At 60.7% G+C, this 57,671-nt stretch carries 52 protein-coding genes, 4 tRNA genes and 1 other RNA gene (2 of these 57 running past the window's edge); 22 read left to right on the plus strand and 35 right to left on the minus strand.

The features are described from left to right. A protein-coding gene (locus HMPREF1531_RS12040) for an NAD-glutamate dehydrogenase (RefSeq protein ID WP_016670238.1) crosses the window boundary here: on the minus strand, positions 1-1,713 show its start. It extends 2,790 nt beyond the left edge of the window; 1,713 of the gene's 4,503 nt are visible here — the first part of the coding sequence; its start codon is at positions 1,711-1,713; its stop codon lies off the left edge, out of view. An 84-nt stretch (positions 1,714-1,797) separates the two neighbouring features. Here HMPREF1531_RS12040 and HMPREF1531_RS12045 point away from each other — a divergent pair, with 84 nt between their 5' ends. Then, a complete protein-coding gene (locus HMPREF1531_RS12045) occupies positions 1,798-2,289 on the plus strand; it encodes a DUF2505 domain-containing protein (protein ID WP_036899472.1) in 492 nt (163 codons plus the stop codon). Here the strand turns inward: HMPREF1531_RS12045 and HMPREF1531_RS12050 are convergent. After that, positions 2,265-2,771, minus strand: a complete 507-nt coding sequence (locus HMPREF1531_RS12050; protein ID WP_016670240.1) for a DUF6912 family protein — start codon at positions 2,769-2,771, stop codon at positions 2,265-2,267. The two genes, HMPREF1531_RS12045 and HMPREF1531_RS12050, sit on opposite strands and share 25 nt — an antisense overlap. 89 nt (positions 2,772-2,860) lie before the next feature. Here HMPREF1531_RS12050 and HMPREF1531_RS12055 point away from each other — a divergent pair, with 89 nt between their 5' ends. After that, on the plus strand, positions 2,861-3,292 hold the full coding sequence (locus tag HMPREF1531_RS12055; protein WP_156860331.1) for an Rv3235 family protein: 432 nt from the start codon (positions 2,861-2,863) through the stop codon (positions 3,290-3,292). A gap of 56 nt (positions 3,293-3,348) precedes the next feature. Here HMPREF1531_RS12055 and secA read toward each other — a convergent pair whose 3' ends face one another. The 15 genes from secA to prfB form a co-directional block, all read right to left on the minus strand. Beyond that, on the minus strand, positions 3,349-6,135 hold the full coding sequence (gene secA / locus HMPREF1531_RS12060; protein WP_016670242.1) for a preprotein translocase subunit SecA: 2,787 nt from the start codon (positions 6,133-6,135) through the stop codon (positions 3,349-3,351). 362 nt (positions 6,136-6,497) lie between these two features. Further along, positions 6,498-7,115 (minus strand): ribosome hibernation-promoting factor, HPF/YfiA family, encoded by a 618-nt coding sequence (gene hpf / locus HMPREF1531_RS12065; RefSeq protein WP_016670243.1) that lies wholly within the window; start codon positions 7,113-7,115, stop codon positions 6,498-6,500. A 229-nt stretch (positions 7,116-7,344) separates the two neighbouring features. Next, entirely contained in the window at positions 7,345-7,989 is a 645-nt protein-coding gene (locus HMPREF1531_RS12070; RefSeq protein WP_051123434.1) for a ComF family protein, read from the minus strand. A 123-nt stretch (positions 7,990-8,112) separates the two neighbouring features. Next, positions 8,113-9,861, minus strand: a complete 1,749-nt coding sequence (locus HMPREF1531_RS12075; protein WP_016670245.1) for an LpqB family beta-propeller domain-containing protein — start codon at positions 9,859-9,861, stop codon at positions 8,113-8,115. Next, positions 9,858-11,423 (minus strand): MtrAB system histidine kinase MtrB, encoded by a 1,566-nt coding sequence (mtrB, locus tag HMPREF1531_RS12080; RefSeq protein WP_198011103.1) that lies wholly within the window; start codon positions 11,421-11,423, stop codon positions 9,858-9,860. Before mtrB ends, HMPREF1531_RS12075 begins: the two co-directional genes overlap by 4 nt. Beyond that, the gene (gene mtrA, locus HMPREF1531_RS12085) at positions 11,416-12,123 is read right to left on the minus strand and encodes an MtrAB system response regulator MtrA (protein ID WP_016670247.1); all 708 of its coding nucleotides are present in this window, start codon (positions 12,121-12,123) and stop codon (positions 11,416-11,418) included. The genes mtrB and mtrA overlap by 8 nt, the downstream gene beginning before the upstream one ends. Positions 12,124-12,212: 89 nt before the next feature. Continuing rightward, positions 12,213-13,124 (minus strand): hypothetical protein, encoded by a 912-nt coding sequence (locus HMPREF1531_RS12090; RefSeq protein ID WP_016670248.1) that lies wholly within the window; start codon positions 13,122-13,124, stop codon positions 12,213-12,215. Continuing rightward, the gene (locus HMPREF1531_RS12095; protein WP_016670249.1) at positions 13,121-13,909 is read right to left on the minus strand and encodes a hypothetical protein; all 789 of its coding nucleotides are present in this window, start codon (positions 13,907-13,909) and stop codon (positions 13,121-13,123) included. Before HMPREF1531_RS12095 ends, HMPREF1531_RS12090 begins: the two co-directional genes overlap by 4 nt. A gap of 54 nt (positions 13,910-13,963) precedes the next feature. Then, the gene (locus HMPREF1531_RS12100) at positions 13,964-14,524 is read right to left on the minus strand and encodes a YqgE/AlgH family protein (protein ID WP_016670250.1); all 561 of its coding nucleotides are present in this window, start codon (positions 14,522-14,524) and stop codon (positions 13,964-13,966) included. 224 nt (positions 14,525-14,748) lie between these two features. Then, positions 14,749-15,117: a transfer-messenger RNA gene (gene ssrA / locus HMPREF1531_RS13440) on the minus strand. A gap of 53 nt (positions 15,118-15,170) precedes the next feature. Beyond that, positions 15,171-15,647, minus strand: a complete 477-nt coding sequence (smpB, locus tag HMPREF1531_RS12105; RefSeq protein WP_016670251.1) for an SsrA-binding protein SmpB — start codon at positions 15,645-15,647, stop codon at positions 15,171-15,173. A gap of 102 nt (positions 15,648-15,749) precedes the next feature. Then, a complete protein-coding gene (locus HMPREF1531_RS13120) occupies positions 15,750-17,114 on the minus strand; it encodes a peptidoglycan DD-metalloendopeptidase family protein (RefSeq protein WP_016670252.1) in 1,365 nt (454 codons plus the stop codon). Positions 17,115-17,129: 15 nt separating this feature from the next. Further along, complete coding sequence (gene ftsX, locus HMPREF1531_RS12115) at positions 17,130-18,044, minus strand: permease-like cell division protein FtsX (RefSeq protein ID WP_016670253.1); 915 nt, start codon at positions 18,042-18,044, stop codon at positions 17,130-17,132. Positions 18,045-18,063: 19 nt separating this feature from the next. Next, positions 18,064-18,750, minus strand: coding sequence for a cell division ATP-binding protein FtsE (ftsE, locus tag HMPREF1531_RS12120; protein ID WP_036899610.1), 687 nt, complete (start codon positions 18,748-18,750; stop codon positions 18,064-18,066). Positions 18,751-19,007: 257 nt separating this feature from the next. After that, positions 19,008-20,123 carry a peptide chain release factor 2 gene (gene prfB, locus HMPREF1531_RS12125; protein ID WP_016670255.1) on the minus strand — a complete coding sequence of 372 codons (1,116 nt, stop codon included), beginning with the start codon at positions 20,121-20,123 and terminating at the stop codon, positions 19,008-19,010. Positions 20,124-20,237: 114 nt separating this feature from the next. On the opposite strand from prfB, the gene HMPREF1531_RS12130 reads away from it, so the two are divergent. Beyond that, positions 20,238-20,705 (plus strand): GatB/YqeY domain-containing protein, encoded by a 468-nt coding sequence (locus HMPREF1531_RS12130; protein WP_016670256.1) that lies wholly within the window; start codon positions 20,238-20,240, stop codon positions 20,703-20,705. 330 nt (positions 20,706-21,035) lie between these two features. Here the strand turns inward: HMPREF1531_RS12130 and HMPREF1531_RS12135 are convergent, their stop codons facing one another. The 4 genes from HMPREF1531_RS12135 to aceE form a co-directional block, all read right to left on the minus strand. Next, complete coding sequence (locus HMPREF1531_RS12135; protein ID WP_016670258.1) at positions 21,036-21,797, minus strand: YggS family pyridoxal phosphate-dependent enzyme; 762 nt, start codon at positions 21,795-21,797, stop codon at positions 21,036-21,038. Positions 21,798-21,909: 112 nt separating this feature from the next. Then, positions 21,910-21,983 (minus strand) — tRNA-Val (locus tag HMPREF1531_RS12140). 79 nt (positions 21,984-22,062) lie between these two features. Then, positions 22,063-22,473: a DUF3052 domain-containing protein gene (locus HMPREF1531_RS12145; RefSeq protein WP_016670259.1), complete on the minus strand. Its 411-nt coding sequence runs from the start codon at positions 22,471-22,473 to the stop codon at positions 22,063-22,065. Positions 22,474-22,583: 110 nt separating this feature from the next. Next, the gene (gene aceE, locus HMPREF1531_RS12150) at positions 22,584-25,340 is read right to left on the minus strand and encodes a pyruvate dehydrogenase (acetyl-transferring), homodimeric type (RefSeq protein WP_016670260.1); all 2,757 of its coding nucleotides are present in this window, start codon (positions 25,338-25,340) and stop codon (positions 22,584-22,586) included. A 221-nt stretch (positions 25,341-25,561) separates the two neighbouring features. Between aceE and HMPREF1531_RS12155 the strand changes: the two genes are divergently transcribed. The 6 genes from HMPREF1531_RS12155 (at position 25,562) to HMPREF1531_RS12180 (ending at position 31,612) form a co-directional block, all read left to right on the plus strand. Next, positions 25,562-26,635: a sugar kinase gene (locus HMPREF1531_RS12155; protein ID WP_016670261.1), complete on the plus strand. Its 1,074-nt coding sequence runs from the start codon at positions 25,562-25,564 to the stop codon at positions 26,633-26,635. A gap of 121 nt (positions 26,636-26,756) precedes the next feature. Next, on the plus strand, positions 26,757-27,968 hold the full coding sequence (locus HMPREF1531_RS12160) for a PucR family transcriptional regulator (protein ID WP_016670262.1): 1,212 nt from the start codon (positions 26,757-26,759) through the stop codon (positions 27,966-27,968). A gap of 107 nt (positions 27,969-28,075) precedes the next feature. Beyond that, on the plus strand, positions 28,076-29,002 hold the full coding sequence (locus HMPREF1531_RS12165; RefSeq protein WP_036899612.1) for an ACP S-malonyltransferase: 927 nt from the start codon (positions 28,076-28,078) through the stop codon (positions 29,000-29,002). After that, positions 28,999-29,994, plus strand: a complete 996-nt coding sequence (locus HMPREF1531_RS12170) for a beta-ketoacyl-ACP synthase III (RefSeq protein WP_016670264.1) — start codon at positions 28,999-29,001, stop codon at positions 29,992-29,994. Before HMPREF1531_RS12165 ends, HMPREF1531_RS12170 begins: the two co-directional genes overlap by 4 nt. 52 nt (positions 29,995-30,046) lie before the next feature. Then, positions 30,047-30,292: an acyl carrier protein gene (locus HMPREF1531_RS12175; RefSeq protein ID WP_016670265.1), complete on the plus strand. Its 246-nt coding sequence runs from the start codon at positions 30,047-30,049 to the stop codon at positions 30,290-30,292. Positions 30,293-30,355: 63 nt separating this feature from the next. Beyond that, positions 30,356-31,612, plus strand: coding sequence for a beta-ketoacyl-[acyl-carrier-protein] synthase family protein (locus tag HMPREF1531_RS12180; protein ID WP_016670266.1), 1,257 nt, complete (start codon positions 30,356-30,358; stop codon positions 31,610-31,612). Positions 31,613-31,750: 138 nt separating this feature from the next. Here the strand turns inward: HMPREF1531_RS12180 and HMPREF1531_RS12185 are convergent, their stop codons facing one another. After that, the gene (locus tag HMPREF1531_RS12185) at positions 31,751-32,248 is read right to left on the minus strand and encodes a DUF3145 domain-containing protein (protein ID WP_016670267.1); all 498 of its coding nucleotides are present in this window, start codon (positions 32,246-32,248) and stop codon (positions 31,751-31,753) included. Positions 32,249-32,365: 117 nt separating this feature from the next. Between HMPREF1531_RS12185 and HMPREF1531_RS12190 the strand changes: the two genes are divergently transcribed. Further along, positions 32,366-34,291, plus strand: a complete 1,926-nt coding sequence (locus tag HMPREF1531_RS12190; protein ID WP_016670268.1) for a S9 family peptidase — start codon at positions 32,366-32,368, stop codon at positions 34,289-34,291. Between the two features lie 21 nt (positions 34,292-34,312). Here HMPREF1531_RS12190 and HMPREF1531_RS12195 read toward each other — a convergent pair whose 3' ends face one another. Further along, positions 34,313-35,305 (minus strand): LacI family DNA-binding transcriptional regulator, encoded by a 993-nt coding sequence (locus HMPREF1531_RS12195; protein WP_016670269.1) that lies wholly within the window; start codon positions 35,303-35,305, stop codon positions 34,313-34,315. A gap of 174 nt (positions 35,306-35,479) precedes the next feature. Here HMPREF1531_RS12195 and HMPREF1531_RS12200 point away from each other — a divergent pair, with 174 nt between their 5' ends. From HMPREF1531_RS12200 to HMPREF1531_RS12220, 5 genes are read left to right on the plus strand one after another with little or no spacing between them, the layout of a single operon-like run. After that, positions 35,480-36,349: an SMP-30/gluconolactonase/LRE family protein gene (locus tag HMPREF1531_RS12200; RefSeq protein WP_016670270.1), complete on the plus strand. Its 870-nt coding sequence runs from the start codon at positions 35,480-35,482 to the stop codon at positions 36,347-36,349. Between the two features lie 42 nt (positions 36,350-36,391). Beyond that, positions 36,392-37,465, plus strand: a complete 1,074-nt coding sequence (locus HMPREF1531_RS12205; protein ID WP_016670271.1) for an ABC transporter substrate-binding protein — start codon at positions 36,392-36,394, stop codon at positions 37,463-37,465. A gap of 13 nt (positions 37,466-37,478) precedes the next feature. Continuing rightward, positions 37,479-38,996: a sugar ABC transporter ATP-binding protein gene (locus tag HMPREF1531_RS12210; RefSeq protein WP_016670272.1), complete on the plus strand. Its 1,518-nt coding sequence runs from the start codon at positions 37,479-37,481 to the stop codon at positions 38,994-38,996. Beyond that, complete coding sequence (locus tag HMPREF1531_RS12215) at positions 38,993-39,955, plus strand: ABC transporter permease (RefSeq protein ID WP_016670273.1); 963 nt, start codon at positions 38,993-38,995, stop codon at positions 39,953-39,955. Before HMPREF1531_RS12210 ends, HMPREF1531_RS12215 begins: the two co-directional genes overlap by 4 nt. Then, positions 39,952-40,932: an ABC transporter permease gene (locus HMPREF1531_RS12220; RefSeq protein ID WP_016670274.1), complete on the plus strand. Its 981-nt coding sequence runs from the start codon at positions 39,952-39,954 to the stop codon at positions 40,930-40,932. Before HMPREF1531_RS12215 ends, HMPREF1531_RS12220 begins: the two co-directional genes overlap by 4 nt. Positions 40,933-40,979: 47 nt before the next feature. On the opposite strand, the gene HMPREF1531_RS12225 is transcribed toward HMPREF1531_RS12220, so the two are convergent. Genes HMPREF1531_RS12225 through HMPREF1531_RS12245 form a run of 5 tightly spaced genes read right to left on the minus strand, consistent with a single transcriptional unit; the run spans position 40,980 to position 45,857 of the window. Further along, complete coding sequence (locus tag HMPREF1531_RS12225) at positions 40,980-41,687, minus strand: YggS family pyridoxal phosphate-dependent enzyme (protein ID WP_016670275.1); 708 nt, start codon at positions 41,685-41,687, stop codon at positions 40,980-40,982. Then, positions 41,687-42,655 (minus strand): VWA domain-containing protein, encoded by a 969-nt coding sequence (locus HMPREF1531_RS12230; RefSeq protein ID WP_156860333.1) that lies wholly within the window; start codon positions 42,653-42,655, stop codon positions 41,687-41,689. The genes HMPREF1531_RS12225 and HMPREF1531_RS12230 overlap by 1 nt, the downstream gene beginning before the upstream one ends. Then, entirely contained in the window at positions 42,646-43,626 is a 981-nt protein-coding gene (locus tag HMPREF1531_RS12235; protein ID WP_016670277.1) for a VWA domain-containing protein, read from the minus strand. Before HMPREF1531_RS12235 ends, HMPREF1531_RS12230 begins: the two co-directional genes overlap by 10 nt. After that, complete coding sequence (locus HMPREF1531_RS12240; protein ID WP_016670278.1) at positions 43,623-44,696, minus strand: DUF58 domain-containing protein; 1,074 nt, start codon at positions 44,694-44,696, stop codon at positions 43,623-43,625. Before HMPREF1531_RS12240 ends, HMPREF1531_RS12235 begins: the two co-directional genes overlap by 4 nt. Positions 44,697-44,699: 3 nt before the next feature. Beyond that, positions 44,700-45,857, minus strand: a complete 1,158-nt coding sequence (locus tag HMPREF1531_RS12245; protein ID WP_016670279.1) for an AAA family ATPase — start codon at positions 45,855-45,857, stop codon at positions 44,700-44,702. A gap of 185 nt (positions 45,858-46,042) precedes the next feature. Here HMPREF1531_RS12245 and HMPREF1531_RS12250 point away from each other — a divergent pair, with 185 nt between their 5' ends. The 4 genes from HMPREF1531_RS12250 to HMPREF1531_RS12265 all read left to right on the plus strand — a co-directional run bounded on the left by HMPREF1531_RS12250 (position 46,043) and on the right by HMPREF1531_RS12265 (position 49,392). Further along, positions 46,043-46,972, plus strand: coding sequence for a hypothetical protein (locus HMPREF1531_RS12250; RefSeq protein ID WP_016670280.1), 930 nt, complete (start codon positions 46,043-46,045; stop codon positions 46,970-46,972). 2 nt (positions 46,973-46,974) lie between these two features. Beyond that, positions 46,975-47,778 carry an HAD hydrolase family protein gene (locus tag HMPREF1531_RS12255; RefSeq protein ID WP_016670281.1) on the plus strand — a complete coding sequence of 268 codons (804 nt, stop codon included), beginning with the start codon at positions 46,975-46,977 and terminating at the stop codon, positions 47,776-47,778. A 35-nt stretch (positions 47,779-47,813) separates the two neighbouring features. Next, positions 47,814-47,887 (plus strand) — tRNA-Ile (locus HMPREF1531_RS12260). A 116-nt stretch (positions 47,888-48,003) separates the two neighbouring features. Beyond that, positions 48,004-49,392, plus strand: coding sequence for a hypothetical protein (locus tag HMPREF1531_RS12265; RefSeq protein WP_016670282.1), 1,389 nt, complete (start codon positions 48,004-48,006; stop codon positions 49,390-49,392). 198 nt (positions 49,393-49,590) lie between these two features. Here the strand turns inward: HMPREF1531_RS12265 and HMPREF1531_RS12270 are convergent. Both HMPREF1531_RS12270 and HMPREF1531_RS12275 read right to left on the minus strand, forming a co-directional pair. Beyond that, positions 49,591-49,666 (minus strand) — tRNA-Asn (locus tag HMPREF1531_RS12270). A gap of 793 nt (positions 49,667-50,459) precedes the next feature. Beyond that, on the minus strand, positions 50,460-51,206 hold the full coding sequence (locus tag HMPREF1531_RS12275; protein ID WP_036899630.1) for a formylglycine-generating enzyme family protein: 747 nt from the start codon (positions 51,204-51,206) through the stop codon (positions 50,460-50,462). A 160-nt stretch (positions 51,207-51,366) separates the two neighbouring features. Here HMPREF1531_RS12275 and HMPREF1531_RS12280 point away from each other — a divergent pair, with 160 nt between their 5' ends. After that, positions 51,367-51,612: a hypothetical protein gene (locus tag HMPREF1531_RS12280; protein WP_156860334.1), complete on the plus strand. Its 246-nt coding sequence runs from the start codon at positions 51,367-51,369 to the stop codon at positions 51,610-51,612. Between the two features lie 283 nt (positions 51,613-51,895). Here HMPREF1531_RS12280 and HMPREF1531_RS14225 read toward each other — a convergent pair whose 3' ends face one another. The 4 genes from HMPREF1531_RS14225 to dnaG all read right to left on the minus strand — a co-directional run bounded on the left by HMPREF1531_RS14225 (position 51,896) and on the right by dnaG (position 55,596). Next, positions 51,896-52,120, minus strand: coding sequence for a hypothetical protein (locus HMPREF1531_RS14225; protein WP_232210279.1), 225 nt, complete (start codon positions 52,118-52,120; stop codon positions 51,896-51,898). Positions 52,121-52,244: 124 nt separating this feature from the next. Next, on the minus strand, positions 52,245-52,748 hold the full coding sequence (locus tag HMPREF1531_RS12285; RefSeq protein ID WP_016670285.1) for a hypothetical protein: 504 nt from the start codon (positions 52,746-52,748) through the stop codon (positions 52,245-52,247). Further along, positions 52,721-53,578, minus strand: coding sequence for a sigma-70 family RNA polymerase sigma factor (locus tag HMPREF1531_RS12290; protein ID WP_036899487.1), 858 nt, complete (start codon positions 53,576-53,578; stop codon positions 52,721-52,723). The genes HMPREF1531_RS12285 and HMPREF1531_RS12290 overlap by 28 nt, the downstream gene beginning before the upstream one ends. 155 nt (positions 53,579-53,733) lie before the next feature. After that, the gene (gene dnaG / locus HMPREF1531_RS12295; protein ID WP_016670287.1) at positions 53,734-55,596 is read right to left on the minus strand and encodes a DNA primase; all 1,863 of its coding nucleotides are present in this window, start codon (positions 55,594-55,596) and stop codon (positions 53,734-53,736) included. A gap of 80 nt (positions 55,597-55,676) precedes the next feature. On the opposite strand from dnaG, the gene HMPREF1531_RS12300 reads away from it, so the two are divergent. Then, positions 55,677-56,435 (plus strand): ABC transporter permease, encoded by a 759-nt coding sequence (locus HMPREF1531_RS12300; protein ID WP_016670288.1) that lies wholly within the window; start codon positions 55,677-55,679, stop codon positions 56,433-56,435. On the opposite strand, the gene HMPREF1531_RS12305 is transcribed toward HMPREF1531_RS12300, so the two are convergent. Then, positions 56,416-57,504, minus strand: a complete 1,089-nt coding sequence (locus HMPREF1531_RS12305) for an HD domain-containing protein (protein ID WP_051123443.1) — start codon at positions 57,502-57,504, stop codon at positions 56,416-56,418. The two genes, HMPREF1531_RS12300 and HMPREF1531_RS12305, sit on opposite strands and share 20 nt — an antisense overlap. A gap of 160 nt (positions 57,505-57,664) precedes the next feature. Between HMPREF1531_RS12305 and HMPREF1531_RS12310 the strand changes: the two genes are divergently transcribed. Further along, positions 57,665-57,671 (plus strand) — tRNA-Leu (locus tag HMPREF1531_RS12310); it runs 66 nt beyond the window's last position.

The raw sequence follows: 57,671 nt of genomic DNA on the forward strand, positions 1-57,671 counted from the left end.
CATAACCTGAGACAACACCATCTCGGAGCCGACCCGCATCATCTTCAGCCGGAAGTCCACGCCATTTTCTGGTGGGGTAGGGATGTACATGATCTGCGCCATGTCGCCGACGCCCCGGATCTGGTTGAGTGCCACCAGGTCATCAACGGCCTGCAACGGAGTGTAGGCCTCCTTGTAGGGTTCGGAGAACTCAACCCCGCGTTGGGAGGAATCGAGCCGGTCAGCGAGTTCGAGGAAGCGGTCATTCCATCCCCGTGACACCTCGCTGATCGCCTGGCGCAATTTACCGACGTCGACGTGCGGTAGCAGGTGGCCATCAGGCATCTTGGCGACCACGTGCAGCCTGGCCATCGGTGACTCTGCGATCTGTACATTCCATTGAGTGGATTCGGCGCCGGTGACCTCTGAGACCAGCGCCTCCACGCGTTGACGCACGGTGGTGTTATAGCGCTCGCGGGGCATGTAGACCAGCGCCGACAGGAACCGCCCCCACGTACCCTCCCTGATGAAGGAGACTGTCTGGCGGGTCTCCCCCAGATTGGCCACCCGGGAGATAATCGGTGTCAGGTCCTCGACGCGTGAGGAGAACAATTCATCACGTGGGTAGCCCTCGAGCGCCGCATCGACCGCGCGGCCACCGTAGGAGTCGGGAGCATACCCGATCGCGGCAGCAACTTGGACAGCCTTGTCGTGCAGCAAAGGAATGCGGTGCACCGATTCGGTGAAGACTTGAGCGGTGAACAATCCCAAGAAACGTCTTTCGACGTGGCGCCCGCCGATCTGCAGATGGACACCGATGTAATCCAGCCAGCGACTGCGCCGCACCAAGGAACGCTGGGAATCCTTGGTAACCACAAGCAGCACATCATCACGCGGATTCGCGTTGAAGCCACGCTGCGCTCGCTCGTCGGAGCGCAGGATGCCCAGACCACCGGCCAGCGGGGTGAATACTCCCTCGTCGGCCCCACCACTGATCTCGAAGTCCCGGCAGCCGAGCATGACAAAGCGGTCATCGGCCAGCCACCGCAGCATCGCGGCAGCAGTCGAAGCATCGGGCCGGTCAAGCACCGCGATCTCGTTCACGGTAGCCAGCAGCCGCTGCTCAATGGCCTCGTTGTCGCCCACCGCGGCATCGAGTTCTGCCATGGACCTCTTGAGGGAGGTCAACAGATCTGGTGATGCCTCCGCGGCTGAGGCACCCAGGGGTGGGTAGAGCTCGACCCATACCCAGGATTCCGGATTTGTCTGCTTGTCCTCCCAGTGATGGGCCATGTCCAGCAGATTGCCCTGCGCATCGCGAATGACCCGGAACTGGGGATGAATCAGGTCACGCACCGACCAACCGAGTTGGTCAAGCACCAGAGAAATCGTGTCGACCAGCCATGGTTTATCGTCGGTCACGATGGCCAACACGCTGTGCCCATCGGCCTCCCAGCCATCGGTGGCCAGTTCCGGGGTGACCAACTCCATGTGTGAGACACCAAGCCGCCGGTTCATCGCCAGGGATGCATGGCGCTGCAGAGAAGCCGCCACCTGCGCAGGTGGGCGCGATAGCAGCAGAGCCCGGGGGTCGTGCAGGAAATAGTGCTGCAGGAACTCGACCAGCCTGTCCGGCGGTGCCAACTCTGCCAGATCAGCCGCCGCGATGGCAGCGACCTCGGCGAACAAAGACTCCTGATCGATGCGTCCGCAGCGACGCGCGACCTGCTCCATCTCGTCATTCTCTTCTCGTGTCCATTGAAGGGGCTGGCCCCAGCCTAGTGGTGCCAGCCCCTTCAATGCAGGACAATTAGGGCTATGCAAATCACGACACGACATGAATATCAGGCGACACCTCAGCAGGTCATCGCCATGATGGCCGACGAACGATGGTTGGAGGAGGTCGCCCGCCGGGCGAATGCCCAGACGTGGGAGGTCGCGGTCAACGGTGCCACCTCTCACGTGACCGCCGAGCTGGCTGCCCCGGAGAAGGTGCGTCGTTTCGTGGGCTCGGCACTGCGCATCGAACTGGACATCACCTGGGGGGCGGCCGATGCCGCTGGCAAGCATGATGGCGACATCAAGGTTGAGATTCCTGGTATGCCTGCGAAAATGTCAGGGGCCGGGACGATGATGCCGACCGCCCTTGACGGTGCCGAAGGCACCGTCGTGGAGTACACCGCCGAGTTCACGATCTCGATCCCGCTGGTCGGCAAATCGCTGGAGCAGGCTGCGGCCCCCTATGTGACGCGGGTCATCGACATGCAGCAGGAAGTCGGCAACGACTACTTGGCAGGCAAGCTGTCCTGAGACCAGCCCAGGGTGGGAAGCTCGTCGAGGGTGTACCACAGTAGCTCATGATTGATGAGCAAGTGTTGCACCTCGGCGAGCTCCCAGATTTCGTCGAGGGCGCTGTGCCCTAGTCCGCGTGAAGCGATGAGCCGCACCTGGTCGTTAGCCTGGGGTTCATCGGTAAATAGCGCCTCCACGTTAGGGCGCTTCAATGTCTCCAAGTAGGCCCCACCGTTGTGGGTTTCCTCCCCATCGCCGAGCAGTTCCGGATCGACCATGGCGGTGAGCACGATCCGACGGCCATAGCGGGTGAGCGCCCACAAGCTGGCCAGCAGCATCGCTGCCCGATCGGCTTCCTCATCCTCGCAATGAGCCAACCCGAATGCATCCCGGAGCTGATCCTCGACGCGGAATACCTGAAGATCATGCTCATCGTGACCCGACGCCAACCGTTGAGCCTGGTTAAAGCTGACCGGCACGCATACGAATTCCTTATCCATGACCCTCCTTGGATCTGTTTTCACCGAAGTTTTCCACAGATTTCGGATCGACCATGGTCAACCACCCCGGTCGGAGCCATGCTCACATCATGAAAAGATCCCCAGTCACCATTCCCTGCCCATCGACTTCGTCCGATCCTTTGGCCAATGGTTGGGCCGATCCAAGTGTCGGCTTGGGGCCAGGAATCCGGCACGAGATCACCGAACCGATGGCCAGGGCCGCACACCGGGTGAGCACTGTGCTCACCGAGATCCTCGTCGGGTCCCGCCCACCGGTCCAGTGCACTCGCTGGTTCCATCCCGACGAATACATCGCCTTCTCTCAGTGGCTCACGGCTCATCCACGGCTGCGGGTGTTCTCTCGGCGTACCCGAATTCACTGCCCGGACCCAGCCTGCCCGATCGTGACCGTGCACTGGCACACCACCGCCGGACAAGTGACGGCAACGGCCCAGATCACGATTGATACCAGGTCTGCGAACTGCCGACGGGTCACCATGCTGGTCGATACGAGCAACTGAACTTCCGGTCATGATGCACGTCAGACGGCCCAGAAGCTCAGTGAGCCAATCAGTTCTTAGCGGGCATTGGGATTGCGTCCGTGACAGACCTTGAACTTCTTGCCCGACCCGCATGGGCAGGGAGCGTTGCGCCCCACACCGGCGTACGGATCCTTCTCCTCGGCCCCGGACTTGGTCGCCTCACCTTGTTCGTCGGGAGAGGAGTAAGATAACTTGCTCGCGTCGACGGAATTTCCGGCTCCCTTGATTCGTACGGCACGCTTCGGTTTGGGCTCCTCCTCGGTCGGTCCCCCTTCGTCATCGTTGCTGGCCATGGCAAGGGATGCCGCCACTGCTGCCGCACTGTTCACGTCGATGCTCGGGGCGGCCGGCTCGACCTGGACGTCGATGTTGAACAGATAGCCGACAACTTCCTCGGCGAAACCGTCCTGCATGGCATCAAACATCTGGGCACCTTCGCGCTGGTACTCAACCAACGGATCGCGTTGTGCCATTGCCCGCAGGCCGATGCCCTCACGTAGATAGTCCATCTCATAGAGGTGTTCTCGCCATTTGCGGTCGAGCACGGTCAGCCACACCTGACGTTCCAGCTCGCGCATGTTCTCCTCACCCAAGGATTCCTCGCGTGCGTCGTATGCCGCAGCCGCGTCCTCGGCGAAGGCATCGGCGAGCGCTGCAGCGTCATCATTGGATTCCCACTCATCTTGGTCGAGGCTGACCGGGTAGAGCTTGCGCATCTCAGTCCATAATCCGTCGAGATCCCAGTCGTCGACCAAGCCGACAGTGTACTGAGCGACCCCTGCCCGCACGACCTTCTCGACGGTATCCCGCAGCTGTTCGTCAACCTGGGTGCCGTTAAGCACCTTCATCCGGTCACTGTAGATGGCGTGACGCTGACGGTTCATCACATCGTCATACTTGAGGACGTTCTTGCGCATTTCGAAGTTCTGAGCCTCGACCTGCTTCTGGGCTGATTCGAGGGACCGGGTGACCACCCTCATCTCGATCGGCTCGTCATCAGGCAAGTTGAGGGAGTTCATTGCCCGCTCAATCGTCTCGCCCTGGAACAGCCTCAGCAGGTCGTCCTGCACCGATAGATAGAAGCGAGATTCCCCTGGGTCTCCCTGCCGTCCGGAACGTCCACGCAACTGATTGTCGATGCGACGGGATTCGTGACGCTCGGAACCGATGACGTACAGGCCGCCGAGATCTACGACCTCGTCGTGTTCATCAGCGGTCTGTGCCTCCAGCTCAGCCAGGGTCTGCTTGTACTGGGTGTCGTAGGTCTCCGGATCCTCGACTGGGTCAATGCCCTGCTCACGAAGCATCTGGTCGGCGAGGAATTCCGGGTTGCCGCCGAGCATGATGTCGGTGCCGCGGCCGGCCATATTAGTTGCCACAGTCACCGCACCCTTGCGCCCCGCCATGGCGACGATCGCCGCTTCCTTGGCATGCTGCTTGGCGTTCAGCACCTCGTGGGGTACCCCAGCCTTGCGCAGCCTGCGGGACAGTTCCTCAGACCTGTTCACCGAAGCAGTACCGATAAGGATCGGCTGTCCCTCCTCGTGGCGAGCCACCACGTCGGCGACGATCGCATCGAATTTTGCATCCTCAGTGCGGTAGATGACATCGGTGTTGTCGGTGCGACACATCGGCTTGTTGGTGGGGATCTCAATGACTCCCAGACCGTAGATCTTCTGGAACTCGGACTCCTCGGTCTTAGCCGTACCAGTCATCCCGGCTAGCTTGTCGTACATGCGGAAGTAGTTTTGCAGGGTAATCGTCGCCAAGGTCTGGTACTCATCCTTGATCGTCACCTGCTCCTTGGCCTCGAGAGCCTGGTGCAAGCCCTCGTTGTAGCGTCGACCTACCAAGGTGCGTCCGGTGTGCTCGTCGACGATCATCACCTCACCGTCGGTGACGACGTAATCCTTGTCCCGCTTAAACAATTCCTTGGCGCGGATCGCATTGTTGAGATAACCGATTAACGGGGTGTTGGCAGATTCGTAGAGATTCTCAACCCCCAAGGTGTCCTCGGTGACCTCAATGCCGTGGGCCAGCACCGAGACCGTGCGCTTCTTCTCGTCCACCTCGTAGTCGACGTCGCGCACCAGGCGAGTGGCGAGCCGGGAGAAGACCGGGTACCACTGCTTGTTTTCCGCGGCCGGGCCGGAGATAATCAGCGGGGTCCTGGCCTCATCAATGAGGATAGAGTCCACCTCGTCAACAATGGCGTAGTGATGCCCGCGTTGAACGAGGTCCTCGGGGCGTAGAGCCATGTTGTCGCGCAGGTAGTCGAAACCGAATTCGTTGTTAGTGCCGTAGGTGATGTCGGCGTTGTAGGCCACCTTGCGCTGGGCCGGATTCATCTGGGACAAGATGACCGCGACCTCGAGCCCCAGGAACTGGTGCACGCGGCCCATCTGCTCCGATTGGAACTTGGCCAAGTAATCATTCACCGTAACGACGTGCACACCCTCGCCGCTCAGCGCGTTCAGATAGGAGGGAGCCAATGCGACGATGGTCTTACCTTCACCGGTCTTCATCTCGGCGATGTTGCACTCGTGGAGGGCCGCCCCACCCACCATTTGCACGTCGAATGGGCGTTTGCCCAACACTCGCCGAGATGCTTCGCGCATGGTGGCGAAAGCCTCGGGCAGCAACTCGTCCAAGGACTCCCCGTTATCTAGCCGCTGCTTGAAGTCGGCAGTCTGACCACGCAATTCGTCGTCACCCATCGCCAAGTAGTCGTCCTCGATCAAGTTGATCTGGCCGGCGATCTTCTGCAGCCGCTTGAGAGTTCGGCCCTCGCCGATGCTCAGCAGACGGTCCATGAAACCCACGAGACATTCCTTCGTCGAATCCGTGCTGCCCGTCGATGCCCGAGCAGCAGGAACCGACGGCACCCGCCAACAGGGTGGGTGAACCCACTCCGGGCAGCGTGACCCATCCTACGGCGCACCTGGGAATGCTCCTACTTCACTGCGGTATGTTCCATCGTTTCAGAGTCACCCTGTAAGCCAATGTATCCCGAGGAACACCAAGGCCATACGGGACATGACGGACCTACATGGCACGAGGAACCGGCCCGGGCTCAATGCCGTAACCGGTTCCTCAAGGTCCTGGATGTGCATATCCCCGGGATCTACTCACCATTGCGTGGGATCATGGTCATGTAGGACGCTGGCGGGGTTGCTGGGTGCCGTCAGTCGGCGATTTCCAAGTGGATCACGCCGTAGTCATAGGCCTTGCGGCGGTAGGCAACCGAAGGCAACCGAGTCTCTGCATCGACGTAAAGGAAAAAATCGTGGCCGACCAGTTCCATCTCATCAAGTGCTTGGGCCAAGGTGAGCGGAGTACCGGTGAAGTGCTTCTCCCGGACGACCAAAGGCCCATCACCGGTGATCTCTAGATCATGGATCTTCCGGGTGACCGGGGCCTTCGTCTCCTTGGAGGCCTTGATGTTCAACGCCGCTAGGTCAAGTTCGGCGAATTCACGATCGGCACGCAACCCGCGACGCTTCTTGCGTCGGTCGGCGGCTCTGCGCAGTTGGGTGATCAGTTTCTCCTCGGCCAGCCCGTAGGCGAGCAACTTGTCGGAAGAATGTGCCGAGGCCCTGACCACCGGCCCCTTTGCCCGCAAGGTGATCTCACAACGGATTTCTCCTTCAGGGTCGCCTTTAAATTCGGCAGCAGTGAACTCCACCTCGACCCGGATAACCCGGTCGGACAGTTTCGCGATGTTCGCATTCAGTCGTTCGCTGACCTGCTCACGCACTGCGTCGGAGACGGTCAGATGTCTTCCGGTGATGCTGATATCCATCATCGTTCCTTCCCTGAAGGGTCGTCACCCGTTGACGACCACGGTGTCGTCGTGTGGTTGATCCACGACACGATGAGGAAGATCCCTGATGGCAGACGGCCGGAGCACAACAACACGTGGCCTGTCGCCGTTGACCAGCCATTGGGAGCTTCCATGACCCAACGTTACCCGCACCCATGATCGAATTCACGGAAGTCGGAAGGTCCGGATCAATGCAATCTGGGTCCTGTCAGGCCACGGTCTCAGGCCCGGGAGTGTCGCACACCACCACGGCACCAGCAACCTGCTCACCAATGACGTCCAGGGCACGAATCGCCTCGGCCAGGGTCGCCCCGGTGGTGACGACATCGTCAACTAGAACGATCCGCTGCCCCACCCTGCGTGCTGCCATGGACATGTGCTGGGCTCCCAGCCTTCCACGCCGGTTACGCCCAACCTGGTCGCCAGTGGGTCTGGTCCTGCGCAGCCCACGGGTCCAGCCCAGATGACGACGGAAGGCAAGGGTTCTGGCGAGGACAGCGGTGTGATCAAATCCCCTGCCGCGCACCGATGCGGGTGACGATGGCACCGGCACCAGCACCGGATGACCCCACCCGCCCGATTCTAGGCAACCGCACAACTGGTTTGCCAGAACCCCATTCAATCCCCATGCAGATCTGTCTTTGAAGGCGATGACCAGATGGGACAGGGGTGGACGGTACCATCCGGCAGCCCACACCGGGATACCCAATCCGAGCCGCATCACCCGGTGGGGCCTGATGAAAAGTTGCACCCGGCATTCCAAGCACAATCGGATGCCCGGAGCACCGCATCCCGGACACCGGGAACCCAACAGCAGATCGGCAGCAGCATCAACGGCGTCGAGAACCTCCACGCCTAGAGGATGGGCGAGATGCGCAGATTGTTCAGCCGACGAGATCTGGTGTGGACAACCTCCCGGTCTCTCCACCGGCAATGTTGATCGCAGACGGTCTCGGGTAACCTGACCGGAACGGACTCAGCTCGGGTAAGCGATCTCAGTGACCTTGTCAAGCACCGTCGGCCAGCGATATTGGGCTTCATACCGCATGACCACGCCTTCGCTGGTCAACACCGCGGTGTAGGGGGCCAAAGGCGAAGCCAGGGTCGCCATGGCGGTGACCTCCACATCCGAGACCGGACCCTGGAAACCAACCTCGGCGGCATCAAGATCGAAGGAATGGACGGCAATCTGCGGATCCTTCGCATTTGCAGCCACCAACAACACCTTGTCACTTCCGGAGAAGGAAACGTCCCGCATGGTGGTGAGCAGCCCATTGCGGGAATTAACCGGAATGGGACGCCAGCCATCGATGGTCAGACGGTCCACCCCTATGCGCATCATCCCGAACTCCTGGGCTCCTTGGGTTTCGACGACCAAAGCCAATCGGGTCAGATCAGGGCTGATCCGATAGGCAATGACCTTCCTGCCCGCGAGTTCGGTGAGCGGTACGGAGAAGCTCTGACCTCCGATGATCCGCGCCATGACAGGCCCGGAGGCCGTATTGTCGAGGGTCCACAGACCACCCGCCACGTCGTACTGAGGGCGCAGCATGGAGGTTCCCTCATGGATAAGGGTGGGTGACCCGCCCCCGGTATTCACCACGTGAAGTTTCGTCCCGTTGTCGGTGGTGATGGCCAAGGTCTCTCCCGCCCAATCGACTCCTAACCGTTCAGGGCGGCTGACCCATCCCTGCCCGATCTCCCCCGGCAGCTGATCCGCGATCTGGGGACCGGATTGTGAGACCCGCAGAACCCTTCCCTCGGCAACCGCAAAAAGGTCCTTCGACAGTGGATCCCTAGCCTTTCGAAGATCCATGATGGCCGAGGAGCGAACAACATTCTGTGAGTCCGCGATGTCGACCGACAGTTCCCTTCCATTGGCGGTGATTGTCAGTCCGCGGACACTGACCAGATAGGACAAGGTGGCCAGCAGTTGCGTCGCTGCCATGTCTCGCTGCTCAGCGCTGAGAGCCTCGACGGATCCACCGAGATTCACGTGGGCGATCCCGTCCTCGTCGATCCGTGTTCCGTTCGAGGTGATTTCCGCGGGCAGAGCATCCATGACTGCTGACCGCAGCCAGGCGCGGGGACCCCGGATCAGGGCTCGCACGAGTACCTCGGCCGCGCCTGCATCAATATCGGCTAGGTGCACGTAGACGGGTTGAGCGACAAGTCTGGTCCCGGTGGCGTCGAAAAAATAAGTGGGCACCGCAGTAAATGCACGATGGAAACGCTGGGATCCCATCAGTACGCCCGCCGGTGGATTGGAGATTCGCCACTGTCCGTCCTCCCGCACCAGCTTGAAGTCGTGGGTAAAGGCCTCGTCGTGCACCGCGGTGTAGACCCCATCGGCATCCACCTGACCGATCAGGGTCGCCTGAAGAACTGCTCCCCCATCTGCACCGATGACCAACGTCTGGGCATTCGAGTCGTAGACCGTTGCCTCAGTTTCCGGCTTCCACTTGGCAGCCGCCTGGGTAGTGAGGAATTGACGTGCGACATGGTAGCCGTCGGCATAGGATTCCTGGGCCGCGAAGAAACCTTCGATGATGCCCTGCGGGGATGCCCCATCGACGGGTGATTGGGCTGCTACCTCAATGCCGTCATGGTTGCGTTCCGGATCGATGCTGGCCTCGATCCGCTCGACCGGGCTGGTGACTGGGAACGAATAGCAGCCACCGCACAACACCACCAGTAGGACAGTAAGTATTCCCCGAATTCTCATCGGTCTCCTGGTTCTAGGTCCAAGACGGCATGATCAACCATCATGCATCCCTTGCGGGGAAGGGTGAGCCGGAACTGGGCTCCTTCGCCTTCCTGTCCCCAGGCTTCCAGCCATCCCTTGTGCAGGCGGGCGTCCTCAAGGGCGATGGCCAGCCCCAGCCCAGTTCCGCCAAGCACCCGCTGGCGGGATTCGTCGGCTCGCCAAAAGCGCCGGAAAACCAATTCTGCAGCCTCAGGGGCGAATCCCACGCCATGGTCACGCACCGTCAGACAGGCAACCTGCGCGTCCCCCGCGATGGTGATCGTCACCCCCGACTCATCACCATGGGACAGCGCATTGGACAACAGGTTGCGGATGATCCTGGTGACCCGTCGAGCGTCCACCTCAACCACCACGGGCTCGGTGGCCCGGACCTCGACGGGGATCCCGACCTTCTCGGCCACCCCCTGCTGAGCCACCACCTCGGCATTCACCAAATCAACCAGATCTACCGCATCCACAGACAGTACCGCGGCACCCGCATCGAAACGGGATATCTCTAACAGGTCGGCGAGCATTTCTTCGAATCTCTCCTCCTGATCGTGCAGCAGCTCAACTGACCTAGCCAGATGGGGATCAAAATCCTCGCGGGCCTCGTGGAGCACCTCCGTGGCCATCCGCATGGTTGTCATGGGTGTGCGCAGTTCATGGGAGACATCGGAGACGAACTGCCGCTGCACGGCAGACAGATTCTCTAGGGCTCGGATCTGGCGTTCCAGTTCCCCAGCCATATTGTTCATCGAAGAACCCAATGAAGCCATCTCATCATGGCGTCGCACCGCCATCCGCTGGTCCAAATCACCGGATGCGATGCGGGCAGCAACCTCGGCTGCCTGCCTCACCGGGACGGTGACCTGGTGCGCAATCCAGAAAGTCGCCATCCCCAGCGCGACCACCAGGAAACTGGCGGTCACCCACAGGGCCCGATGCAACACGGTGAGGGTCTGAATCTCGCTGGTGGCCGGGAAGACGAAGTAGGTAGGGAACTCCTGCTGGTTGGGAGCCACCAAGTGCCCGGCAACGACCACCCCCGGCACGCTCCGGCCATCGACGTAGAGTACCTGAGTCGCAGTGACAAACAGCGCGGTCGAACCGTCATCCGATGCCTTGAGGAGTTCAAGGGGCACCGACTCACGAAGCATTCCCCGGGAGATATAGGAGGAGGTGGGAGTCTCGATAAACAGCGAGTACTGGGTGCCTTGCCCGCCGACCTCGTCGGCAAGCTGACCAAGACGCTCCAGCACCGATTCGGTACGCATGTCAGTGTCGTTAAGTTGGGTCTGCATCCGCTGCAGGGCGACCGATGCCTCGGTGGCCGCGAACTGCTTCTTCGCCTCCACTATGCCGTCACCGGCCCTTGTCAGGAGAAGCTGTCCACCCAGCAAAACCACCAGGATGGTCGCAGTCAAGGTCAATGCCACCAGTCGGAACCGGATGGAAGAATCCCAAGCGCTGCGCACCGGAGCAGTAATCCGCATCACCATCCGGTGCAACCCCCGGCCCGATGCACGACGCTCAGGCATCACCATGAGATGGGGCCCCGGCACGGTAGCCAACACCACGCACGGTCACGATGATCTCGGGATTCTCCGGATCTTTCTCGACCTTGGCGCGCAGCCGTTGCACGTGCACGTTCACTAAACGGGTATCCGCCGCGTGCCGATAACCCCATACGTCGCTGAGCAGTTGCTCACGAGTCATCACTTGTCCGGGAGTCTTAGCCAAGGCGACGAGCAGATCGAACTCGAGGGGAGTGAGGTTGATCGATTCCTCACCGCGAGTAACGGTGTGCGCACGGGTCGAGATGACCAGATCACCAATGGACAACACGTCGGATTCCGTCGGCGGACCAGGAGTTCGCAGTCTGGCCCTCATTCGGGCCACCAATTCCTTGGTCTTGAACGGCTTGGCGACGTAATCGTCTGCCCCCTCCTCAAGTCCTCGCACGACATCGGTGGTGTCGGAGCGGGCAGTGAGCATGATGATCGGCACTCCTGAAACACGCCGGATCGCCCGACAGACCCGGATACCATCCATGCCAGGCAACATGACGTCGAGCAACACCAATGATGGCTCGAAGGCCTCGAAAGCCTCGAAGGCCCGGTCTCCCGTGGCGCACCACGAGGTGTCGAAACCCTCCTGCCGCAGCATGATCTGCAACATCTCGGCCAGCGCCGTGTCATCATCAACGACCAGAATGCGTTCTCGCTGAGCTTCTCCCATGTTCCCCCTTGCCTCTTTGACCCAAATCGTAGTGCCACAGCCTTTACCGTCGGCACTCCGCCCTCATCGGGGCACACCAGCAATCGGTGTCAGGATCGCGCGGGGACGGTCACCATCTTGTCAGGATCCTGCTCGGCATCGCTATGTTCCGACCTTGATGGCCAACCGTTAGACAAAGTGTCTACCGATTTGACCGAGGCCTCCATGGCGAAGGTGATCTGGGTACCAATGATGGGCCATGCTCCGAGTCCGTGGGAGGTGAGGTACATGTACAAGCCATTGAGCTCTTCGATCATGACCGCGACTCCCGCGAAGAAGTTGCCAGCCTTCGCCGAGGCCTCACTGTTACTGGTCTGCATCTTCGCTTTCATCTTGCACTGATTGATCCGATTCCAGATCATTTCGAAGATTTGTCTTTGGGCGTTGACGACATGGCAACAGCTCGATGCGTGGTTCGTGGCAGCCTTCGCCAACTCACCCAGGGCTGACAGCTGGGTGTTCACGGCCTCGGTGTAGTTGCCCGAGGAGGCCTGGGAAACCCAAGCGGGATCAAGCCCACGGCTCCTGATGTCGTCCCGAAGCGCATCGGTTTGCTCGGCCATCTCGGCCCAGCGCTTGGAAAGATCGTCAAAGATGGACGGGGTCGGAGCGGCTGGGGCTGCGTTTTCATCCAGCCAGGCATCATTCTTGTGGATGAGCCGCCTCAGCTCATCAATCTTCTTTTCACCGGCCGCCATGGCAGCACCCCGGCCGCTCAGCGCACCAGCGACCGCATCCATAGCTCCAGAGAACTTCTGGGTTGCGGCATCCAGCGCAGCACCAGCGGCGCCGCCGACGAGGAGCATCCCGGCCCGGGCAACATTGGCTGCATCCGAGAGCATCTTGACTCTACGGTTCAGTTCATTTGTGGCAGCGCGTTGCTCAGCGACGATCAACTCCTCAATCGCTGCTTTGGTCTCGTTCCAGCACAAATCCACTTCCTGATAGGTGGGGTGGCTCATTCGTGGTCCTCCTGTCCGGCTTCCATTTGTCGTGCTCTGTCACGTACTTCATCGGTGATCGGGCCTAGCAGATCCAGCCCGCGTGCGAATGCTCTTTCTCGGCGCACCATCAGCGCCTCGAACTTGGCGAGAACAAGATCATAGGGACCAGGTTCATAAACCGGCGCGACGTAACGGGACCTGGCATCCCCCCAAGCCTGAGTCACGGCCCGGATCACCTGGGAAGCTGAGGCATTGGCCAGCCACTGGTCGTCAAAGCTCACTGCTTGGGGGCAGCCCCGCATGTCCAGACATACCTGAACACGCCCCTGTTCTGCTGTTCCTTCGGCCGGTTCATGAATCCAATGACCCTGCCCACCACCAGCGGATATGACCGCGTCGAGAGCCTTGGAGAGTTCCTCATACTCGGCATCGAGAACCGCATCAAGTTCGGGACCAGAAAGCTCATTGCTGTCGGGCAGATCAATCTCCATGGGAGGAGGAACCAATGGCTCACCGCAGTGTAGGGAGATCTGCAGCATCGGCTCGGCGAAGAGCACAGACAGCGGCACTTTGGCCATCTGGTTACGCCAGTACCTAGATAACCAGATCCGTTCCGGTTCCCCTTGCGGGCCGACCCAGATACGGACCGTGCCGGTACCGTCGACGAAACCGTCGGCAGGTACCCATTCGTCCTGCTCGTCGGCGACCGTCTCGCCGTCGAACGATGCAACCATCTCCACCTGTTCGACGTCGTGATAGTCGGGGGCAGCTGTCGGATCCAAGTTTTCGGCCTCTTCAGTCATGGGATACGCTTCCTAATCCACTTTACTGTGACACGGCCGGGGGTCATACCGTGCTCAGTTCCACCCCGGATCGCTCACCCAACCGGACAGTAGAGAGGCCTCGCCACCCATGCGACGCAGCACATCGCGCCACAGGGTTTCAGGTTCGGTGGTAAACACGTCGTCGGAGGTCGACGACCACCTATACCACATGCCCATCGCCAGTTCGTTGCCGAGTTGGCCAGGGGCCCAGCCCGAGTAACCAGCAAAGACTCGCATCTGACGGCACGCTCCACGGATCAATTCCACCGGGGTATCCAGGTGAAGCAATCCGAGATCCCCCACCAAGCGCCGGAATCCGGGTGGGTCGTCGGGAAGATTCGTGCTTGCCACACAGATCGCTCCGTCAGTGGATACCGGTCCACCCTGGAAGAGTCGTTGGGGTTCGCAGACCATGTCGACCCAGTCCGGCAGCACCGCGGAAAGCGGCGGGGCCGCGACACGGTTGAGTACCACACCCAAGGTTCCGTCGAGGTCATGATCCAAGATGAGCACAACGGTGCGAGTGAAGAAGCCAACGCCATCACAACTCGTCGATACCAGCAGTTCACCAACCTGGATGGGCGGGGTGTCCATGCAGCGATTCTCCCACTCCTGAGCTCACGGCGCATCACCGCCACCCACGATCTGCCCCTTGGGATATGGAATTTCGGCGCTCACGTGGTTACTCCCCCTTGGAGCGTCGATTCACCGTGTTGGGTCACCCACACGCGAGCGACTCCCACGCACAGACCCGAAAATGACACGCACAGACAACAAAACCTGCTGGCGCGTGAAACATATCAACGTCAGCAGGTTCTCAGTGGAGGTGGCGGGAATTGAACCCGCGTCCTGAAAAGGCGAACCAAGCATTCTCCGGGCGCAGCCGCCATGACGTCCTGCTCGGCCCCTGCACTCAAGTCGGCATGTTGCAGACAGGCCCAGTCCGGTTTGAGTCCCGCACACCCACCCGGACAGCAGGTATGCAGCAAGCCTTCTAGATGAGGCCAGGATCTGGACGGAAGGCTACGCCCAGGCTGACCCTTCGATCACCGATCAGGCGGCGAGAGCGAAGTCAGTGCGCGAATTGTTGGCACTTATTGGTTCCCAAGGGACATTTACGAGTTGACCTTGGATTCTCGGCCCGCTTCTCCCGGAACTACCGTTCCCAGTCGAAACCAGTCACCCCCCTGTTAAGTTGTCAATAGGTCAATTTTAGCACGACCTGCACCATTCCCAGCATTCAGCGGCCCCGCCGGCGGCGATCAGCCAACTCCCGTTCGACATCCCGGCGCATGTCCCGTTCGGCAATGGCCTGACGCTTGTCCCAGGCCCGCTTGCCGGTGGCCACCGCGATCTCACATTTCGCGTAGCCGTCTTCAAAATAGATGGCCAACGGCACCAAGGTACGACCGGAATCGGCGATGGCCTTGGCCAACTTGTCGATCTCGCGACGATGCAGCAGCAACTTACGCTTACGCTTCGCCGCATGGTTGTGGAAGGTGCCGTAGAGATATTCCGGAATGTTGGCCTGGTGTAGCCACACCTCTCCCCTATCCACCGTGGCGAAGGCGTCGGTGAGAGTGGCCCGGCCTGCGCGCAGCGACTTCACCTCTGTGCCGGTGAGCACCATGCCGGCCTCGATCCGGTCGCCGATCGTGTAGTCATGGAATGCCTTCTTGTTCTGTGTCACCACTCTACGGCCCTTCTCACGGGGCATGATCATCACCTCCTGGAAACAGATGCGCGGGCATCCCGCCGGGCAAGCCTAGCAAGATGCCCTATGGGATGCCCGCGATGTTGATCACAGGTGCGTGGCTGCTCAGAGATAGGCAGCCGGATCGGTGTGGTTGCCGTTCACCCACACGTGGAAGTGCAGGTGGCAGCCAGTGGACAAGCCGGTGGTGCCGACGTAGCCGATCAGTTGGCCACGCTCCACATGCTGGCCCGGGGAGACGATGAACGACTCGGCGTGATTATAACCAGTATCGATCGACTGACCACCGATGATGCCATGCTCGATGGTTGCCCGGTTTCCCCACCCGGAGATCCAACCGACGAAGGTCACCGTCCCAGACTCCGCAGCGTACAAGCCAGTGCCACAGCCGGCACCAATGTCCAACCCATCGTGCAACTCGGAGTAGCCGAGCACCGGATTGACGCGATAACCGTAGGGTGAGGTAAAAGGGCCATTGGCTGGCATAGCCAGCAGCGAACCGCTGGAGACCGGCGCGGTGCCCTGGGCGATAGCAGCGGCCTCGGAAGCAGCAGCTTGAGCAGAGGCTCGGTCGGCCTCGGCTGCTGCTGCGGCCGCAGCAGCAGCCTCAGCCGCACGACGCTCGTTGCGGGCCCGGATCTGGGAGGCCACATCGTCAGATGCGGCCTGCATCTCAGCGTTAGCCGCCTGTTCGTTGGCAACCGCCTTGGCGGCAGCAGCCTCAGCGGCCTCGTTCGCGGCATTGGCCTGGTTGACCGTGGCTTCGGCAGCTGCTGCGGCTGCCTGAGCGTCCTGGGATGCGCTTAGCGAGGCAGCCGCAGCTTCCCGCGCAGTCCTCGCTCGATCCTCCAGGCTCGCTAGATTGGTCTGCGCGTTCTGTAACTGGAGCTGCACGCTGGTCAGCCTGTTGAGCTCGGCATTGTTCGAGTTGTAGAGGGTCGAAGCCCACTGGATCCGTGACGACACATCCGAGGAATTGGTGTCGTTGGCAAAGAACATCCCAACTGACATGAGGGTGGTGTTCTGCTGGGCAGCGGTACGCATGTCATTTAACGCCTTGCCGCGCTGCTGCTCAACAGCCTGCTGTCCCTCGGCCACCGCCTGCTGGGCGTTCTTGAGGTTCTGCTCCGCGGTCGCTAGCTCGGAGGCCTTCTGGGCGTCAACGGCAGCCGCGGCCTCCACATCCGAGGTGGCTTTGGCGAGCGTTGCCCTAGCATCGGCCAGTTGCTGACGCGAGGCGACGACATTCGCGGTGGCTGCATCGAGTTCTGCGGAATAACCGGTCAGGGCCTGATTGGACGCAGCAATCTGCGCCTCCAGGCTGGCCTGCTGGTCATCAAGCTCGTCAGCATGGGCGGGCAACGCCAACCCGAACGCTGACAGAGCGAGAACAGATGCAATGGAACGCGTCGCGAAACGCAGGTGCTTGCTCGAAGGACCGAAAATGGTCCGGGGAAGATCTCGAGTCACGCGAATACCAATCTGTCAGACGCGCAGATACCTGCGCGTGGTGATCAACGTCGGCACGATAGACAGAACGATGCCGACCAATGCAACCCCGGCTACGGAAGTCCAGGCATCACCCCACGTGATCCAGGCTAAAGACTGGATCGAGAGTTTAGCGTTGCGGACCACGATGAACTCATACATGCTGAGCAGCGCTGAGCCGGAGATAACGATCGCCACGAGAGCGGCGAAGAGGGCTTCCAGCAGGAACGGAAGCATGATGTAGGTGTTGGAGGCACCCACAAGGCGCATGATGCCGATCTCACGACGGCGCGTGAAGGCTGACATCCTGATCGTATTGCCGATCTGCAGCATGGCTGCCAGCAGCAGCAGACCGGCCATCCCCATGGTCCCCCACTTCAGGCCGTTGAGAACCGAGAATATGGGGTCTAGGACCTGGTGCAGGTCGAGGACCTTCTGCACTCCCGGCAACGAGGAGGCTTCCGCGACCACTCCCTGGTAGTTCTGCGGGTCCACCAGCTTCACCCGGAAGGAGTCCTGCATCTGGTCGACGGTCAGCGAATCGAGCAGCGGAGAGTCCGCATAGGTTTCCCGATACGCATCATAGGCATCCTGCTTAGATTCGTAGTAGACGGTCTCCACATCGGGGTTGGATTCCAACCGCTTCTTGATGTTCTCCCGCTGTACCTCGCTGGTCTCCTGACCGGGTTCGCAATTGCCTGAATCTGACGTTCCGGCCGAATCGGCCGTGCAGAGGAAGACTGATATCTCGATCTTGTCGTACCAGCGCCCCTTCACCTGGTCGACCTCGGCGAAGGTCATCAATGACAAACCGAACAAGGTGAGCGAGACCGTCATGGTGACGATGACCGCGATGGTCATTGACACGTTGCGCTTGAGACCAGACAGTGTCTCTCGGAAAGTGTGCCGCATTGATTGTCTCCTTGTGCGTCTAGGCTGTGCCGTAGACGCCCTTCACCTGGTCACGAATGAGATTGCCCTGGTCGAGTTCGATCACCCGTCGCCTCATCTGGTCGACGATCGTCTGGTCATGGGTCGCCATGATGACGGTGGTGTCCCGCTTGTTGATCCGATCAAGCAACTTCATGATTCCGACCGAGGTCTGTGGGTCAAGATTCCCGGTGGGCTCGTCGGCAATGAGAATCTGTGGCCGGTTGACGATCGCACGAGCGATCGCCACCCGCTGCTGCTCGCCACCGGAGAGTTCCTCAGGCTGCCTGTCCTCCTTGCCTGCCAGACCGACCAGTTCGATGGTTTCGGGAACCATCGTCTTGATTTGCGAGATTGGACGCCCGAGCACCTGCAGAGCGAAGGCAACGTTCTCGTAGACCGTCTTGCCAGGCAGCAGCCGGAAATCCTGGAAGACGTTGCCGATCTGGCGGCGCAGGGCCGGGACCTTCCATTGGTGTAGCCGAGAAAGTTCCTTGCCGAGCACGTAGATCTTGCCGGAGGTCGGCCGGTACTCCCGCAGGATCATGCGTAGGAAGGTCGACTTCCCGGATCCCGAGGTGCCGACCAGGAAAACAAACTCACCCTTGTCGATCTGCAGGTTGATGTGCCGGAGGGCAGGCTTCGCCTGGCGTGGGTAGATCTTCGACACGTCCTCGAATGTGATCACTTGACCGTCCTCGTAGGCAGGACCACCCCACACAAGGCACACCATGACGGTGCTGGACGACGCGACGGTCGAACCGGTCGAGGTGACTCGTGGACACCACGCCTGCTGGGGAAGTCAATCTGAGAAAATCTCAGATCGCGTGCCAGTTTAGCCAAGTGAACCTGAACCGTCGCGACGCCACGCGGATGAAAAACAACAGTTTTCGCACAAAATCGTCGCGTCGCAGTCCACAGTGATCCCCGATGGGGCAAACTCTATCAGTTGATGACTTCGGCTTGTGTCTGCCGACGCCAACGGATCCCGGCGTCAATGAAGGCATCAATGTCGCCATCGAAGACTCCATCAGTGTTGCCGGTCTCGTAGTTAGTCCGCAGATCCTTGACCATCTGGTAAGGGTGCAGCACATAGGAGCGCATCTGGGAGCCCCAGGAGTTCCCGTCGGATTTCAGGGCATTCATCTCCGCTTCCCTGTCCTTGCGGGCCTTCTCCAGCAAACGGGCCTGCAGGACGCGCAAAGCTGCGGCCTTGTTCTGGATTTGGGACTTCTCGTTCTGGCAGGACACCACCAACCCCGTGGGAAGGTGGGTGATGCGAACGGCTGAGTCCGTGGTGTTCACCGACTGCCCACCGGGCCCGGAGGAACGGAAGACATCCACCCGGATGTCCTGTTCGGGAATCTCGATGTGGTCGGTCTCCTCCACCACCGGCAGCACCTCGACTCCGGCGAAGGAGGTCTGTCGGCGTCCTTGGTTGTCGAAGGGCGAGATCCGTACCAACCGGTGCACCCCCTGTTCCACCGACAAGGTGCCATAGGCATAGGGGGATTTAACCGTAAAGGTAGCTGACTTGATACCAGCCTCCTCGGCATAGGAGACGTCGTAAACCTCAATGGAAAACTCATGACGCTCGGCCCAGCGCTGATACATGCGAAGCAGCATCGCCGCGAAATCGGCTGCATCCACTCCCCCAGCCTCCGAACGGATCGTCACCAAAGCATCACGTTCATCGTATTCCCCCGACAGCAGGGTGCGCACCTCAAGAGCGGAGATCGCCTCGGTCAACCCCTCGATCTCGCGGGATGCCTCAGCGATCTCCTCCGAGTCGGATTCCTCGGTCGCCAATTCCAGCAGCACCCCGACGTCCTCCAGCCGACGGCGCAGCCCCTCAACCCGCTCGACCTCGGCCTGCAGCCGGGACAACCGGGAGGTTACCCACTGTGCATTGGCCTGGTCATCCCACAGACCGGGGGCGGCAGCCTGCTGCTCGAGTGCCGTGATCTCCTGCTTCTTGGCCACAGGGTCAACGACGGCCTCAATCGAGACCAAGGAACGATTGAGGTCGGAGATCTGCTGTTGTAGGTCTGCTGGCGTCACGTGCCATGATTCTACCGCCTGTGACGGGCACCATCAGCACCACGCGCGATGCAGGAGCACATATAGACCCGCGTGACACAATGGCCGGGTCCCACGAGTGCACAGGAGAAGACAATGGCACGGATCAAGGAGCAGCTGCGCGCAGACCTCACCACTGCGATGAAAACCAGGGACGAGGTGGCAAAGTCGGTCATCCGCATGGCTCTGGCCGCAATCCAGTACAAGGAGGTCTCCTTCGATGAGGCACGGCAACTCACCGATGAGGAAGAGTTGGCGGTCATCACCAAGGAGCAACGCAACCGGTTGGAATCAGCCAAAACCTATGCCGATGCCGGTCGGGATGAACTCGCAGCCAAAGAGTCCGCGGAGGCTGAGGTACTGGCTCGCTATCTGCCCGCTCCTCTAACTACCGGCGAAGTCATCGAAATCGTTGAGGCCCAGATCGCCGCCACCGCTGCGGAACTTGGAGAGGCCCCCAGCATGAAACAGATGGGGGCGATCGTGAAGGCCGTCAATCAGCAGGTTGCCGGGCGGGCCGAAGGAAAACTGATCGCATCACTAGTGAAGGACCGACTGAGCTAAGCATTAGCGACAAGGACCGGGTGCGGTTCCGCCACCCCCTGGCAGAACCGCACCCGGCATCCGTCGGCCCCCAGACCTAACCGGCCACTATGAGATCGACGTGCTCCCGGGCGATTGACACCCAGGTGAGGCTCTCGGGATGGGCATCGTCGTAAACCGCCAGCGCCCCCACGCCGGTGGCCAGAAACGACATTATGCACACCGCCACGAACAACCCCCTGTCGAGCCGTGTGCAAAAGATACCCGTGCTTGTCCCCCTTACCTCACCCACATAGACGAGGTCGGATGGTCATCGCGTTACAAATGGATCAAAAATTTTGAACCTTGTCATCAGGAGTTTCCGGAGGAACCCGTCGGCCAGTAATGGTCATCGGGGGTAGAACGCTCACCGAAGATCGCCTGCCCGACCCGCACGACTGTCGCCCCCTCCTCAATGGCGATCTCGTAGTCACCTGACATACCCATGGACAGGCCACCATCGCCGATCAGATCGGGAGCAGTCTCACGTACGGTATCCCGGAGCCGACGCAGCAGACGGAAACACTCACGTACCCGCTCAACATCGGCGGTGAATAGAGCGAGGGTCATCAACCCTTTAACCCGCAGAGAGGAGAATGCGGTGAGCTGGGTGAGGAAACCGGGCAACTCTTCCTGCGATAGACCGTACTTGGATTGCTCGCCTGAGGTGTTGACCTGGACGTAGACATCCAGCCCTCGCCCAGCAACCTGCAGCCTGCGATCAAGGGCCTCAGCCAGCCTCAGCGAGTCCAAGGCGTGGAACTCATCGGCGAAGGAAACGACGTCGCGAGCCTTGTTCGTCTGCAGATGCCCGATGATCGACCAACGCACATCCTCGTCGGCGAGTGCCCGGTACTTGCGGAGCGCCTCCTGAACCTTGTTCTCCCCCAGTTGGTGGCAGCCAGCCCCAATGGCGACCCTGAGCCGTTGCTCCGGGACGGTCTTCGACACCGGCAGCAGCCGGATCTCACTACCCTCACGCCCCACCTTGCGAGCCGCCTCATCAATACGAGAGCGCACCCGGGTCAGATTACTTGCGAAGTCCTGTGCGGTGAATGCTGTTTGGTACTGCATGATCCTCCCTTGGTCGGTTCCTCAGCTTGCCGTGGCCGGAAAACGCTGCGGCACCTTCGCCGTTCAATTGCCATATGGCCCGGTCCACCGGACACGGTACCGCGACGACCGGTGGGCGCAACAGGACTCGAACCTGTGACCTGCTGCTTGTAAGGCAGCTGCTCTAACCAACTGAGCTATGCGCCCGGACGCGCTGATGCGCTCGAGCAATTGTGTCAGCTCAACCCATCCCGCACCAAGTTCTCCGCCCACGATGGCCGAGGATTCAGCGACGGGAGATCCGGGGTCGCACCACTTTGCAAGCCTGCCAGTCGGGACTCACCTCGACCGCCGAGGTGAGAGTCATGCCCGCAGTCCGGGCGCCCTCGCTCAACTCCGCTTGATCGACGTACCCGGGGCGGCCGATCTTCGGGGTGAGCAGCCAGATCCAGCCCCCATCCGAAAGATCCCGCAACGCATCGACCAAGTCGTCTGTGACATCGGTATCGTCACGATGCCACAGAAGCACCATGTCAACCGCCTCAACCGCATCCTCAATCATCTCGCCGTCGATGAGATCCATCACCTCATCGCGCAGGTCCTGGTCGACGTCCTCATCCCAACCAAGTTCCTGAACGATCATTCCCTCCACGAGTCCCAACGGATTGCCCCCGGAGCCACCAACCGAAACCTCCATGGGGACAACTCCATCACATGCCGGTCACCCGCCACGACCGTTGTCACGAGATTGCCAGATGAATGAATGGCGTGACCGTCCGGTCACGCCATTCATCACCGTGATCAATATCAGTCGGGGTCGACCTCTCCAGGCACCGCGGCGCTCACGTCGTGCAGACGATACTTCTCGATCGCCTGGGCAACGACCTCACGAGGCATCTCGCCGCGATCGGCTAGTGCCTGAAGAGCACGGGTGGCAATCGACTCGGCGTCGACGTGCAGGTGCCGACGGGCCGCAGCACGGGTGTCGGAGAAACCAAATCCGTCGCCACCCAAGGTGTAGTAGTCGCTGGGCACGAATTCGCGGACCTGATCCTGGACCGCCCGCATGAAGTCGGATACTCCGACTACCGGGCCGGGACGTCCCTGGAGCTTCTGGGTGAGATAGGGAACCTTGGGCTCCTGCTCCGGGTGCAGGAAATTGTGTTCGGTGACCAGCCGACCGTCGCGAGCCAGCTCATTCCAAGAGGTCACCGACCATACATCGGCCACCACACCGAAGTCACGCTTGAGCAGTTCCTGAGCTCGCATTGCCCAAGTGACACCGATGCCCGAGGCAAGCAGCTGCACCCGGCGGGCATCGTGGCCAAGGCCGTCGCTGTTACCCTCACAGACCAAATGGATGCCACGAACGATGCCCTCAACGTCCACATCCTCCGGCACCGCGGGCTGGAGAATCGGCTCGTTGTAAACCGTTAAGTAGAAGGAAACATCCTCAGGCTGGTCGCCGTACATACGACGCAAGCCTTCCTCCACGATGTAGGAGATCTCGTAGCCGTAGGCCGGGTCATAGGAGATCAGCCCCTCGTTGGTCAGCGACAGCAGGGGTGAATGGCCGTCCATGTGCTGGGTACCCTCACCGGTCAAAGTGGTCTTTCCCGCGGTGGCACCAATGTAGAAGCCTCTAGCCAGTTGATCGGCCGCCGCCCAGGCTGCGTCACCGGTGCGCTGAAAACCGAACATCGAGTAGTAGATGTAGATTGGGATCATTGGCTGACCATGGGTGGCATAGGAGGTGCCGACTGCGGTGAAGGCCGCAGCAGACCCCGCCTCATTGATGCCAGTGTGCAGAATCTGCCCATTGGTCGCCTCGCGGTAGGACAGCATCAGGTCGTGATCTACCGGAACATATTGCTGGCCGTTCGGGTTGTAGATCTTGATGGTCGGGAACATCGCATCCATGCCGAAAGTCCGAGCTTCGTCCGGGATGATTGGCACAATGAACGGGGCCAGATTGCGGTCGCGCAACAGATCCTTGACCAGCCGGACGAAGGCCATCGTGGTGGCGACCTTCTGGTTTCCAGAACCCTTGCGGGCCCCCTTGTAAACCTTGGCATCCGGCAGGACGAGCTTCTTGCCGTGGTCGCCACGCCGCTCGGGTACATAACCACCCAACTGACGACGACGTTCCTGGAGATATTTGATCGCCGGCGAATCGGCACCTGGGGTGTAGTACGGCGGCAGGTAGGGATCGGCCTCAAGTACCTCGTCAGAGACCGGGATGTCACAACGGTCGCGCAGACCCTTGAGATCATCGATAGCCATCTTCTTCATCTGATGGGTCGCATTGCGCCCGGCAAAGTGCTGGCCCAAGAAGTAGCCCTTGATGGTGTGCGCCAGGATGACCGTGGGAGCCCCGCTGAACTTCTCCGCAGACAAGTAAGCGTTGTAGATCTTCTGGTAGTCCAGACCACCACGACGCAGTGCCCAGATCTGATCGTCGCTCCACTCGGCCACCATCTCGGCGGTACGCGGATCACGACCAAAGAAATGTTCCCGCACATAGGCGCCATCATTGGCCTTGAAGGTCTGGTAGTCACCGTCGCGAGTGGTGTTCATCACATTGACCAAGGCACCCTCGTGGTCGGCCGCCAACAGCGGGTCCCAGTTCGCGCCCCAGATCAACTTGATCACATTCCAGCCTGCGCCACGGAAATAGGACTCCAACTCCTGGATGATCTTCCCGTTGCCGCGGACCGGGCCATCGAGGCGCTGGAGATTACAGTTGACAACGAAAGTCAGGTTATCCAGCTCCTCATTCGCGGCCAGCTGAAGAGCACCACGCGACTCCACCTCGTCCATCTCACCGTCGCCGAGGAAGGCCCACACCCGCTGCTTGGATGTGTCCTTGATACCCCGGTTCTCAAGATACTTGTTGAAGGAAGCTTGCCAGATGGCGTTGATCGGACCCAAGCCCATCGATACCGTCGGGAACTCCCAGAAATCGGCCATCCGCCGCGGGTGAGGGTAGGAGGGCAGACCACGCCCGCCCATCGGGCGCGAGTACTCCTGACGGAAGCCGTCGAGGTCTTGCTCGCTAAGACGTCCCTCCAAAAAACCGCGGGCGTACATGCCGGGTGATGAGTGGCCCTGGAAGAAGACCTGGTCGCCACCGTCGGGGTGGTCCTTGCCCTTCCAGAAGTGCATCAGACCAACCTCGTAGAGGGTTGCCATGGAGGCATAAGAGGAAATGTGACCACCGACGCCGACTCCTGGACGCTGCTGACGGTGCACCTGGACGGCAGCATTCCAGCGCAGCAGGTGACGGATCTGCTGCTCCAGTTCGGGGTCACCGGGGTAGGCGACTTCATCGGCGGCTGGGATGGTGTTCACGAAGTCGGTGGACACCAGCGAAGGCATCCCAATGTGCTTGTTGCGGGCTTCCTCGTTGAGCTTCAGCATCACGTACCGCGCCCGATTACTGCCCCCGTTGGCGATCAACGCGTCCAAGGAGTCGACCCACTCCTGGGTCTCCTCCGGATCCGTGTCAGGCAGGTTCGTCGGCAGACCGTTGAGAAGCGGACCGGGCTGTTCGTGCGGAATCACGCTATGTCCTTTCAGCAGAAGGCGATGACGGCTACGACGTCAGGATGGATTCATCTTCCCCCGAAAGCAGGAATTTCGCCACCGGGAGCAGAATCGTGCCCTTGTTGCCGTCCGATGCACTCCGTGGCAACAACTACCGGCCCCCTATTCCGTTTGGCATAGGCTCACGCCAATGGTTGGTGTCAAGGAGCAACAACCACTCTGAAGCGAAAGGCACATACATGAAGCTGCGCGAAGACGCGAAGTGGTCACTGGTCATCCCGACCTCGATGGGCATCCGGATCTGCCCTCCGCAAGGTGAGCCCGTGCAGACTGCCCGAACCTTCCAGATGCAAGTCACCTCTGCCGAGTCCAACGTCGGCTGTGTCGCATCCTACCTTGGCCAGCCGGTGAAGATCCTCACCAACTTCATCAAGGGCTCTCCCATTTCCACGATGATCAAGGCGGATCTGCGGTCACGTTTCATGGACTACGAGGGACCAGAGCTCGAGCAGGGCGGTGCTTGGGGGTACCGCCACCAGTTCAATATCGCCGACATGGGCTACGGCAACCGTGGTGCCCGGGTCTGGAATGACCGCGCGGGTGAGGTCGGTCTCGCCCTGAACGCAGCCGATTTCGATCTTGATCGTATCCTCGGTGAGGAGGGCGCCAAGATCGTCCACATGTCCGGCTTGGTCGCGGCCCTGTCTCCCGCTACTTTACAGTTCTGCCTCGACGTAGCCCACAAGGCCACCGAGCACGGCGCCAAGGTCTCCTTCGATCTCAACTACCGCGCATCCTTCTGGAAGGGCCGCGAGGAAGAACTGCGCGCCGGTTTCACCGAGATCGCCAGCAACTGCTCGATCCTCATCGGCAATGAGGAAGATTTCCAGCTGGCCCTCGGCCTGGAAGGCCCCGAAGCGGGCGGCAAGGATTTGGGCTCCAAAATCAACGGCTTCAAGGCGATGATCAACACCGCTCACGAGACCTTCCCGAAGGTAGAGGTTTTCGCCACCACCCTGCGCGAGGTCGTCAATGCCAACCACCACATCTGGGGCGCAATCTTGTGGGCCGACGGCACTTTCCACGTCGCCGAACCCCGCGACATCGGGGTCATTGACCGCATCGGCGGCGGTGACTCCACCGTCGCAGGCATCCTCTACGGCATCATCAAGGGTTGGGAGGCCGAGAGGTGTCTGCAGTTCGGCTGGGCGTCTGGCGCATTTACCACTTCCCTGCTGACTGACTACGCGACCCCTGCTGATGAAGAGCAAATCTGGTCGGTCTGGGAGGGCAACGCCCGCATCAAACGCTGACGATTTGCCGATCACCCGTCGGGTGGGGCGGTCCGGAGCCCATCCGGTCCGCCCCGTCGTCATATCCCGCGGACATCCGTCGCGATAATGTAATGGGCTGCACTTCGCACCAGGAGATGGCATGGCAACGACTCACGTTCCCGGCACCGGCCGATCGCTGGTGCCCTCCGCCCGGACCAGGGCAGCCATGGCCCGACGACTGACCAACCAATCCGGCAAAATGGCTACTGCGGTGATGACCGAGATGGAAAGACGTCATCCTTGGTATGTCGGCCTTGATGCCGAGGCTCGCTCTTGGGTGGGGGTGGTGGCCACCTCGGGGATCAGGGGGTTCATCGACTGGTTCAGCGACATCAACACCTCACCGGCCGATCCGGCCCGGGTGTTCGACGTAGCTCCTCGGTCCTTGACCCGTACCATCTCCCTGGGGCAGGCAGTCGATCTGATCCGCACCACCATCGATGTCGTTGAGGAGCAGATCGGGTTGCTGATGCCCCGTTCTGATCGGCAAGTGCTTCAGACCGCGATATTGCACTATTCCCGAGAGATCGCCTTCGCATCAGCCGGAGTCTACGCCCGGGCTGCCGAGGCCAAGGTGACGTGGGATGACCGGACCGAGGCGATGATCGTCGACGCGGTGGTGCGCTCCGAGTCCAACGAGGGACTGCTCTCCAGGGCATCAACACTGGGGTGGAACTCCGAGGCTCCGGTTGTGGTCGCCGTGGGCTCAATGCCGCAGGGCTCCGATTGGGCCGGAGTGCGGCACCACGCCGAGTCCCTGGGATTGAGTGCCATGGCTGCAGTCCACGGTGAGCGGCTGGTCGTCTTGCTATCCCCCAATGATCCCGAGGCCGACACCGACGAGGAATCCACCATCCGGTGGGGCGAAGGAATCCGGGAGTATTTCGGTCCGGGTCCAGTGGTTCTGGGGCCGACGGTCACCGGATTGGGCAGGGCTCACGTCTCCGCCGCAGCTGCGGTCTCCGGGGCCAGGTGTGCGGCAGCCTGGCCGGAGAGCCCACGCATTCTCTCTGCACGTCAACTACTCCCGGAACGCGCGCTGGCTGGTAATGAGCAGGCCCGGCGACACCTCGTGGAGAATGTCCATCGCCCCTTGGCAGAAGCCGGAGGTGATCTGCTGGAGACCGCAACCACCTTCCTAGACAACGGTGGGTCAGTAGAGGCCAGCGGACGAGCTCTGTTCGTCCATCCCAACACGGTTCGCTATCGGTTGAAGCGCATTACCGAAGTGACCGGGCATTCCCCTGCCAATCCTCGGGATGCCTACGTGCTCCGGCTGGCTATCACCCTCGGACGCCTGCAATTCAGCTGACCAGAAGCAGATTTCCGCGATCAGTTGTGGGGTACCAACAATGTTGGTTGGAGATTTTCGTGCCCACCGCCCCGGGGTGGGTCGCCTCCGCGGTGCACGATAGTCAGGTGCTTGTGATCGTTGCCCCGGGCCAAGGGGCCCAAACTCCTGGTTTTCTGACTAAGTGGCTGGAACTTGACTCCTTCGCATCGCGATTTGAGTTGCTGTCCCAGGCCAGCGGGGTGGACTTGGTAGCCCATGGCACCATCTCGGATCAGGAGACCATCACCGACACCTCGATTGCCCAGCCACTACTGGTTGCCTCGGCCATCGCCGTCGGCCGGGAACTGCTCGGTGATTTACTCCCCGACATGCTTGCAGGCCATTCGGTCGGGGAGATCGGGGCGGCTGCCCTGGCCAGGGTGCTCGACGATACCCAAGCCATGGCCTTGGTTGCTGCGCGCGGTACTCGGATGGCCGAGGCCGCTGCACTCACTCGCACCGGCATGTCTGCCGTCGTCGCCGGGGATCCCCCAGATGTGCTCTCGGCCATCGAGGCCACCGGATGCACCGCAGCAAATAACAACGGCAAGGGTCAGATCGTCGCAGCAGGCACCCTGGAGCAGTTGGAAGTCCTGGCTGCCAATCCGCCGAAACGCGCCCGTGTTATTCCGCTCAAGGTGGCTGGCGCCTTCCACACCGTCCACATGGCCCCGGCGATCCCCCATCTGGAAACCGTCGCTGCGTCGATGACGACCGCTGCCCCCCACACATTGCTGGTGTCGAACCGAGATGGTCAGATCGTCAATAACGGAGCCGAGTACTTGGCACGTCTGATCTCACAGATCACCAGTCCGGTACGCTGGGACCAGTGCATGGCGACTATGGCTGCAGCCGGAGTCTCCGGAATCCTTGAGCTGGCACCCGCAGGAACGCTCACCGGCATTGCCAAGCGGAATCTGCCGGGTGTCGAGTTGTTCAACCTCAATACCCCTGACCAACTTGGTGATGCCCGCGCCTTCGTCACCACGCATTCTTCCCGGGAGTCCAAGTGAGCGCACCGATTACCATCGCGCAGGGCCCCCAATACTCGCGCATCCTCGGTGTCGGCTCCGAGCGCGGCAACCGCATAGTCGACAATGCGGAGATGTGCACGTGGATCGAATCCTCTGACGAGTGGATCCAGCAGCGTACCGGCATCGTAGAGCGTCGCTGGGTGGACGAGAGCCAGACGGCGCTGTCCATGGCACTCAACGCGGCCCGCAGGGCTATGGACAGCGCCGGTCTGCGGCCCGGCGATGTCGACGCGATAATCGTCTCTACGGTTTCGGTCTTCCGCCAATTCCCATCATTGGCGGTTGAGATAGCTTCCGAGCTCGGTCTCGATCACCCGGCAGCCTTCGACATCTCCGCGGCTTGCGCAGGCTTCTGTTACGGGGTCGGCATGGCAGATTCGATGGTGCGTGCCGGAACCGCCCACAATGTCCTAGTCGTGGGGGTCGAGGTGTTGTCCGAACAGACTGATCTCACCGACCGCAGCACCGCTTTCTTGTTCGCTGACGGTGCAGGTGCCGTCGTCGTGGGACCCTCGCAGACCCCGGGCATCGGCCCCACGGTGTGGGGATCCGATGGTGATCAGGCTGGGGTGATCTGGACTGAGAACTGGCGTGATGCCATGGAGTCCGGCATTGATCCGGTTATCCACATGGAAGGCAATAAGGTCTTCCGGTGGGCGGCCACACACATCGCTAACAAGGCGCAGGAGGCCTTGGAGGTTGCTGGCCTCACCGCCGATCAGCTCGATGCCTTCATTCCCCACCAGGCAAACAACAGAATCACCGATTCGATGCTGCGCAGGATGAAACTGCCGGAATCGGTCGTGGTGAGCCGGGACATCCATCTAATGGGCAATGCCTCGGCCGCTTCCGTCCCAATCGCCATGGATGCCCTGCTCGCCTCGGGCGATGCGAAGTCAGGGGACAATGCCCTCATCATTGGCTTCGGCGCAGGGCTGGTTTTTGCCGGTCAAGTCGTCGTATTGCCATAACCCAATCATCTGTCAGGATCAACGAAATTAATCAACAGTAAGGAAAAACGAAATGGCCAGCACCGAAGAAATCCGCACATCCCTCGCCGAGATCGTCAACGACGTCGCCGGAGTCGATGTCGACAAGGTCCAGCTCGAGAAGTCTTTCGTGGACGATCTTGATGTCGATTCCCTGTCAATGGTCGAGATCATCTACGCCTGCGAGGAGACCTTCAATGTCTCCATCCCCGATGAGGACGCCAAGTCGTTGAAGACCGTCGGCGATGCCGTCGCCTATATCGAGAAGGCCCAGGCCTGACCCCCATGTCGCGGTGGCCCGTCGGTACCCGCCGACGGGCCATTCTCATTCCAGGAGGCACACATGACTGAAGTCGTCATCACCGGTTTCGGTGTCATCTCACCACTCGGCAACGATGCGGCAACCACGTGGTCCCGGATGCTCACCGGTGCCAGTGGTGTGCGCCGGATCGAGGGAGACTGGGTGTCAGAACTCCCGGTCCAGATCGCCGGCAGCGTCGACGTCGACATCAACGGGATCATGCCGCGTGTCGAGGCCCGTCGCATGGATCGCGTCTCCCAACTCGCTGTCGGAGCAGGCGTCCAGGCATGGTCTGACGCAGGATTCGGATTTGACGCCGACAACGGCATCGAACCTGAGCGTCTGGCCGTATCCGTCGGCACCGGCATCGGTGGACTGGTCACTACCCTTGAGGCCTGGGATACCCAACGCGAGAAGGGGACCCGCCGGGTCTCCCCATTCACCGTCCCGATGCTGATGGCCAATGCTCCGGCGGCGCAGGTCGGGCTGCGAGTCGGCGCCAAGGCCGGGGTACATGCTCCCGTCTCAGCCTGCGCATCCTCCAATGAGGCAATCGCGCTGGGGGTGAACATGTTGCGTCTCGGTGAGGCAGATACTGCCGTAGTAGGCGGCTCGGAGGCTGTCATCCATGCAATGCCCATCGCGGCCTTCGCTCAGATGCAGGCACTGTCGCGCCGCAATGATGAGCCGCAGAAGGCTTCCCGCCCCTGGGACAAGAGCCGCGACGGTTTCGTCATCGGCGAGGGGGCCACGATGATGGTCATCGAGACCCTGGAGCATGCCAAGTCCCGCGGTGCCAAAATTTATGGAACCATCGCCGGATCCGGTATCTCCGCGGACTCCCACGATCTGGTCCAACCGGATCCCTCGGGAGCCGGGCAGATCTCAGCCATGGTCAAGGCACTACGTCATTCTGGTGTGACACCGAGCGACATTGCCCACGTCAATGCCCACGGCACCTCAACCCTACAAGGAGACGTCACTGAGGCTCACTCGGTACGGTCCGCCCTGGGGTCGGCCACCGATCAAGTGGTGGTGACCTCCACGAAATCGATGACTGGGCACCTGCTGGGTGCTGCAGGAGCCTTGGAAACCTTCGCCACCGTGATGGCCCTGCGGGAGCGGATCGCCCCCCCGACCATCAACCTTGAAGATCCCGAGGACGGTCTCGAGATCACCATTGCGGCCAATGTCAAGCAGCCGCTGCGCGACGGCGACCTAGCAGCGCTGAACAATTCCTTCGGGTTCGGTGGTCACAACGTCACCCTGGTTTTGACGAATGCAAATGTGACCGACTGAGTCACGTGTTGAAGGGGTGGGCCCGGTGGCAACCGTGCCCACCCCTTCGCTGTGTCCGTCCCGTGACGCCCTCATCGGCGGAGCGGGAGAACGGCCCGATGCCAAGGGTGATTGGCCCGGGCATGACACATCAATGGATCACCCGACCTTGCCCAGCCAGCGCACCGGTGCATCGGCGCCCGCGTAGCGGAAAACTTCAAGTTCATCGTCCCAGGCATCGCCCAGCAGGTCGGCCAAGGCCATCTTCAGTGGCACTCCCCCGGCTGCGGCATCCGACATGGCCTTGCGAATCCGGTTCTCGGGGATCTGGATGTCGCCGTTGGCGGAGGTCTGGGCACAGAAGAGCCCCAAGGAAGGTGTCCACGCATACCGGTGTCCCAGGTCCGTGTCGTTGTCCTCGGTCACCTCGAAACGTATCCGTTCGCAGGCGCGCAGCGCTGATGCGAGACGAGCTCCGGTTCCGATCGGTCCTCGCCAGCACAGCTCGGCCCTGACGGTTCCCTGCTGGGCGGGCTGGTTGGCCCATTCGAGGCGAACCGGGGTTCCGATGACATTCGCGATCGCCCATTCCACATGAGGGCGCAACACAGCAGGCGTCGAGTGGATATACACGACACCGGTCGCAGTGTTCGGCATTGTCGACTCCCTTCGATCTGGTGTGCCTTCCCCAGCAACCGTTCTCCGGGAGTCGTCCCAGATGATTCAACACCATATGCGGTCAAGATCCAACCACACGAACGATAGGCTCAGGCAATGACCGCTTCACAAGTGGCCCGCTACGGGACCTGGACCTCTCCATTGACTGCGGCGTCCGTTGTCGCAGCATCCGGGACGATGAGTTGTCTGATCGGTGACCAAACGGGAGTCTGGTGGCTGGAATCCACACCGCAGCGCAAGGGCTACAGCGCGGTCATGAGGTTCGCCGACGGGATTGTGACCCAAATGACCGGGGACGAGGTTTCGGTGCGTTCACGGGTGAACGAGTACGGCGGTGGGGCCTTCGATGCCTGCGACGGATACTTGGTCCACTGCGATGACGCCACCTCACGGCTGCTGGTAAGAGAACCGGATGGAACCATTCGTCCCTTGACCTCCGCTGACCCCCTCGTTCACTACGGCGATCTGCGTATCCACCCCGACCGGGGTCTGGTCCTCGCCGTACGGGAAGATCATCATGTCGCTGGTCAGGCAGAGACCACCCTGGTCGCCATCGACTTGGTCGACAGTACCCAGCACATCCTCGCCCAGGGAGCAGATTTCTACGCTAACCCCGCACTGTCCCCGGATGGCCTCCTTGCATGGCTGGAGTGGAACCAGCCCGTCATGCCATGGCATTCGACTCTGCTGTACTGCGGTCAGTTGACCCCCGAAGGAGTGGTTGATGTCGAGTTGGTGGCGGGGATTCCGCAGGCGGTATTCGACGGCATTGGAGTCCATCACCCACGGTGGGTAGAGGTGGCCGGTCGTCACCTGTTGATGTATACCAGCGACGCCTCGGGGTATTTCACCCTCATGCTGCACGACGGTGAAGTTGCCCGCCCGCTGGGAAACCCAGGAGGTGACGTCGATAAACCGATGTTTGTCATCGGTAACCACGCCCACGCTCAATTGGCCGACGGTAGCGTGCTCGGTCAGCTCGTGGTCGAAGGACAGCATTTCCTGCAACTCACCAGGATGGACGGTACCGTGCGACGACTCGGTGGAGTGGCTGGAGTCGATTCGGTGGCAGCGCACGCCGGGGTCGGTTATGCCTTGATCGACCGTCCGGCCTGCCCCCGCTCGCTCGTGCGTCTCAACCCGGATGGCTCGCTGACCGAGCTGCGATCCCTCGGCGCTCCTCCCGATCCTGGGATGACCTCGGTGGCGCGTTCCATCGTCATGGATGGACACCTCGGCTCGGTACAGATGTGGTATTACCCACCCACCAACGACGCCCACCGGGCGCCGGAGGGCACTCGCCCCCCGGCGCTGGTCAGAGTGCATGGTGGCCCAACCGCGATGGCAACGAACGCATACGACCCGGTGGTCCAGTTCTGGACATCGCGTGGGATCGCGGTTGCCGATGTCAATTATTCGGGCTCGGTTGGATTCGGCAAGGCCTACCGGGATCGCCTTGATGGGCTGTGGGGCATTGCTGACGTGACGGACTGCACCAATGCTGCAGAGGCCCTCGTCGATGCGGGGCTGGCGGATCCTGCAAGGATTATAATTTCCGGCGGCAGTGCCGGAGGATTCACCGCTCTTCGTGCCCTGATGCTCACCGATGTCTTCGCTGCGGGCATCACCCGCTACGGGGTAACCGATCTGGCGGCGCTGGTCGGCGGGCACAAATTCGAGGCACGCTACCTAGATTCGCTGGTGGGCCCGTGGCCCGCTGAGCGTGCTCTCTACGAAGATCGCTCCCCAATCAACGGGCTGGACCACCTCAACCGGCCGATACTGGTATTGCAGGGGGATGAGGATCCCGTCGTTCCCCTTGCGCAGGCCACCACGCTTGCTGAAGCGGTGCGTCGCCGGGGATTGCCCATGGCGATGATCGTCTTCGCCGGGGAAGGGCACGGATTCCGTTCCCCCGCAGTCCGTCAGCAGGCTCTGGAGGCCGAGTTCAGTTTCTGCGATCAGCTGTTCGGCCTCAACAGCAACGAAGTGCCTCGGCTAAAGATTGAAAATCTCGGCTAAATACGGATCGCCCGACGGCGGTCATGCCGATTCTCTGACGATAAGTTCTGGGCGGAACACCACGTGCTGGGTTACTCCACGCAGCAACACTTCCATGGCTGCCCATCCCATCCGATAGCTGGGCTGCCTGATCGTGGTGAGAGGTGTCATGAGCTCGGATGCGAATGCCAGATCGTCATAACCGATGACGGCCACGTCATCGGGAACCTTCCGCCCCTCGGCACGTAGTACCTTGAGCGCAATCAGCGCCGTCATATCATTGAGGCAGAAGATGCCATCAATCTCGGGGGTGCGGTGTAGTTCCGCCGTGATCAAGGATGCCGTGTCTGCCCTGCCTGCTGTGTTCCAGAGGGCGCTGACCAGGACACCATCGTGACCATTCGCTGCCTGCTGAGCCCCAGCCCATCTGGTCTCGCAGTGCCGCATACCCTGCATGCCGTTGATCATCAGGATCCTTTTGCATCCGCGTGAGATGAGCCGTTCGACGGCGAGTCGACCGCCCACTGTGTCGTCCAACCCCACCGTCGAGCAACCGGCCTCGTCCCATTCATCGGTCATCAGGATCACGGGAAAGTCCTCATTTGAAACGAGCTGCAAGTTCTTGGCCGTACCAGGTCCCGGCGTGACAATCAGTCCCTTGATTGATTGGGAAACCAATCGCGAGATCAGGGAGACCTCCTTGCTATCCTGTCCATCGGTGCTCCCCAGGATCATCGTTCCACCGTGTTCAGCGAGACAGTCCTCGGCTCCTCGGGCTAGTTTCATGAAGTACGGGTTGGAGATGTCGAGAACCAAGATCCCCACCGCATCACCGGTACCGGTACGTAGCAACCGAGCAGCCGCATTGCGCACATAGCCGAGTTCCTCAATCGCCGAGCGCACCCGCTGTCTCGTCTGCTCACTCACTGCACGGGTCCCGTTGATCACGTGGGAAACAGTGGCCACGGAGCATCCGGCTCTTCTCGCCACGTCGGCCATCCCGACTCGACGCCGACCCTCACCCAGGCTGTTCACACATTCTCCTCGGAAACGGTTGAATTCCGATCGTTATCAAACCTACACGAGCAAATCACTCCCCTTCCGCTCCCAACACGGCTACCATTCAAGTCGAAGTTAAACGTTTACGTGTTGCAGCGTCGCAGCATCATCGGCCCACACGCACGGCCTTCCCGATACGGAGACAAAGTCATGACGATCCGCACCATCACCCCCGACATCCTCCCCGTACCGGTGGACTCCGTCCTCGGCGAATCACCGTGGTGGGACGGCACCCATCTGTCGTGGGTCGATATCCACAAGGGCGTGATCCACCGATGTGCGCTAGACGGATCAGATTTCACATCCATCTGCACCCCGGGAACACCAGGTTTCGCCATCCCCACGACGACGGGTTCGTGGGCCGTGGGACTGCAAGATGGGCTGTGGGAGGCCACATCCGATGGTTCCACGTGGAAGCAACTGTGGGCCGCCCCGCACGACGCCCGTTCCCACCGGATGAATGACGCAAAGACGGATTCCCGTGGGCGGCTGTGGATGGGATCCATGACCTACGAGGAAAAAGACCCGGTGTCAACTCTCTATCGCTGGACGGTTGAAGGGGCAGACCCGGTGGTACCGGAAATCATCACCTCGAACGGACTGGGATGGTCACCGGACGACCGGACTCTCTATCACACCGACTCGATCACCCGAACGATCTGGGCGTTCGACTACGACATCGACAACGGACAACTTTCCAACCGTCAAGTGTTCACCGTAGATCCCGACGACTGCGTACCCGACGGCATGGCCGTCGATGCCGAGGGATTCATCTGGTCTTGTAAATGGAACGGGTACCGGATCGTACGCTATGCCCCGGACGGAGGGGTCGACATGGTGCTCGAACTGCCCGTGGCGCGGCCCACCAGCATTGACTTCGTGGGACCCGACCGCTCGGTCATGGCAGTGACCTCTGCGCGTCCCGGGGACTTCAGCACCCATGGGCCACTCGACGGCCAAGTACTGCTGATTCCCACGAAAACGCACGCGCGGTTGCTGCACCCTGTCCGGCTGTGGTGAGGAGACCACCGCTCAACGAGAACAAATATAAGGAGAACACATATGTTCACGCTCAGTAGACGCGGCCTGCTGGCCGCAGCCACCATCGCAGTCCCGGTGTCAGCCCTGGCAGGCTGCTCCTCAGCAGCCAAAACACCGGGCGGCACCAGTTCCGACACATCGGCATCGAAGTACATGGTTGCCCCAAAGGAGGGAAAGCTGCGCGTGGGATTCTCGAACTCCTTCGCGGGTAATGCTTTCCGCACCCAGATGATCCTGGAGCTCCAGGAACAGGCGGCCAAGATGCCCGAGGACATCGAATCCCTTGACATCACCGATGCCAACAATTCGGTCGAGAAACAGCTCGCCGACATCAACGATCTGCTGACCAAAGGCATCGACATCCTGCTCATTGATGCCGCTTCTGCTACCGCACTGAACACCGCCGTCCAGCGCGCCCAGCAGCAGGGAGTCTTGGTGGTGTCCTTCGACAATGCCGTGGAATCCGAGTACGGCATCGTGGTCAACATCGATCAGAAGGAATTCGGCCGAGTGGGCGGCGAATGGCTGGCCACCCAACTCGAATCTGGATCAGAGATCCTGACCTTGGACGGAGCATCGGGTTCCCCGGTGAATGATGACCGTTTGGAAGGCGCCAAGGCAGAACTTGATAAGGCCGGTATCCAGACGGTGGCCAGTGCGGTAACGGACTGGGACCAGGCGATGGGACAGTCAGCCGCATCCGACTTGTTGGCTGCCCATCCCGATGTGAAAGGTATCTACTCCCAGGGGGGAGCCCCCACCTTGGGAGCGATCACCGTCATGGAACAACGCGCAATGGCGGTAGTTCCGATCTCGGGCGAGGGCTACAACGGTTTCCTCAAGAAGTGGAAGCAGCTCAAAGACTCGACCGGTTTCACATCCATCGCCCCGTGTAACCCACCATCCCTGTCAGCCGATGCCCTGGTGATCGCGGTCAAAGCCCTACGCGGCGAAGATCCAGGCCCAGCACCGGCGATCGAACTCCCGGTGATTACCCAGGAAACTCTGGAGCAGTACGTGCGACCGGACCTTCCGGATGCATTCTTCCTGCCGACCAAGCTGTCAGAGGAGACCATCAAGAAGAACTACGTCTGAGATGAGTCAAACCATGTCATCCACGTCATCCGCTCCACTCGTGGAACTTACCGGGGTGTCGAAGCACTTCGGTGGCGTCCAAGCGCTCAAGAATGTCGATCTGAGCGTCAGAAACGGAACGGTCATCGGTATCGCGGGCGAAAACGGTGCCGGGAAATCAACCTTGCTCAAAGTCCTGACCGGTGTGCACACCCCCTCCGCAGGAGAAGTCCGCTACCACGGAGTGACCCAGCGAGGGTTGTCCCCCGCAGTCGCGAAGAGCGCTGGAGTGGCCCACGTCGCCCAGGAACTGTCGGTATTCGAGCATCTCTCGGTTCTGGACAACATCATCTTGGGAAATGCGCCCCTGCGCCTCGGCATGATAGATCGTCGCCGGGCCGCGATGATGGCCGAGGAAGCGCTGGCCGTGGTCGGTGCGCAAGTACACGTGGATGACATGGTCCGCGATCTGGGTTTCGCAGATCGCCAACTGGTCGAAATCGCCAAAGCACTGGTCGGCGATCCTGAACTGCTCGTCTTGGACGAACCGACCTCGGGTCTGCGGGAAGGTGAGGTAGCCCATCTGATCGAACTGATGAACAGCTTCCGTGACCGGGGGAAGTCCGTGTTATTCATCACCCACCGCATGGAGGAATTCTTCGCTGCGACCGATCAGATGTTCATCATGCGTGACGGCCGCTCCGTGGCACTGCTGCGTACCGAAGAGACCAGTTCCGACGAGATCGTATCCCTGATGATCGGGGGACGCATGGCCTCGTTGTTCCCTGATCCGCCACCCCGGGATGAGCAGGCCCCACGTGGTCCGCTTCTCAAAGTAACCGACTATTCGGTGACTGGGACCAATATCCGCGGTATTTCCTTGCACGTCGACCACGGTGAGATCCTCGGCATCGCGGGTTTAGCGGGAAACGGCCAGACAGAACTTCTCCAAGGGCTCGGCGGGGTACGTGGATCGCATGGCCACTACACGGTCGACGGCATCAGTGGCCCCTTCCGCACAGTGCGCCGGGCAATGGACGCCGGTGTCGTCCTGGTCCCCGAGGACCGCAAAAGACATGGCCTGGTGCTGCCGATGCGGGTATCGGCCAACATGACTCTGCCCCATCTGAGAAAACTGTCCACGTGGGGATTCGTGCGTCGCTCCGAGGAGCACCAGCTCGTCGACTCGATGATGTCCACGATGCAGGTACGGCCTGACGATCCTTCCCTGCCTGCTGAAGCCCTGTCCGGTGGCAACCAGCAGAAGGTGGTCATCGGTGCAGCGCTGCTCACCGATCCCGCGGTTTGTCTGTTCAGCGACCCAACCCGGGGAATCGACGTCAGGACGAAATTCGAGATCTATTCCCTGATGCAGCGACTCGCCGCCCGGGGAAAAGCGGTGGTCCTGGTTTCCACCGACCTGGCAGAGATCACCAATCTCTGTAATCGGGTTCTGGTCATGTCCCATGGCCGTATCGTCGCAGAACTGTCCGGATCCGATGTCACCGAACATCGGATCACTCAAGCCTCCTTCCAGGCGGTGTCCCAATGAATCCCGTATTTGTCACCCTGCGCAGAGAACCAGCTGTTGGCGTTGCATCCGCGGCTCTTGTGCTGCTCTTCTCCATCTGGATCCTCACCACACCCAACCTGACGGTCCTGTCCTTCACCATCACCATGGCGCAGAAGGTACCTCTGACGCTGGTGGCCGCGGGGCAGGCCATCGCCATCATGAGCAAGGGCATCGACTTGTCGGTAGGTGCGGTGCTCACAATGTCCAATGTGGTCATCGCTGCAGGGACAGCGGTCACCGAGCACAGCACCATCTTGTGGATTGCAGCCGCTCTCGGGGTGGGTCTGCTTGCTGGTGCCGTCAACGGACTGTGTGTCGCGCTGCTCGAGTTGCCTCCCCTGATCGTGACCCTCGCCACGCAGTCAATCCTCTTCGGCGCCGCACTGTATATCCTTCCGCGGCCGGGTGGAGTCGTGGAGACCTGGATGGTGGACGCTCCTCTGCTGCTGATCGGTCCGGTTCCGCTGGTACTCATCGTGATGGTCCTGGTCCCCGCCATGTTGTGGTACCCGTTGCGTCGCGGACGCTTCGGGTTGGCGCTGTTGAGTTCCGGGGCCGATCCGGGAGCCGCGTTCGCCTCCGGGGTCCGGGTGAAGCCGACCATCGTCATGGCCTACATGCTCTCCTCCCTGTTCTCGGCCATTGCGGGCATCCTTGTCACGATGAACTCGGGTTCCGGGGACGCAACAATCGGCACCTCCTACACGATGAATGCCATTGCGGCCTGTGTTGTCGGTGGTGTGGCACTGCAGGGTGGACGGGGAACGGTGAGTGGGGCGATTGCTGGCGCCCTGCTGATCAGTTTCATCACGAACCTGCTGTTCAGCATGGGGGTTAATGCCTACTGGCAGTACGTCATCACCGGAATCATCCTGGTGCTGGCCATTTCGGTGCCGCTCATCGGGAAACTGATACGCCGCGGAGGTGAGAAGTCATGACCACGAACGCACCTGCACCAATCGTCACCCGGCAATCTCTCGCCGACCGGACAAGACAACTCATTCCGCTGATCACCCTCGTCCTGATGTACGTGGCGACGGTGGCCATCGCACCAGGCTACTTCGAACCCCAGCAGATCGGATCGCTTCTGCAGCTCAGCTCGATCCTCGGTGTGGCAGCCATCGGACAGACCCTAGTCATCCTGGTCGGCGGAATCGATTTATCCGTCGGAGCAGTCATGACCCTGTCCAATCTCATCGCAGCGACCATCATGGCAGGGAGGGATTCATCACTGGCAGCCGCTGTCGTGACAGTGCTTCTCATCGGGGCAGTGATCGGTCTGGTCAACGGATTGATCATACGTTGTCTGGGAGTGCCCGATCTGGTCGCCACTTTGGCAACCATGACCGCGACGATGGGCATTGGACTGCTCTACACCAAGGGATCACCCAAGGGCAGTTCTGCACCTGCACTGGTTTCACTGGTCACGACGCGATTTGCCGGCGTGTTCACCGGGTCAGTCATCGTCTGGCTCTTCCTGGCCATCATCACCATTGTTCTTCTCAAACGCACACGGTATGGACGCTTCATCTACGCCGTCGGGCTAAATCGTGAGGCCAGTCGCTATTCAGCTGTACCGGTCAACGCGACGATCATGAGCCTCTACCTGACCTCTGGTGTGACGGCAGCCCTGGGTGGATTGCTGCTCACCGGTTACACCGGCTCCTCCTACCTGGGATCAGGGGATTCTTACCAGATGCAGACAATCGCTGCGGTGATCCTCGGAGGCACTTCGATGTTCGGGGGTCGCGGAGGCTACGGAGGAACGATGATCGGTTGCGTGATCACGGTCCTGCTCGTAAGCGTGCTGCGTGTGGTCGGCATTCTCGATGCCGGGCAGAGCATCGCCTACGGCGCGATCATCCTGCTGATGCTGATCCTCTTCACCAAATCCTCCAAAGGAAAACAGCCCTGAATGATTCGTCACTGAATCCCACCCCGGCAAGCATTCTATGAACCGTCTCACACGGCCATGGGCGCAGGCCGCGACCCGAAGATCGCGGTCCCGACCCGGATGCAGGTGGAGCCATGAGCGATCGCCAGTTCGAAGTCGTTGGACATTCCCATAGATAGCTCATCCCAACTCGAGGAAGCCACGGCCTCGGCACGCAACCTGTTTCTCAGTTCGGCCAACTGGTCGAAGCAAGCACCCACTACCTCCTCATCAGTTGAGGGCATAGCGATGGTCATCAGACCGATGGGATTGAGACTATCGAAATCTTTTAGCTGCCCACAGAACTCCATCACCTGTTCGGGCGCAAGACCGAACTTCGAATCTTCCCCCGATGTGTTCACCTCCACCAGAACGTCCAGTGACCGCCCCAGCGTCTGGAGTTTGCGGTCGAGGGCTGCAGCCACCCGCAGCGAATCGAGGGCTTGGAACTCCACCGCCAACTCGGCCGCCTTCGCGGCCTTGTTGGTCTGCAGGTGGCCGATCAGGGCAAACTCAGCCTCGGGTAGATAAGCCTGTTTCGCGACGATCTCCTGGACACGATTCTCTCCAAAACGCCTGAACCCGCATTCCATCGCCTCGGCTAGGGCCGAACCCGGCTTGGTCTTGGAGACCGGCAGCAGCCGCACCTGGTCACGAGGTCTACCTGCCCGCCGACACGCAGCCACAATCCGTTCCTCAAGCGCGGACACCCGGTCCTGTATCGCCTGTTCGATCATCACGGCCACCTCGCCGCCAGGGAAACGACGCCCAACCCTGCGACGAGGGTGAACAACAGGGCGTAGAAGGCATAGCGGTCAGTCACCTCTACCTCTTGTTCCTGGTATCCAATGTCCCTTGCCAGGGATTCGTAGATGGAGCGCAGATCACCCACTGACTCGGCGGCATATTTCGTCCCACCGGAGATCCGTGCCACGTCAGCCAATTCCTTGTGATTGACCGGCACATTGACCTTGTGCCCGTCCTCGTAGACATAGCCGTACTCGGTTCCGTAGGCGATCGTGTAGATTGGAACGCCACGGTCTTTGGCAGTCTGGGCTGCCTCGGCCGAGTCGCGTCCGATATTGGTATATCCGTCGGACAGCAGCACGATGGCACCCGGTGCAGGATCGTCTGGATGATCCGGATCTTGGGGAGCCAGGGTCAGCGCATCAAGGGATGTATGAATGCCCTCACCGATCGCGGTGGCGGGGATCAGTTCAATGGATTCGATGGCTTTCTTCACCGCGCCCCGATCAAGGGTAGGCGGGGACACGATGGAGGCTGTGCCACCGAAAGTAACCAAGGCGATGTTGAAGGTGGAAGGCAGTAGATCGACAAACTCGGTCGCTGCCGCCTGGGCTGCAGACAACCGGTTTGGCTCGACATCCTCGGCTCTCATCGACTTAGAAATGTCAATGGTCAGCACGATGGTGGCCCGTTCCCGCGGAACCTGCACCACCCCGGTCGGTTGAGCCCAGGCGATCACCAGCGCCACGACGGCCGCAAAGGACGCGATTACCGACAGGTGACGCTTCAGCGCAGAATCGCGCGGCAACACCAGATCCAGCCGAGTACGACCGCCCGTGCGACGCGTTCCCTGCCGACGACTCGACAGTATCAGGTAACCGATCGCCAGCAGCACGACGATGACCAAGGCCCACAACCGACCCGGGTGCATGAACTGGATCATGGGGATCATGGCCACCTCGCTGCCATTGAAACGGCTCCCATCGAAGCCACCAAGGCGAAGGCCAGGGCGTACAAGGCCCAGCGCGCGGTGACCTCCTTCTTCACATCCTCGTAGCCGACCTCGGAGCGAAGGTTGTCGTAGACATTATCGAGTTGGCTGGCGCTCGCGGCGTCAGCGGCTTGCCCTCCGGTGATGGAAGCTATCTCACCGAGTCCTGCGGCATCGGGAGCCACATTCTCCCGGTGACCGTCCACATCGACGTAGCCATTCTGGGTACCGAAGGCGATGGTGTGGATCGCCACATTCTGTGCCTTGGCATCCATCGCCGCCGTCTGCGGCGACACCGATCCTCCGGTGTTCTGTCCATCCGATAGCAGGACCATCATCGCGGGGGCCGGACCTTTCTCATCATCTCCCGGCGCCATCGCGACGGCACCGAGACCCGCTCGAATTGCATCGCCGATGGCTGTTCCTTCCTGCATCTCCATGGTATCGATGACTCGTTCGACCGTCAGACGGTCGGTGGTGGGCGGAACCAGAACCGAGGAAGAACCCGACAGCCCAACAACAGCGACGTTGTACTCGGTCGGCAGATGCGCGATGAACTGTTTGGCTGCTTCCTTCGAGGCAGCCATCCGGTTCGGGGCGACGTCGGTGGCCTGCATTGACAACGAGCGATCAAGCACCACGATGACCGTCGCCCGTTCGCGTTTCACCTTCTCGGTGCCCGCGGGACGAGCCCAAGCTCCAACGATGGCGGTGATCGAGCACAGGGCCATGGCAACCGCGACGTGTCTGCGCCACTGGGACTGACGTGGCAGGACAGCACCCACAATCCCGGTCTGGGTGTAGCGGATGCCCCGGTTACGCTTGAGTCTCAGCAAGATCGCGTAGAACAGCACCAGCACGGGGATACACACGACAGCCCACAATCTGTTGGGGTTGAAGAATTCCCACCAGCCCACCGGAGTTGCGATGTCGTTCACTTGCTCACCCCCTGGGGAGGAGTGTGGAGCACAGATGCGGTACGCCGGTAGGTGAGCACGAAGCGGGCGATGTCGGCTACCCAGTCCCTGTCGGTGCTCAGCCGGATGTGACCGACCCCACATCTGCGCAGCACAGTCGCCACGCGTTCCCGCTGGGCCTTAGAAGCCTTGTCAATCATCGCGCGCGCTCTTGGGTCCGAGGTATTGACATATCTCGCGAAATCGGTTTCAGGGTCTTTGATGAGGATCTCCCCCACATCGGGGAACTCTGTCTCACCAGCATCGACGACCTCGACACAGAGCACTTGGTTGCGCACGGCCAAGCGTCGCAGGGGCCGCTCCCAGGCGGGAGCAATGTCCGGGTCAAGTTCCTGCTCGCCTGGGGTGATGAAATCAGAGACCACGATACGCATGCCTCTGCGCCGCTGCGAACGGATCATCGTCTCGATCCCATCGGCCAACTCCAAGGAACCGGTAGTGGTGTCGGGCTCGATCGGATCAGTGAGCAACCGCTTGAGCAACCCATACAAAGCTTGTCTGCCTGATCGAGCAGGGAACCTGGTCACCTGATCGGAGTGCAACACCATGCCCCCAAAACGGTCGCCGACGGTCTGGGAGACATATCCGAGGGCAGCAATCGCAGCGATGCCCAGGTCTCTCTTGGTGACTCCGGCGGTTCCCCAGTTCATTGAGGGGGTCGCATCTAGCAGGGCCCAGATCTCCAGTTCTCGGTCGGCCACGGTGTCGCGAACGTGCGGGGTGGATGTGCGTGCCGTGACGGCCCAGTCCATGCGACGCACATCGTCCTCACCCGGAACGTATTCACGAGCATCATTCAAATCTGATCCCGGACCAGGCAGCAGCCCGAGATGATCGCCTTGGAGGAAACCTTCCAGGCGACGAACCACGGTCAGTTCCAGCCGTCTCAGGGCTGCTTCCGGGGCCAGCGCCTTGAGTTCGATCGTGGGTCCGCTGGGCGGACGGAGGATTGACTCGGCGGCGCCGACGTCATGACGGCCACTCGCCAAAGTGGTGCCAGACGGGGGCAACGCAAAATCAGGTCGTGCCATGGGTCAGCTCCGGAATTGCCCCTGCCCGGGCTGAGCGCCTGGGGGCATCGGTGTCCGGGGCGGAGCCGGGAGCGGTTGGTTAACCGGAACAGGGGCAGCCTGCGGCCGAGGGACACGAGCCTGCTGCTGGGGGCCCTTCTGCGGAGCACCACCCTGCGTCTTGTTCCACACCGGCGTTGGAGCGGGCACCTTGGCCAGAATCCGGTCAACCACTTGCAGCGGGGAGATGTTGTCGGCGATCGCATCGAAGGACAGCACTAGACGGTGCGCCATAACGTCCCGAGCGATGGCTTGCACGTCGGAGGGAAGAACGTAATCACGACCGTTGATCAAAGCGACGGCCCGGGAGGCCGCGGTAAGACCGAGGGTGGCACGCGAGGAGTTGCCGATCTGGATGATCTTGGCCAAATCGGGCAAGTCGAACTCCAGCGGGTTCCTGGTGGCCAGCACGAGGCGAACGATGTACTCGGCCACCAAGTTATGCACGAAAATATTCGAAGTCATGTCCTGCAACTGCACGGTCAGTTCCGGATTGAGGACGGCACTCGGGGTCGGCGGGGTAACCGACATGCGGCGCAGGATCTCGAACTCCTCATTGCCCTGGGGGTAGGGCACATCCACCTTGAGCAAGAAACGGTCACGCTGAGCCTCGGGCAACGGGTAGACGCCCTCCGATTCCACCGGGTTCTGGGTCGCGATGACGATGAAAGGCTTGGCCATGGGGTAGGTCTGCCCCGCGATGGAGACCTGCTTTTCCGCCATGAGCTCGAGCATTGCGGACTGCACCTTCGCAGGAGCGCGGTTGATCTCGTCAGCAAGCACGAAATTGGTGAACACCGGCCCTAGTTCGATATCGAAGGTCTCCTTGGAGGCCTGGTAAACGCGGGTGCCGACGATGTCGGAGGGCACCAGGTCAGGGGTGAACTGCACTCGTGCGAAAGATCCGCCGACCACCGTGGAGAAAGTTCGTACGGCCAAGGTCTTCGCGGTTCCGGGCACGCCTTCCAGAAGAATGTGCCCCTTGGCGAGGAGGCCCACCATGAGCTGCTCCACCATGTGCTGCTGACCGACGATGACCCTCTGCACTTGGGAAATTGCCTCTCCGACGATTTCCGCTGCCTTCTTGATCGACAGGGACTGTCCTTCTGGGCTGCTGCTCACTCATCGCTCCTGGGCATCGGGCTCCAACCCGGATGGTCGGAGCCTTGGGGCCGACGGTTTCCCGCCGACGCAGTTCACTGCGCATGCCACGATACCCTGCCACCAAGACACCTCGGAGTCTTCAAGGCGCAGAGTTGCAGTGCGGCCGCTTCGGTTGGGCACTGTGATGTGGTGAGATTAAGACGATGACAGATTCAGCCCACGGAACGGGGCCACGACCGGGCCACGTGGAACCGTACCCATTGCAGGTCGAAGATCCTCCCCGTATCGGGGATTTCTGGCTGGATGCCCGGCTGGTAGAGCACGACTCAGGCGTCGTTTTCGTCGCCCATGCCCAAGACAAGCCTTCGGTTATGTTGCTGGTGCTCTCACAAGGGGCAGCGGCCGATGCCGCGGCCCGGGACCGGCTGGCCGGCGAAGTGAACAAGCTCCACGCCGATATCGTGATCGCCCGCGGCGGTCATGGCCAGGATGGCGGCAGGCTGGCTGCCAAGTATCGTTCGGAGGCCGACGACCCGGTCCATGAGAGCATGGCTCCGGTCGCGCCATGGGTGGCCTTGGCATACGACGGCAGCTCGGATGCCCATGCCGAGGCTGAACGCCTGCTGCGCTCGGTCGACCTGTCCTCCACCCCGTCCTTGGGAACCAGCGCAGGTCCCGATTTCGACATTGCCTGGCATGAGGAATCTAGGCTGGGCACTTGGCGGATCTGGCCGCTGCCCGGACCAGGACGCCATGACCGGGCAGGCGCGATGCCGCTGATCGCATCGTGGCTGCTGACCATCATCCTGGGCACCCTCGCCCTGCTCATCGCGGTGTTGCTGTTCCAGAACTCACCCCAGCAGACCACTCAGCCACCGGTAGACCCAAGTTCTGCATCGTCTGATCAATCACAGTCGTCCGATCAGTCTCAGTCCTCTGATCAATCGCAATCGCCAAGCCAATCCGATTCTCAGTCCGCCGATCCCTCAGAATCCTCCTCTGATCAGTCGGCCTCACCAACCCCGACCGATGGGGAACCGCAGGATCACTCGGATAATCCCTCGATGGGGGTTTCCGGGTCCAACAGCGCCACTAACACCCAACCACCCACCTCACAGAATACGAAACTGTGATCATGGTCGGGTTCGATGTGATCGCCACGGACCTCGACGGCACTTTCTTATCCTCGGATCGCCGGATTCCGGAACTCAATGCCCAAGCTCTGCAGCAGGCCCACGCCGCAGGGATCAAGGTGATCTACGCCACGGGCCGCCCGAGACGCTGGCTGCCGGTGATTACCGGGCTCACCGATGTACCGAGCTGGGCAGTAACGGCCAATGGAGCGGTGACCATTGATATGAGCGACGGATCAGTGGTGTTCAGCCACACGGCGGATCCCACGACGCTACGCTCGGTATGCCAGCAGGTCCGTGAGGCCTGCCCAGAAGCTCGTTTCGTCGTGGAGTACTTGGATGGCTGGAGTGCCGAGCCTCAAATCAGCGTTGGCGAGAGCTGGACTCCCCCGGATAATACCGCCGACATCGATATCCTGCTGACGCGTGAGGGGATCGTAAAACTGCTCGTACAGGATCCCTCCCACCCCACTAAACAGTTATTCGGTCTACTGTCGCCGATCATTGGCGATCGGTTGGAGGTGACTTACTCCCACGACGGCCCTACCGGATTGCTGGAGATGACTGCTCCGGGCGTGTCGAAGGCCGGAGCATTGCTTGATCTGCTCGGCGAGTTGGGCACCGCACCCGAACGAATGGTCGCTTTCGGGGACATGCCCAATGACTTGGCTATGCTCCGACTAGCAGGTCGGGGATTCGCGATGGCGGGCGCAGATCCGGTACTTGTCGAGGCAGGCATTCCGGTGATCGGGTCCAATGACGATGCAGCAGTCGGTGCGAAGATTCTCGAGTTGCTCGCAGAATGATCGCACCACTCCACCGCTAGAGTGGTGCGTTGCATGGGGCGTTAGCTCAGCCGGTCAGAGCAGGGGACTCATAATCCCTGGGTCGCGGGTTCGAGCCCCGCACGCCCTACGCACAGCAGCCGTGGCGGAACTTTCCGTCACGGCTGCTGTGGTTCCCACGCGTCGACTCACTAAGCGCTGATAGTCTGCCGGACAGGTCAGCCGTGAGGAAGGTCGGTGTCCATCATGAGCAGAAACCAGAAACTATTGGTCATCGCCGGTAGCATCGTGGCGGTTCTGGCCGTCGTCGGCGTGGCGTTATCCGTGATTCTCCCCTTTCTTAAGCAGTTGCGCACTGCCGATCCCGGGACGGCGGGCCCCGAGTCCTACGTCGTCGAGCAGGTCCCGGGCATCACACCGGTCAGCTCCGAACTCTCCTCCCCCACCATGTCCGCCCCCATTGAGGGCCGGGTCTTGTCATTGGCCCACGATGGTCTTCACGGCCTGTTCCTGGTGACCTCCTCACATTCCGAGCAACCCACTGAAGTTCGCTGGGTCGACGTGACCGCACCCGGGCAGCACACCGTGGTCGCCGACAGCAAGCAGTACCCGAACCTCACCTGCGACGTCTTCTCGGGGCTGTCCGAGAACGGCATGACCGAGGACCCCAGCCATGCCGTGTGCTTCACCATGGGCACTGACGGCCGGGTGACGATACTCGCCTTCAACCGCGACGACCCGGCCAAGGTCACCTCGATTCCGCTTGATGTCCAGAACAAGGAAGGATTCAACACCATCGATGTCCTAGGAGTGGATTCGCAAGGTACCACGGTCATGAAGCTGGCGAATCTGCCGCTCGCCGGCGGTGACCGTACAGTTCTCCTCGCTGCTGACACGAAAACAGGAACTCTTGCCTGGACTACCGCCGTCGAGCCCTACAGCGCCACCGAGTGCTTCGTTCGTCAGACCACCTTGGTCTGTTCCGAAACCCCGGATGACCAGCAGAATGGTCAGAATCGGATCATCTTCATCGACACCACAAACGGCACGACGAAAAACACCATCACCTCCGCTTCTGCCGACCAACTGCTGTGGATCGACGTCATTGCCTGCGACGGGATCGTGATACGTGCTGACGGGGCAATCAACTCTACCGACTCCAAGGATTCCAGCTACGAGGGCGGGCCGTTCCTCTACAACTTGGACGGGGAGAGGACCTCCGACCAGGAGATCAACACCCGGGTCAGCGTCACCGGCGGGTGTGTTCGCTCCGATGCCCTTTCCTCTGCGATTGCCAACGACACTTTGGCGCCCAATGGTGATTTCATCATGACCTTGGAAGGTGGCGAAACCGTGATGAAGCCCTCCGGCACTAAGCGCGAGAGCGGCAGTGTTCCGCAATGCGCATCCGATACCTCAGGCGATGTCTTAGTCTGCGAAAAAAATTTTGGGGCAAGTTTCGACATGATGAGCCGAGACAGCGGACAGTACCTCGATGCGATTGAATCCTCGCTCGCCGAGCGTGGGAACTCTTACAGCATTAGCCAAGTCATGATCTCGGCCGGGCGCTTGGCCGTCATCTACTCCTCGGCCAGCAGCACAGATCTGGTGACGACGGTGGCTGTTCCAGCCTGAGCAACCCGCCTGATTGTCCGGGTCGACCATGCAGGCTGACCCGGTCCACCGTGAACACACCGCGACACGGCCCGGAACCGTGCCGGACACGGCTTCAATCACAGTTCTTGGGAAAGCACCGAAGGCATCGTGGACGTCGATGAAGGTGTCAGGCCCGGCCCTGACGGGCCGGGCCTGACGGTGGTGGTGTGAGGGATGTGGCTCCCCGACCTGGACTCGAACCAGGAACCCTCTGATTAACAGTCAGATGCTCTGCCAATTGAGCTATCAGGGACCGCCCCGCGCTTACCGGTGCACGAAGAGATGCTAGCAGCCCCTCGGCGCACCATGCAACTTTCCAAGTTGGCAGGACATCGGACCCGAATGCCACCACCCTGCCACCGTCACCATCACCGACCAGCCCGCCTCTGTCATCTGGTCTTGTCAACAGCGGGAGTGATGATTCTCGGCTAGGTAACGTACCACGAACGCTTGAATTGAATCTTGGCAGCGTCAGACCTGCGGTTTAGAGTGACCGGGGCTTTACTTGGTTTTTGAAGCATGTGTTCTGAGACCATGATGTTTAGGAGAGAGGTTTATGCTGTCTATTGAATTTGGTTGGGGGTGTTGTTGATCGGTCGTTATCGGGAAAGTGGCCGCAAAGGTCGTTGGTGATCTGGGGATCAGTAGTCATGTCTCCGATGGTGGATGAGTCAAGATGATGTTGATGCTGATCACGTCAGGGCTTGACCAGCGCGGAAAAATCCAGAGTTGGTCAAGGTGCGTTGCCATAACTGGGTGCAGGAGACCGAGGTAGAGATCCTCAAGCACCCCAGCCCTGGCTTCACCAGTCTGACTAGTAGTGCCCATCTTTGCAACATCTACCGGCATACTCGCTAGCATACGAATGGAGATGCCTGATAGAAGAGTGGCGGGGGTGTGAAGCATTTTTGAACAGGCCATCACAAAGACTCTCGCCTGTTTATTACTCGCGATTATCGTGCATTGACCCGGAAAATCGCGTGTCGCCGGGGCGAGGCCTCCCAAGTGTGCGTGAGCAACCGACTCCGCCGATGTTCGATCGTAGATCAGCCCGGTCTCACGGCTGGTGCACTGACAGCACCCTGAGCGACACGGAATCCCAGATCATCAAACGAGGCGGTCGGGTTAGTCTTGCGTCGGACGCCTGATCGGCAGCTCCACTGGGGATCGCTCCATCCCCCACCGCGAATGATACGGTACGAGCCGTAGCTCTCCGGGTCGTACAGGTCCCAGCACCATTCCCACACGCCACCGAGTAGGTCAAACAAACCCCACGCATTTGGCTCTTTCGAGCGCACCGGATGAACTGTCCCGCCAGAATTCTCGACGTACCAGGCGATATCGTCTAGACGTCCGTACCGGGCACCCGATGTCCCCGCGCGGCAGGCCACCTGCCACTCGGCATCTGTGGGTAGGCGGTAGCCGTCTGCGCCGTGGTCCCAAGCCACAATCCAGTCATCGAGTTCAGGCTCGCTGTGGGGTCGCCACCGGGTCGGCGCCGGCTGAGGAACATCGCGCTGCGAGATCTGGTACACCGGCTCCAGGCCTTCTCGCTCTGAGAGCGCGTTGCAGAACCTGATTGCGTCTCGCCAGCTCAAGTCGGTCTTTGGAAAGTTGGACATCTCGGGATCGCCCGCAACACCATGCACGTCGTCCCACAGTCCACGCGTCACCACCGTCTCCGCCAACGCAAACGGTTCGACACGTACGGTCCACGAACTGCCCGTGGGGCAATCCACCATGACTTCCTCGACGGTGCCGATCAGGGGTACGGCGACCATGCGGATCCTCATGGTGTCATTCTTGGCCACGATGGCTGCGGGGCGGAGGAATCTCACCGCTTGGCCTCAGAGTTCCCATGAACACTTTTTTGCCGCACCGAGGGGGTTCTGTCATTCAGTTTGGCGGTTGTCACGAGAACGCCCTTGAATCAATGCTGCTGTAAACAAGGATGTGGGTGACCAGTCGGATCGGATGACGCAGGCGACGCGTGACGCCCATATCCAAGACAGTACGGTGCACGCCACCGAGCTGGATAAAAGCGAAGCGAATCCGCTTCTTTTGGACGGCGGCACATCACTGACGGCCTGCCAGAAGCCTGATGCCCGCACCGAACTGCAACAGATTCTGGACCATACCAGAACCATAGTTTACACCAGTGAAGTCAGCTCCGGAAAAACGGCGACTCGATCCCTTTAAAAGTGTTGTCCATGAGAAACCGAGCACATCAGAAATCGATGATGGCAAGTTTTATTTCAATCTATAGGGAGAAGAAATCCGATCCCGTAGCGAGGGATATAAGGGTAGCTTGGTAAAAGTTGATCAGATGTCAGTTGATGAGGATCTAGGTAGTTTAGAATAATTCAAAACCAAGGAAACCTGCCACTGGTCAGATGTGTCTGCTATCACCAACCTGGCCGGAAAATCCGTCTTGTGATACAACTGCGAGAACAACACCGCGATGGAACCTAGCTACCGATTCTCATGGATGCGATACGCCGACAACAACCTGGGGCCTACTTTTGATCTGAACGACCACTAAGGCCCCGAGATCATCAGCAACACCCTTTAACCAGGCCATAACCAGAAGCCTGAAACCGGACACTTCCACATCTACCACTAAAAACCACCTTTTCCGGGAAACAGTAGCCACGACAACTTCGACTTCTACCGAAACATCACCGCCTACAAAGGAATCATCCCCCACACCACCACACAACAACATCTCGGCCCAACTTTTTCAAAAAACAACTGGCCGAAGAAATCCTGGACTGTATCCGCACTATTTGGCATGGATTCCGGTATTTCCCGGCCTGTCACGCACACCTCGGCTACTCGAACTCGGCCCGCATCCGTGCGACGAGCTCAAGCACTTGGGACTGAACTGCGGAATCTGACAGGTTGCAGCGCCCCAAGGCCTCGGTTTGCCACGAAACGGCGCCGTCACCGGTCGGGCTGCGGCGGCCACTGATCATCACAGATCCGAGCCCGCCGGTCAGTTCCATCCTCCGGGAGACGATGATCGAGGAACGGATCAATTCCTGGAAAGCCCGGGGAACAATGGCGACATCATCGATGATGGCTGTCCTCTTCGTACCGTCGGTCAGTTCCCAGGAGAGTTCACCCGCATCGGAAAATCCTCCCCGCTGGATGTCCTGCCAGGCGACCATCTCCCAGCCTCGTGGGCGACGAATCACCATGCGGTCCGGGAGCAGGATCACCACGTCGTCGGCTCCACGGGCAACGGCGAGAATCTGTGGGTGTCGCAGCTGCGTGACGCGGGACAACTCCGAAGTTTCCTCGCGGGTCAGCCTGCGCGCTGGTGGTCGTGCCATTGCCCCATCCTCTCACTCGGGCTGGACGGATACAGAATCACACGTCTGGCCATCGAGAGCGCACGTAGTTCCTCCCGTCTAACCGTGGACACGGAGGCGCCCAGCCGTTCGGCAAGAGTCCGTCGGCTTACCGGCGGCTGCCCCAATCCGAACCGGGCCGACAAAATCATCTGTTCGTATTCACCCAGCCGGTCGAACCAGGCCATGTCCGATCCAGGCAGGCATTCCGTGAGCTCTGCCGAATCGGGGAGATCCTCATCAAGTACACTGACCGGGGTCATCCCGATCTCCAAGGTGGCCCGCACAACCGAACGCTTCACTCCCAGATGATCGGCAATTTCCTCGGGGCGTGGTTGGCGGGCAAGCCGCTGAGCAAGTTCCTCCCCAGCCCGCTGGTATCTGAGCACCGAGCGCACCCGGTGCCTGGTGAACTCAATCGTCCCGCATCTGGTCTGTGCATGCTGCGCGATTCGCCCATCCACCAACGGATGGGCAAATGTCGAGAAACGGTGCCCGAGGCTGTGGTCGAATCTGGCAATAGCTTCCCCCAATCCGACGCAGCCCTCCTGGAAAAGTTCCTGGAAGGAAACCGACAGACGTTTCGCCCAGTAACCGGCTCGTTGCCGGACCAGAGCAAGGTTGGCCAGATAAAGTCTACGTCGCGCGGCTTCTCCGCGCTCTGCGAGGAACTGGAGCTCTCCGTTGCTGGCTTCACAAGGGTTCTCACCGTTCGCGAGAGCATGGGCCGCGAGAAGGCCGGCTTCGATATCGACGGCCAGAGCGATCTCCTCGTCATGGGTCAGCAGTTCTGGTTCATAATCGGTGGACATGACCTCAGCGTGCTGTGTTCCCGGCATGAATGGCGGCTGTCAACAGGCAAGAAAACGGACAACACTAATTTCGCCGATTTATCCACAGCCAGCCGATGCTTCAACAACCACATCCAGCGTTCAGGTCCGGCGGCTGGGCCACAGACCTACAGGGGTCACTGGGCCCCGCGACTCAGTGCCTCCAAGTCCCGGCGCCGGGTCTCCAGAGCAATCAGCTGGCTGAAAGCCCGCTTATGCTCGACGGGATGTTCCACCGGGTTGATCCGTTGCAGCCTGGAACGCAGGTCGGTGAGTTCCCGCATCGTCGACAGCAGTTGCAGCCGTGCGGTGTGAGCGGAAGCATAGGCCTCGTCAGGTTCGAGGAGGACCGGTTCCACCAGCAGCGCCACCTCAAGTTGCTGAACCACGGGATCGGAATTGGCACCGTGCACACGCTCGGCCCACTGGCTCGTCGAATAGGGAGTGTCGAGAATCGCCTGATATACCGCCCGGTAGGTGGGGTGGGTGAAGTCATCGGCTATCACTCCGTTCCATTCGGTGTCGAACAGGGTGGGAAACTGCAGCATCAACTTGAGGGTCGCCCGTTCGACTGCCAAATTCCGGTCCCGGGGGTCCGGCCAGTCCATGCCGAGGCCTTCCAGCACCGAACCTTCCCTGGTGGTATTGCGATGACCAGGCCGGACGGTATCGAGGGGTGTTTCACGACGGTTGGTTCGTGATACCACCTGGCGGACCTCCTCAATGTCCATCCCAACGAGTTGAGCCAGATCACGCAGGTAACCACGGACCAAGGATGCATCGCGCACGCTGGACAGCAGCGGTGCCGCAGCCCGGACCGCCTGCAACCGGCCATCGACCCGATCAAGATCGAACTGGGCGACGGTGCGTCCCATGACGAAGCGATACAACGGAATACGCCGTCCGACCAGTTCCCGGACCGCCGGTTCCCCGGACCGCAGCCGCAAATCACAGGGATCGAGACCACCGGGCTCCACGGCAACGTAAGTCTGAGCGACGAAGTTCTGGTCGAGTTTGAAAACCTTTTCCGCTGCTGCTTGGCCTGCGGCGTCTCCGTCAAAGGTGAATACCACTTCCCCGTTGAAGACGTCATTGTTGCCCATCAGTCGCTGCACGATCCGCGCATGATCGGCACCGAAGGCAGTTCCGCAGGATGCGACGGCGGTGTCTATACCGGACACGTGGCAGGCCATCACATCGGTGTAGCCCTCGACGACCACCACTTGAGATTTCTTGCCAATCGCCTGCCGAGCCAAATCCAATCCGTAGAGGACATGGGACTTCTTGTAAACCGGAGTTTCCGGGGTATTGAGGTATTTCGCCGGCATCCGGTCGTCGTCGAACACCCGACGCGCCCCGAAGCCCAGGACCGAACGTCCGGAATCGCGGATCGGCCACAGCACACGTCCCTGGAAGTAGTCCCATCCGGCCTCACGGATGAGCCCCGCGGCCACCAGTTCCTCATGGGTGAAGCCTCTTGCAGTGAGGTGACGTGCCAATACCTTGCCGTCCTTGGGAGCGTATCCCATCCCGAAATGCTCGGCGGTGGCTCTGTCGAATCCCCGGCCATCGACGAATTGACGGAAGATGACTGCCTCTGGGGAAGTGATCTGTTCCTGGTAGAACTCCGCAGCAGCCTGGTTTGCGGCCATGATGCGCTGGCGCAACCCGGGGGCCGTGGTCGGTTGACCGTCGTCGGAGATCCGCAACTGGACCCCGTACCGGTCGGCCAGAATCTGCACCGCCTCGGTGAAGGTGAGATTCTCGATCTTCTCGAGGAAAGTGATGACGTCCCCACCCTCCCCGCACCCAAAGCAATAGAACAGCCCACGAGAAGGGGTGACCTGAAAGGAAGGAGTCTTCTCATCATGAAAGGGGCACAGTCCCTTCAGCGATCCCCCACCGGCATTGCGCAACTGCACGTGGGCACCGACGATGTCGTCGATACGGGCCCGCTCGCGGACCAGGGCGATGTCCTCGTCGTTGATGCGTGCAACCATGCCGACATCCTATTGCTCCGACGGCTGTGGTCCTGCACAACGCTGCCTGCAGGCCATGGGATGATCTGATGGGAGGCATCATGACCGTTGATCCCAGCTGGAATTTGCTGGTCGCAACCATCACATTGATGTGCATTGGCGTCGCGGTGGCAATGATCAACCGGTTCAGCATCCACCGCTCAATGGTTGTCGCCGTCGCGCGGGCTGCCCTCCAGTTGCTCCTGGTGTCCTCGGTGGTAGTCGCCGCGATCGGTCAGGTGTGGACCTCCTTGTTGTTCATCGCCGTCATGTTCACCATCGCCGTGTGGACGACCACCGGGCGGGTCGGGACACGCTCCACGTGGTGGTGGTCTGCGCTGAGCCTCGCGGCAGGTGTATTGCCCACGTTGCTGGTCGTTTTCGCCTCCCGCACGGCGCCTTTCAATGGCATGGCGATGATCCCGATCGGCTCGATCATCATCGGTAACACCATGGCAGCCCACACCCTCGCCGGACGCAGATTTTTTCCCGAGTTGCGTTTCCAGGCCGGGGTCTATGAAGCAGGGCTTGCCCTGGGCATGAACCGGGTGATGGCCACCCGCATGGTGCTGGGACCAATCGTCTCCGAACCGCTGGTTCCCTCCCTGGATTCCACGCGGACCGTCGGTCTGGTCACCCTCCCCGGCGCCTACGTCGGGGTGCTTATGGGAGGTGGTACAGCCTTGCAGGCAGGAGCTGCCCAGTTGTTGGTCCTAGTGGGCATCGTGGTCTCTCAGACGGTGACGGTGGCCGTAATGACCCGTCTGATCACTTCGGGACGACTGCTACCCGACGATTTGATCACGATGCTGCACCCCTGATGTTGTAACGGTGGCCGATTCCCGGTGGGAAGGTCTCGGGATCCCAACCAAGCAGCCGTTCCCCTTGAGTCAAGGCGAATCTGTCAGTCATGCCCGCCACATAGGTGACTGCCGCGACGGTGAGATCATCACCCACGTGTGGTGTAGGCATGCTCTCGGGATGATCGACGTAGTAATGAACCAGTTGTTGAAGCAGCCGGATCATGACATGGGATTGCTCGAGGGATTCTGGACGGGTGTAGATGTGCTCATAGTTGAACCGGCGCAGCTGAGACAGGGCGTGGGCGGTGCGGGAATCCATGCCGACCATTCCGTGCTCGACGACGGTTGCGGATACCGCACGAATGAGCACGCCAAGTTGGGTACGTCGTTCGGCCCCGAGCACCTCCACCACATCGGTCGGCAGATCGCCGACACCAACGATGCCGGCGTGGATGGCGTCCTCAAGATCGTGGGCGCAATAAGCGATTCGATCAGCCCAGCTGACGATTTCTCCCTCAATGGTCACCGGAGCTGGCGATGACCAAGAGTGGTTGCGTATGCCATCCAAGGTTTCGGCACACAGATTGAGATCGTGCAAGGCGATGTCGGCGCCCCATGGACCATGGTCGAAACCATCGGGAAGAAAGGCATCGAAGGCCTCCTCAGCTGCATGCCCACCCGGGCCATGACCGCAGTCGTGGCCAAGGGCCATGGCATCACACAAGGTGACGTTGGCACCGACCGCCCGTGCGATGGAGGTGGCGACCTGGGCCACCTCAATAGCATGGGTGAGCCTGGTGCGCTGATGGTCGGTGGGATGGACGACAACCTGGGTCTTGCCGGCCAGGCGTCGGAAGGCTGCCGAGTGCACGATGCGGTCACGGTCGCGTTCAAAGCAAGTGCGTTCGGGATCCGGCTCCTCCTCAACAGCCCGATGGCCCGCACCATGAGCCAAAGTGGCGCCGGGACGCAAGGTGGCGGCCTCCCGTTCCTCACGCGCTGTCCGGTCGACGAGAGGATCAGCGCTCATGGTGACCCGGGTATCACGATGGGCGGTGATGAATTGATCGCCACCGTGGCCGGTCATCGTCCGCGCCCAAGACTGTGCCCGGGGGTTCACCGGCAATGGTTGGGAGCTCATGATGCGATTCTTCCAGCACTCACCGACAAAACATGACTGGACAACGAATTCTCCTGTTTCGCGAACCGGCAGCGCCTGAACCGGGACGCTGGTAGCGTCGTCGGCACGGCGTG

It is taken from the genome of Propionibacterium sp. oral taxon 192 str. F0372 (assembly GCF_000413315.1).
Lineage (GTDB): Bacteria > Actinomycetota > Actinomycetes > Propionibacteriales > Propionibacteriaceae > Brooklawnia.

Bases quoted from the DNA above. Each gene is read 5' to 3' on its own strand.
- HMPREF1531_RS12155 (WP_016670261.1), top strand. From the start codon at position 25,562: ATGAAGCTGCGCGAAGACGCGAAGTGGTCACTGGTCATCCCGACCTCG.
- HMPREF1531_RS12190 (WP_016670268.1), top strand. From the start codon at position 32,366: ATGACCGCTTCACAAGTGGCCCGCTACGGGACCTGGACCTCTCCATTG.
- HMPREF1531_RS12250 (WP_016670280.1), top strand. From the start codon at position 46,043: ATGACAGATTCAGCCCACGGAACGGGGCCACGACCGGGCCACGTGGAA.
- mtrB (WP_198011103.1), bottom strand. From the start codon at position 11,423: ATGCCTGAGCGTCGTGCATCGGGCCGGGGGTTGCACCGGATGGTGATG.
- HMPREF1531_RS12265 (WP_016670282.1), top strand. From the start codon at position 48,004: ATGAGCAGAAACCAGAAACTATTGGTCATCGCCGGTAGCATCGTGGCG.
- HMPREF1531_RS12220 (WP_016670274.1), top strand. From the start codon at position 39,952: ATGACCACGAACGCACCTGCACCAATCGTCACCCGGCAATCTCTCGCC.
- HMPREF1531_RS12240 (WP_016670278.1), bottom strand. From the start codon at position 44,696: ATGGCACGACCTGATTTTGCGTTGCCCCCGTCTGGCACCACTTTGGCG.
- dnaG (WP_016670287.1), bottom strand. From the start codon at position 55,596: ATGGTTGCACGCATCAACGACGAGGACATCGCCCTGGTCCGCGAGCGG.
- HMPREF1531_RS12180 (WP_016670266.1), top strand. From the start codon at position 30,356: ATGACTGAAGTCGTCATCACCGGTTTCGGTGTCATCTCACCACTCGGC.
- HMPREF1531_RS12100 (WP_016670250.1), bottom strand. From the start codon at position 14,524: ATGGACACCCCGCCCATCCAGGTTGGTGAACTGCTGGTATCGACGAGT.
- HMPREF1531_RS12130 (WP_016670256.1), top strand. From the start codon at position 20,238: ATGGCACGGATCAAGGAGCAGCTGCGCGCAGACCTCACCACTGCGATG.
- HMPREF1531_RS12215 (WP_016670273.1), top strand. From the start codon at position 38,993: ATGAATCCCGTATTTGTCACCCTGCGCAGAGAACCAGCTGTTGGCGTT.
- HMPREF1531_RS12095 (WP_016670249.1), bottom strand. From the start codon at position 13,909: ATGACTGAAGAGGCCGAAAACTTGGATCCGACAGCTGCCCCCGACTAT.
- HMPREF1531_RS12205 (WP_016670271.1), top strand. From the start codon at position 36,392: ATGTTCACGCTCAGTAGACGCGGCCTGCTGGCCGCAGCCACCATCGCA.
- HMPREF1531_RS12300 (WP_016670288.1), top strand. From the start codon at position 55,677: ATGACCGTTGATCCCAGCTGGAATTTGCTGGTCGCAACCATCACATTG.
- smpB (WP_016670251.1), bottom strand. From the start codon at position 15,647: ATGCCCCGTGAGAAGGGCCGTAGAGTGGTGACACAGAACAAGAAGGCA.
- HMPREF1531_RS12285 (WP_016670285.1), bottom strand. From the start codon at position 52,748: ATGGCACGACCACCAGCGCGCAGGCTGACCCGCGAGGAAACTTCGGAG.
- HMPREF1531_RS12305 (WP_051123443.1), bottom strand. From the start codon at position 57,504: ATGACCGGCCACGGTGGCGATCAATTCATCACCGCCCATCGTGATACC.
- HMPREF1531_RS12090 (WP_016670248.1), bottom strand. From the start codon at position 13,124: ATGAGCCACCCCACCTATCAGGAAGTGGATTTGTGCTGGAACGAGACC.
- HMPREF1531_RS12290 (WP_036899487.1), bottom strand. From the start codon at position 53,578: ATGTCCACCGATTATGAACCAGAACTGCTGACCCATGACGAGGAGATC.
- HMPREF1531_RS12045 (WP_036899472.1), top strand. From the start codon at position 1,798: ATGCAAATCACGACACGACATGAATATCAGGCGACACCTCAGCAGGTC.
- HMPREF1531_RS12050 (WP_016670240.1), bottom strand. From the start codon at position 2,771: ATGGATAAGGAATTCGTATGCGTGCCGGTCAGCTTTAACCAGGCTCAA.
- HMPREF1531_RS12055 (WP_156860331.1), top strand. From the start codon at position 2,861: ATGAAAAGATCCCCAGTCACCATTCCCTGCCCATCGACTTCGTCCGAT.
- HMPREF1531_RS12160 (WP_016670262.1), top strand. From the start codon at position 26,757: ATGGCAACGACTCACGTTCCCGGCACCGGCCGATCGCTGGTGCCCTCC.
- HMPREF1531_RS12255 (WP_016670281.1), top strand. From the start codon at position 46,975: ATGGTCGGGTTCGATGTGATCGCCACGGACCTCGACGGCACTTTCTTA.
- ftsX (WP_016670253.1), bottom strand. From the start codon at position 18,044: ATGCGGCACACTTTCCGAGAGACACTGTCTGGTCTCAAGCGCAACGTG.
- HMPREF1531_RS12275 (WP_036899630.1), bottom strand. From the start codon at position 51,206: ATGAGGATCCGCATGGTCGCCGTACCCCTGATCGGCACCGTCGAGGAA.
- HMPREF1531_RS12210 (WP_016670272.1), top strand. From the start codon at position 37,479: ATGTCATCCACGTCATCCGCTCCACTCGTGGAACTTACCGGGGTGTCG.
- HMPREF1531_RS12145 (WP_016670259.1), bottom strand. From the start codon at position 22,473: ATGGAGGTTTCGGTTGGTGGCTCCGGGGGCAATCCGTTGGGACTCGTG.
- HMPREF1531_RS12135 (WP_016670258.1), bottom strand. From the start codon at position 21,797: ATGCAGTACCAAACAGCATTCACCGCACAGGACTTCGCAAGTAATCTG.
- hpf (WP_016670243.1), bottom strand. From the start codon at position 7,115: ATGGATATCAGCATCACCGGAAGACATCTGACCGTCTCCGACGCAGTG.
- HMPREF1531_RS12175 (WP_016670265.1), top strand. From the start codon at position 30,047: ATGGCCAGCACCGAAGAAATCCGCACATCCCTCGCCGAGATCGTCAAC.
- HMPREF1531_RS12225 (WP_016670275.1), bottom strand. From the start codon at position 41,687: ATGATCGAACAGGCGATACAGGACCGGGTGTCCGCGCTTGAGGAACGG.
- HMPREF1531_RS12185 (WP_016670267.1), bottom strand. From the start codon at position 32,248: ATGCCGAACACTGCGACCGGTGTCGTGTATATCCACTCGACGCCTGCT.
- mtrA (WP_016670247.1), bottom strand. From the start codon at position 12,123: ATGGGAGAAGCTCAGCGAGAACGCATTCTGGTCGTTGATGATGACACG.
- HMPREF1531_RS12200 (WP_016670270.1), top strand. From the start codon at position 35,480: ATGACGATCCGCACCATCACCCCCGACATCCTCCCCGTACCGGTGGAC.
- HMPREF1531_RS12075 (WP_016670245.1), bottom strand. From the start codon at position 9,861: ATGAGAATTCGGGGAATACTTACTGTCCTACTGGTGGTGTTGTGCGGT.